Origin of the sequence: Qipengyuania oceanensis, assembly GCF_009827535.1 — a bacterium.
Classification (GTDB): domain Bacteria; phylum Pseudomonadota; class Alphaproteobacteria; order Sphingomonadales; family Sphingomonadaceae; genus Qipengyuania_C; species Qipengyuania_C oceanensis.
In genome coordinates this window covers 164,564-219,396 of sequence record NZ_WTYN01000002.1, presented here as the reverse complement: position 1 = coordinate 219,396, position 54,833 = coordinate 164,564, and the positions used below count along the sequence as shown (strand labels likewise).

At 64.4% G+C, this 54,833-nt stretch carries 57 protein-coding genes and 3 tRNA genes (2 of these 60 running past the window's edge); 22 read left to right on the top strand and 38 right to left on the bottom strand.

Annotated elements, in window-relative coordinates; genetic code table 11:
* Window positions 1-197, top strand: the 3' portion of a protein-coding gene (locus tag GRI48_RS11750; protein ID WP_160676325.1) for a ferritin-like domain-containing protein. 235 nt of this gene lie to the left of the window's left edge; only the last 197 of its 432 coding nucleotides appear in the window; the start codon falls outside the window, past its left edge; the stop codon is at window positions 195-197.
* Between the two features lie 75 nt (window positions 198-272).
* Here GRI48_RS11750 and aspS read toward each other — a convergent pair whose 3' ends face one another.
* Window positions 273-2,129: an aspartate--tRNA ligase gene (gene aspS / locus GRI48_RS11745; protein WP_160676322.1), complete on the bottom strand. Its 1,857-nt coding sequence runs from the start codon at window positions 2,127-2,129 to the stop codon at window positions 273-275.
* A 184-nt stretch (window positions 2,130-2,313) separates the two neighbouring features.
* On the opposite strand from aspS, the gene rnd reads away from it, so the two are divergent.
* A complete protein-coding gene (gene rnd, locus GRI48_RS11740; RefSeq protein WP_160676320.1) occupies window positions 2,314-3,516 on the top strand; it encodes a ribonuclease D in 1,203 nt (400 codons plus the stop codon).
* Between the two features lie 9 nt (window positions 3,517-3,525).
* Window positions 3,526-4,422: a LysR substrate-binding domain-containing protein gene (locus tag GRI48_RS11735; protein WP_160676317.1), complete on the top strand. Its 897-nt coding sequence runs from the start codon at window positions 3,526-3,528 to the stop codon at window positions 4,420-4,422.
* On the opposite strand, the gene GRI48_RS11730 is transcribed toward GRI48_RS11735, so the two are convergent.
* From GRI48_RS11730 to pgsA, 3 genes are all read right to left on the bottom strand, one after another.
* The gene (locus GRI48_RS11730; RefSeq protein ID WP_160676314.1) at window positions 4,419-4,691 is read right to left on the bottom strand and encodes a hypothetical protein; all 273 of its coding nucleotides are present in this window, start codon (window positions 4,689-4,691) and stop codon (window positions 4,419-4,421) included. The two genes, GRI48_RS11735 and GRI48_RS11730, sit on opposite strands and share 4 nt — an antisense overlap.
* A gap of 74 nt (window positions 4,692-4,765) precedes the next feature.
* Window positions 4,766-5,020: a hypothetical protein gene (locus GRI48_RS11725; RefSeq protein WP_160676311.1), complete on the bottom strand. Its 255-nt coding sequence runs from the start codon at window positions 5,018-5,020 to the stop codon at window positions 4,766-4,768.
* 91 nt (window positions 5,021-5,111) lie between these two features.
* On the bottom strand, window positions 5,112-5,705 hold the full coding sequence (gene pgsA / locus GRI48_RS11720; RefSeq protein ID WP_160676308.1) for a CDP-diacylglycerol--glycerol-3-phosphate 3-phosphatidyltransferase: 594 nt from the start codon (window positions 5,703-5,705) through the stop codon (window positions 5,112-5,114).
* A 107-nt stretch (window positions 5,706-5,812) separates the two neighbouring features.
* Here pgsA and GRI48_RS11715 point away from each other — a divergent pair, with 107 nt between their 5' ends.
* Window positions 5,813-7,150, top strand: a complete 1,338-nt coding sequence (locus GRI48_RS11715) for an MFS transporter (protein WP_160676305.1) — start codon at window positions 5,813-5,815, stop codon at window positions 7,148-7,150.
* Here GRI48_RS11715 and GRI48_RS11710 read toward each other — a convergent pair.
* Window positions 7,147-7,374, bottom strand: coding sequence for a hypothetical protein (locus GRI48_RS11710; RefSeq protein ID WP_237451919.1), 228 nt, complete (start codon window positions 7,372-7,374; stop codon window positions 7,147-7,149). The genes GRI48_RS11715 and GRI48_RS11710 overlap by 4 nt on opposite strands.
* Window positions 7,375-7,512: 138 nt before the next feature.
* Between GRI48_RS11710 and GRI48_RS11705 the strand changes: the two genes are divergently transcribed.
* The gene (locus tag GRI48_RS11705; protein WP_160676302.1) at window positions 7,513-9,204 is read left to right on the top strand and encodes a thiamine pyrophosphate-dependent enzyme; all 1,692 of its coding nucleotides are present in this window, start codon (window positions 7,513-7,515) and stop codon (window positions 9,202-9,204) included.
* A gap of 72 nt (window positions 9,205-9,276) precedes the next feature.
* Here GRI48_RS11705 and GRI48_RS11700 read toward each other — a convergent pair whose 3' ends face one another.
* Window positions 9,277-9,447 carry a CsbD family protein gene (locus tag GRI48_RS11700; protein WP_160676299.1) on the bottom strand — a complete coding sequence of 57 codons (171 nt, stop codon included), beginning with the start codon at window positions 9,445-9,447 and terminating at the stop codon, window positions 9,277-9,279.
* 82 nt (window positions 9,448-9,529) lie between these two features.
* Entirely contained in the window at window positions 9,530-9,940 is a 411-nt protein-coding gene (locus GRI48_RS11695; protein WP_160676454.1) for an EVE domain-containing protein, read from the bottom strand.
* A 195-nt stretch (window positions 9,941-10,135) separates the two neighbouring features.
* Between GRI48_RS11695 and GRI48_RS11690 the strand changes: the two genes are divergently transcribed.
* From GRI48_RS11690 to GRI48_RS11670, 5 genes are read left to right on the top strand one after another with little or no spacing between them, the layout of a single operon-like run.
* Window positions 10,136-11,785, top strand: a complete 1,650-nt coding sequence (locus GRI48_RS11690; RefSeq protein ID WP_160676296.1) for a putative bifunctional diguanylate cyclase/phosphodiesterase — start codon at window positions 10,136-10,138, stop codon at window positions 11,783-11,785.
* 51 nt (window positions 11,786-11,836) lie between these two features.
* Complete coding sequence (gene dapF / locus GRI48_RS11685; protein WP_160676293.1) at window positions 11,837-12,658, top strand: diaminopimelate epimerase; 822 nt, start codon at window positions 11,837-11,839, stop codon at window positions 12,656-12,658.
* Window positions 12,655-13,830, top strand: coding sequence for a MiaB/RimO family radical SAM methylthiotransferase (locus GRI48_RS11680; protein WP_160676290.1), 1,176 nt, complete (start codon window positions 12,655-12,657; stop codon window positions 13,828-13,830). Before dapF ends, GRI48_RS11680 begins: the two co-directional genes overlap by 4 nt.
* Window positions 13,827-14,753 (top strand): signal recognition particle-docking protein FtsY, encoded by a 927-nt coding sequence (gene ftsY / locus GRI48_RS11675; protein WP_160676287.1) that lies wholly within the window; start codon window positions 13,827-13,829, stop codon window positions 14,751-14,753. The genes GRI48_RS11680 and ftsY overlap by 4 nt, the downstream gene beginning before the upstream one ends.
* Window positions 14,753-15,403 carry an inner membrane-spanning protein YciB gene (locus GRI48_RS11670; protein ID WP_160676284.1) on the top strand — a complete coding sequence of 217 codons (651 nt, stop codon included), beginning with the start codon at window positions 14,753-14,755 and terminating at the stop codon, window positions 15,401-15,403. The genes ftsY and GRI48_RS11670 overlap by 1 nt, the downstream gene beginning before the upstream one ends.
* Before the next feature lie 244 nt (window positions 15,404-15,647).
* Here GRI48_RS11670 and GRI48_RS11665 read toward each other — a convergent pair whose 3' ends face one another.
* The 11 genes from GRI48_RS11665 to GRI48_RS11620 form a co-directional block, all read right to left on the bottom strand.
* A complete protein-coding gene (locus tag GRI48_RS11665) occupies window positions 15,648-16,310 on the bottom strand; it encodes a hypothetical protein (RefSeq protein WP_160676281.1) in 663 nt (220 codons plus the stop codon).
* A 122-nt stretch (window positions 16,311-16,432) separates the two neighbouring features.
* Window positions 16,433-18,388 carry a potassium transporter Kup gene (locus GRI48_RS11660; protein ID WP_160676259.1) on the bottom strand — a complete coding sequence of 652 codons (1,956 nt, stop codon included), beginning with the start codon at window positions 18,386-18,388 and terminating at the stop codon, window positions 16,433-16,435.
* A gap of 96 nt (window positions 18,389-18,484) precedes the next feature.
* Window positions 18,485-19,138 carry a tetratricopeptide repeat protein gene (locus GRI48_RS11655; protein ID WP_160676256.1) on the bottom strand — a complete coding sequence of 218 codons (654 nt, stop codon included), beginning with the start codon at window positions 19,136-19,138 and terminating at the stop codon, window positions 18,485-18,487.
* Window positions 19,135-19,554: a cytochrome c-type biogenesis protein gene (locus GRI48_RS11650; protein WP_337190823.1), complete on the bottom strand. Its 420-nt coding sequence runs from the start codon at window positions 19,552-19,554 to the stop codon at window positions 19,135-19,137. Before GRI48_RS11650 ends, GRI48_RS11655 begins: the two co-directional genes overlap by 4 nt.
* Window positions 19,551-20,081 carry a DsbE family thiol:disulfide interchange protein gene (locus GRI48_RS11645; protein WP_160676253.1) on the bottom strand — a complete coding sequence of 177 codons (531 nt, stop codon included), beginning with the start codon at window positions 20,079-20,081 and terminating at the stop codon, window positions 19,551-19,553. The genes GRI48_RS11650 and GRI48_RS11645 overlap by 4 nt, the downstream gene beginning before the upstream one ends.
* Window positions 20,078-22,039, bottom strand: a complete 1,962-nt coding sequence (locus GRI48_RS11640) for a heme lyase CcmF/NrfE family subunit (RefSeq protein ID WP_160676250.1) — start codon at window positions 22,037-22,039, stop codon at window positions 20,078-20,080. The genes GRI48_RS11645 and GRI48_RS11640 overlap by 4 nt, the downstream gene beginning before the upstream one ends.
* Window positions 22,039-22,509 carry a cytochrome c maturation protein CcmE gene (gene ccmE / locus GRI48_RS11635; protein ID WP_160676247.1) on the bottom strand — a complete coding sequence of 157 codons (471 nt, stop codon included), beginning with the start codon at window positions 22,507-22,509 and terminating at the stop codon, window positions 22,039-22,041. The genes GRI48_RS11640 and ccmE overlap by 1 nt, the downstream gene beginning before the upstream one ends.
* Window positions 22,506-22,646 (bottom strand): hypothetical protein, encoded by a 141-nt coding sequence (locus tag GRI48_RS14195; protein ID WP_202389324.1) that lies wholly within the window; start codon window positions 22,644-22,646, stop codon window positions 22,506-22,508. Before GRI48_RS14195 ends, ccmE begins: the two co-directional genes overlap by 4 nt.
* The gene (gene ccmC / locus GRI48_RS11630) at window positions 22,646-23,362 is read right to left on the bottom strand and encodes a heme ABC transporter permease CcmC (RefSeq protein WP_160676244.1); all 717 of its coding nucleotides are present in this window, start codon (window positions 23,360-23,362) and stop codon (window positions 22,646-22,648) included. Before ccmC ends, GRI48_RS14195 begins: the two co-directional genes overlap by 1 nt.
* 73 nt (window positions 23,363-23,435) lie before the next feature.
* Window positions 23,436-24,500, bottom strand: a complete 1,065-nt coding sequence (locus GRI48_RS11625) for a Glu/Leu/Phe/Val family dehydrogenase (protein ID WP_160676226.1) — start codon at window positions 24,498-24,500, stop codon at window positions 23,436-23,438.
* A 47-nt stretch (window positions 24,501-24,547) separates the two neighbouring features.
* Window positions 24,548-24,624, bottom strand: a tRNA-His gene (locus GRI48_RS11620).
* A gap of 256 nt (window positions 24,625-24,880) precedes the next feature.
* Between GRI48_RS11620 and GRI48_RS11615 the strand changes: the two genes are divergently transcribed.
* Both GRI48_RS11615 and GRI48_RS11610 read left to right on the top strand, forming a co-directional pair.
* Window positions 24,881-25,465: a prolyl hydroxylase family protein gene (locus GRI48_RS11615; RefSeq protein ID WP_337190822.1), complete on the top strand. Its 585-nt coding sequence runs from the start codon at window positions 24,881-24,883 to the stop codon at window positions 25,463-25,465.
* The gene (locus GRI48_RS11610) at window positions 25,462-25,833 is read left to right on the top strand and encodes a hypothetical protein (RefSeq protein ID WP_160676222.1); all 372 of its coding nucleotides are present in this window, start codon (window positions 25,462-25,464) and stop codon (window positions 25,831-25,833) included. Before GRI48_RS11615 ends, GRI48_RS11610 begins: the two co-directional genes overlap by 4 nt.
* 69 nt (window positions 25,834-25,902) lie before the next feature.
* Here the strand turns inward: GRI48_RS11610 and rpmE are convergent, their stop codons facing one another.
* The 12 genes from rpmE to rpsB all read right to left on the bottom strand — a co-directional run bounded on the left by rpmE (window position 25,903) and on the right by rpsB (window position 37,140).
* Window positions 25,903-26,127: a 50S ribosomal protein L31 gene (rpmE, locus tag GRI48_RS11605; RefSeq protein ID WP_160676220.1), complete on the bottom strand. Its 225-nt coding sequence runs from the start codon at window positions 26,125-26,127 to the stop codon at window positions 25,903-25,905.
* Between the two features lie 93 nt (window positions 26,128-26,220).
* On the bottom strand, window positions 26,221-26,673 hold the full coding sequence (gene fabZ / locus GRI48_RS11600; RefSeq protein WP_160676218.1) for a 3-hydroxyacyl-ACP dehydratase FabZ: 453 nt from the start codon (window positions 26,671-26,673) through the stop codon (window positions 26,221-26,223).
* Between the two features lie 24 nt (window positions 26,674-26,697).
* A complete protein-coding gene (locus GRI48_RS11595) occupies window positions 26,698-27,381 on the bottom strand; it encodes an OmpH/Skp family outer membrane protein (RefSeq protein ID WP_160676216.1) in 684 nt (227 codons plus the stop codon).
* Window positions 27,381-30,107, bottom strand: a complete 2,727-nt coding sequence (gene bamA, locus GRI48_RS11590) for an outer membrane protein assembly factor BamA (protein ID WP_419956963.1) — start codon at window positions 30,105-30,107, stop codon at window positions 27,381-27,383. Before bamA ends, GRI48_RS11595 begins: the two co-directional genes overlap by 1 nt.
* Window positions 30,108-30,267: 160 nt before the next feature.
* Complete coding sequence (gene rseP / locus GRI48_RS11585) at window positions 30,268-31,386, bottom strand: RIP metalloprotease RseP (RefSeq protein ID WP_237451918.1); 1,119 nt, start codon at window positions 31,384-31,386, stop codon at window positions 30,268-30,270.
* A 1-nt stretch (window position 31,387) separates the two neighbouring features.
* Window positions 31,388-32,536, bottom strand: coding sequence for a 1-deoxy-D-xylulose-5-phosphate reductoisomerase (gene dxr / locus GRI48_RS11580; RefSeq protein ID WP_160676213.1), 1,149 nt, complete (start codon window positions 32,534-32,536; stop codon window positions 31,388-31,390).
* Complete coding sequence (locus GRI48_RS11575) at window positions 32,536-33,252, bottom strand: phosphatidate cytidylyltransferase (protein ID WP_160676210.1); 717 nt, start codon at window positions 33,250-33,252, stop codon at window positions 32,536-32,538. Before GRI48_RS11575 ends, dxr begins: the two co-directional genes overlap by 1 nt.
* On the bottom strand, window positions 33,239-33,922 hold the full coding sequence (gene uppS, locus GRI48_RS11570) for a polyprenyl diphosphate synthase (RefSeq protein ID WP_160676207.1): 684 nt from the start codon (window positions 33,920-33,922) through the stop codon (window positions 33,239-33,241). Before uppS ends, GRI48_RS11575 begins: the two co-directional genes overlap by 14 nt.
* Window positions 33,923-33,942: 20 nt before the next feature.
* Window positions 33,943-34,500: a ribosome recycling factor gene (frr, locus tag GRI48_RS11565; protein WP_160676203.1), complete on the bottom strand. Its 558-nt coding sequence runs from the start codon at window positions 34,498-34,500 to the stop codon at window positions 33,943-33,945.
* A 2-nt stretch (window positions 34,501-34,502) separates the two neighbouring features.
* Window positions 34,503-35,225 carry a UMP kinase gene (gene pyrH / locus GRI48_RS11560; RefSeq protein WP_160676200.1) on the bottom strand — a complete coding sequence of 241 codons (723 nt, stop codon included), beginning with the start codon at window positions 35,223-35,225 and terminating at the stop codon, window positions 34,503-34,505.
* Between the two features lie 134 nt (window positions 35,226-35,359).
* Window positions 35,360-36,286: a translation elongation factor Ts gene (tsf, locus tag GRI48_RS11555; RefSeq protein WP_160676197.1), complete on the bottom strand. Its 927-nt coding sequence runs from the start codon at window positions 36,284-36,286 to the stop codon at window positions 35,360-35,362.
* A gap of 98 nt (window positions 36,287-36,384) precedes the next feature.
* A complete protein-coding gene (gene rpsB, locus GRI48_RS11550) occupies window positions 36,385-37,140 on the bottom strand; it encodes a 30S ribosomal protein S2 (protein ID WP_160676194.1) in 756 nt (251 codons plus the stop codon).
* A 339-nt stretch (window positions 37,141-37,479) separates the two neighbouring features.
* Between rpsB and GRI48_RS11545 the strand changes: the two genes are divergently transcribed.
* Entirely contained in the window at window positions 37,480-37,758 is a 279-nt protein-coding gene (locus GRI48_RS11545; RefSeq protein ID WP_160676191.1) for a hypothetical protein, read from the top strand.
* Here the strand turns inward: GRI48_RS11545 and GRI48_RS11540 are convergent.
* Together GRI48_RS11540 and GRI48_RS11535 are read right to left on the bottom strand one after the other, a co-directional pair.
* Window positions 37,727-38,563, bottom strand: coding sequence for a CDP-alcohol phosphatidyltransferase family protein (locus tag GRI48_RS11540; RefSeq protein ID WP_160676188.1), 837 nt, complete (start codon window positions 38,561-38,563; stop codon window positions 37,727-37,729). The genes GRI48_RS11545 and GRI48_RS11540 overlap by 32 nt on opposite strands.
* Window positions 38,560-39,309, bottom strand: coding sequence for a phosphatidylserine decarboxylase (locus tag GRI48_RS11535; protein WP_160676185.1), 750 nt, complete (start codon window positions 39,307-39,309; stop codon window positions 38,560-38,562). Before GRI48_RS11535 ends, GRI48_RS11540 begins: the two co-directional genes overlap by 4 nt.
* A 138-nt stretch (window positions 39,310-39,447) precedes the next feature.
* Between GRI48_RS11535 and GRI48_RS11530 the strand changes: the two genes are divergently transcribed.
* Window positions 39,448-40,548, top strand: coding sequence for a phosphatase PAP2 family protein (locus GRI48_RS11530; protein WP_160676183.1), 1,101 nt, complete (start codon window positions 39,448-39,450; stop codon window positions 40,546-40,548).
* Here the strand turns inward: GRI48_RS11530 and GRI48_RS11525 are convergent.
* Complete coding sequence (locus GRI48_RS11525) at window positions 40,509-41,639, bottom strand: beta-ketoacyl-ACP synthase III (RefSeq protein WP_160676180.1); 1,131 nt, start codon at window positions 41,637-41,639, stop codon at window positions 40,509-40,511. The two genes, GRI48_RS11530 and GRI48_RS11525, sit on opposite strands and share 40 nt — an antisense overlap.
* Window positions 41,640-41,718: 79 nt before the next feature.
* Here GRI48_RS11525 and GRI48_RS11520 point away from each other — a divergent pair, with 79 nt between their 5' ends.
* The 3 genes from GRI48_RS11520 to accC all read left to right on the top strand — a co-directional run bounded on the left by GRI48_RS11520 (window position 41,719) and on the right by accC (window position 44,093).
* A complete protein-coding gene (locus GRI48_RS11520; RefSeq protein ID WP_160676177.1) occupies window positions 41,719-42,177 on the top strand; it encodes a type II 3-dehydroquinate dehydratase in 459 nt (152 codons plus the stop codon).
* Between the two features lie 70 nt (window positions 42,178-42,247).
* Window positions 42,248-42,736 (top strand): acetyl-CoA carboxylase biotin carboxyl carrier protein, encoded by a 489-nt coding sequence (accB, locus tag GRI48_RS11515; protein WP_160676174.1) that lies wholly within the window; start codon window positions 42,248-42,250, stop codon window positions 42,734-42,736.
* 7 nt (window positions 42,737-42,743) lie between these two features.
* Window positions 42,744-44,093 (top strand): acetyl-CoA carboxylase biotin carboxylase subunit, encoded by a 1,350-nt coding sequence (accC, locus tag GRI48_RS11510; RefSeq protein ID WP_160676171.1) that lies wholly within the window; start codon window positions 42,744-42,746, stop codon window positions 44,091-44,093.
* Window positions 44,094-44,129: 36 nt separating this feature from the next.
* Here the strand turns inward: accC and GRI48_RS11505 are convergent, their stop codons facing one another.
* Window positions 44,130-44,594 carry an Lrp/AsnC family transcriptional regulator gene (locus GRI48_RS11505; protein ID WP_160676168.1) on the bottom strand — a complete coding sequence of 155 codons (465 nt, stop codon included), beginning with the start codon at window positions 44,592-44,594 and terminating at the stop codon, window positions 44,130-44,132.
* Window positions 44,595-44,837: 243 nt separating this feature from the next.
* Here GRI48_RS11505 and GRI48_RS11500 point away from each other — a divergent pair, with 243 nt between their 5' ends.
* From GRI48_RS11500 to GRI48_RS11485, 4 genes are all read left to right on the top strand, one after another.
* Window positions 44,838-46,580, top strand: coding sequence for a histidine kinase dimerization/phospho-acceptor domain-containing protein (locus tag GRI48_RS11500; protein WP_160676165.1), 1,743 nt, complete (start codon window positions 44,838-44,840; stop codon window positions 46,578-46,580).
* A 79-nt stretch (window positions 46,581-46,659) separates the two neighbouring features.
* A tRNA-Ile gene (locus tag GRI48_RS11495) sits at window positions 46,660-46,736 on the top strand.
* A gap of 29 nt (window positions 46,737-46,765) precedes the next feature.
* Window positions 46,766-46,842, top strand: a tRNA-Pro gene (locus GRI48_RS11490).
* Between the two features lie 27 nt (window positions 46,843-46,869).
* Entirely contained in the window at window positions 46,870-48,231 is a 1,362-nt protein-coding gene (locus GRI48_RS11485) for an MATE family efflux transporter (protein WP_160676162.1), read from the top strand.
* 24 nt (window positions 48,232-48,255) lie between these two features.
* On the opposite strand, the gene GRI48_RS11480 is transcribed toward GRI48_RS11485, so the two are convergent.
* The 4 genes from GRI48_RS11480 to GRI48_RS11465 all read right to left on the bottom strand — a co-directional run bounded on the left by GRI48_RS11480 (window position 48,256) and on the right by GRI48_RS11465 (window position 54,031).
* The gene (locus GRI48_RS11480; RefSeq protein ID WP_160676159.1) at window positions 48,256-50,595 is read right to left on the bottom strand and encodes a TonB-dependent receptor; all 2,340 of its coding nucleotides are present in this window, start codon (window positions 50,593-50,595) and stop codon (window positions 48,256-48,258) included.
* Between the two features lie 171 nt (window positions 50,596-50,766).
* Complete coding sequence (locus tag GRI48_RS11475; RefSeq protein ID WP_160676156.1) at window positions 50,767-52,308, bottom strand: PH domain-containing protein; 1,542 nt, start codon at window positions 52,306-52,308, stop codon at window positions 50,767-50,769.
* Entirely contained in the window at window positions 52,305-52,781 is a 477-nt protein-coding gene (locus GRI48_RS11470) for a PH domain-containing protein (RefSeq protein WP_237451917.1), read from the bottom strand. Before GRI48_RS11470 ends, GRI48_RS11475 begins: the two co-directional genes overlap by 4 nt.
* 47 nt (window positions 52,782-52,828) lie before the next feature.
* The gene (locus GRI48_RS11465) at window positions 52,829-54,031 is read right to left on the bottom strand and encodes a GGDEF domain-containing protein (protein ID WP_160676142.1); all 1,203 of its coding nucleotides are present in this window, start codon (window positions 54,029-54,031) and stop codon (window positions 52,829-52,831) included.
* Window positions 54,032-54,206: 175 nt separating this feature from the next.
* On the opposite strand from GRI48_RS11465, the gene ettA reads away from it, so the two are divergent.
* Window positions 54,207-54,833, top strand: the beginning of a protein-coding gene (ettA, locus tag GRI48_RS11460) for an energy-dependent translational throttle protein EttA (protein WP_160676139.1). Its footprint extends 1,053 nt past the window's final position; 627 of the gene's 1,680 nt are visible here — the first part of the coding sequence; the start codon lies at window positions 54,207-54,209; its stop codon lies off the right edge, out of view.

The following is a 54,833-nucleotide window of genomic DNA, read 5'->3' as shown; positions in this document are numbered from 1 at the left end:
CCAGCATGTTCGGCAACAGCGACGACAATGTCGCAGAGCGCGTCGAGGAAGGTGAAGACTACCTCAAGGGCAAGTTCGAGAAGGCTCTCGAAAGCGATCAGCTGGAAGCCAGCGAGCGTGCGATCGTCCAGCAATGCTACGACGATATCTGCCGCGGCGAACAGTTCGGCGACATGATCGAGAAGCAGTACGACTGATCGATTTCGATACCAACCGGATCAGACCGGTGCCGGGGCGCGGAAGCAATTCCGCGCCCTTTCCATTGTCGGTTATCAGTTGTCGGGGCTGACGTCGCGCGCCGTTGCGTTCGAATTCATGTCGACGGCCTCTGCCGGATTGGCATTTTCGACCGCCTCGCGCGCTTGAGGTGTCAGCTGGATATGCACTTCGCGCAGCTGTTTCGGGCTGACGAGGCTCGGAGCCCCCATCATCAGGTCCTGTGCCCGCTGATTGAGCGGGAAAGCGATCACTTCGCGGATGTTCGGCTCATCTGCGAGCAGCATCACGATGCGATCGATACCCGGGGCCGAGCCACCGTGCGGCGGCGCGCCGAGCTTGAATGCCTCGATCATGCCGGAGAAGTTCGCATCCACGTCGGCCTGCGAATAGCCGGCGATCTCGAACGCCTTGTACATGATGTCCGGGCGATGGTTACGAATGGCGCCGCTAGACAGCTCGTAGCCGTTGCAGACGATGTCGTATTGCCACGCCAGGATATCGAGAGGATCCTTGGTCTCGAGCGCTTCCATCTCGCCCTGCGGCATCGAGAAAGGATTGTGGCTGAAATCGACCTTTTTCAAGTCTTCGTCGTACTCGAACATCGGGAAATCGACGATCCAGCAGAACTTGAAACAGTCTTGCTCGATCAGGCCCAGTTCCTCGGCGACACGAGTGCGCGCCGCTCCGGCCAGCTTGGCGGCGTCCTTCTCCTTGCCCGCGGCAAAGAACAGGCCGTCGTTTTCGCCCAGTCCCAGCTCGGCATAGAGCTTTTCCATACCCTCGGTCCCGTGGTTTTTCGCGATCGGGCCGCCGAACTCGCCGCCCTTGCGGGTAACGTAGCCGAGTCCGGCGAAGCCTTCCTTGCGTGCCCAGTCGTTCATCTCGTCGAAGAACTTGCGGCTTTTCTCGTGCGTATCGGGAGCCGGGACCACGCGCACGCGGCCACCGGTGCCGACGATTTTTTCGAACAGGCCGAAGCCGGACGTTGTGAAATGATCGGTGACGTCCGAAATGATCAGCGGGTTGCGCAGGTCGGGCTTGTCGCTACCGTATTTCAGCATCGCCTCGGCATAGGGGATGCGCGGAAACTCGCCCGCAGGGGTCACGCTCTTGCCGCCCGAAAATTCCGCGAACACGCCGGCAAGGACCGGCTCGATCGCCTGGAACACGTCTTCCTGCGTGACGAAGCTCATTTCGAAATCGAGCTGGTAGAATTCCGGCGAACGGTCGGCGCGCAAATCCTCGTCGCGGAAGCACGGCGCGATCTGGAAATAGCGGTCGAACCCTGCGACCATCAGCAGCTGCTTGAACATCTGCGGCGCCTGCGGGAGCGCGTAGAAGCGGCCCGGATGGAGGCGGCTCGGCACGAGATAGTCGCGCGCGCCTTCGGGCGAGGAGGCGCCGAGGATCGGCGTCTGGAACTCGGAGAAGCCCTGCTCGATCATGCGGTTGCGCAGCGAGGTGATGACCTTGTTGCGCAGCATGATGTTGGCATGGACGCGCTCGCGCCGCAGGTCGACGAAGCGGTACTTGAGCCGGGTTTCCTCCGGATAGTCTTCCGCCTGGTTGACGATCAACGGGAGGTCCTCGGCGCGGCTCTGGATCTCGACCGCGCGGGCGAACACCTCGATCTCGCCGGTCGGCAGGTTCTTGTTCACCGCGACCTCGTCGCGCGCCTTGACCGTGCCGTCGATCGTGACGACCGATTCCAGCCTGAGCTTCTCCAGCACCGGCAGCGCCGCGCTATCGCTGTCGGCGACGATCTGGGTGATGCCGTAGTGATCGCGCAGGTCGACGAACAGCACGCCGCCGTGGTCGCGCTTGTTGTGCACCCAGCCCGACAGGCGGACGGTTTCGCCGACGTTTTCCTTGGTCAGCTGTGCGCAGTTGTGGGTACGATAGGCGTGCATCTAAAATCTTTCCATTTTCGGAGCTATGGCGCTAGGGCGCGGCGCGTTGAATGCGCGCTCCTCTAGCGGGGAATCGCGCGCGCTAACAGGGCAAGCCCGGCTTTTTGTCAAGCCGGGTCGCTCGACAGGGATTGGGCCGAAAGGCCCGGTGGGTGGCACTCCGCCCCAAGCAAGAAATGAAACGATGAAAATACACGACCTGATTACCGATACCGACACGCTCCGCGATCTTTGCGAGCGGCTCGCCAAATCCGAATTCGTCTGCGTCGACACCGAATTCATGCGCGAGAACACCTATTGGCCCGAACTCTGCCTCGTCCAGATCGGCAACGAGGAGGAAGCAGCAGCAGTCGATCCGCTGGCCGAGGGAATCGACCTCGCCCCGCTGCTCGACCTGTTGTGCGACAACGACGAGATCCTCAAGGTCTTCCATGCCGGCGGACAGGACGTCGAGATCGTCTTCAACCTCACCGGCAAGACGCCCTTCCCGATCTTCGACACCCAGATCGCGATGATGGCGATCAGCCAGTCCGAACAGATCGGTTACGCCAACCTGGTCGAAAGCTGGCTCAACATTCCGGTCGACAAGGGCGCGCGCTTCACCGACTGGAGCCGCCGTCCGCTGACAGACAGGCAGATCGAATACGCCATCGGCGACGTCACCCATCTCGCCAAGATCTTCCCGAAGATCCTCAACAAGCTCATCAAGACGGGCCGCGGCGCCTGGCTCGATGCAGAGATGGAAAAGCTCGCCGATCCCGAGAACTACCGCATGGACCCGGAAAATGCCTGGCGCCGTATCCGCCAGCAGGGCCGCAACCCACAGGTTCTGGGCAGGCTGAAAGCGCTGGCCGCCTGGCGCGAAGGCGAAGCACAGCACAAGAATATTCCGCGTGGCCGGATCATGCGCGACGAGACGCTGGCCGATATCGCCAGCCATCCGCCGAAGAAGCAGGACGATCTGGTCAAGGTGCGCGGCCTCTCCAATGCCTGGAAGGACAACGACATCGGCAAGCGCCTGATGAAGATACTGGCCGGTGCGGAGCCGCTCTCGAAGGAAGAGATGCCGGAAAAGCCCAAGCGCGGCGCACCGCTGGGCAAGGAAGGCGCGCTGGTGGCCGACCTGCTCAAGCTGCTGCTGAAGATCCGCTCGCGCGAGATCGATATCGCGTCCCGTCTGCTCACGCGGTCGGACGAGATGGAGGCCCTTGCCGCGGGTGTGCGCGACCTGCCGATCCTCGAGGGATGGCGATACGAGGTGTTCGGCAAGGACGCGCTGGAGCTGGTCGAAGGCCGGCTGGCCTTCGCGGTCAAGAAAGGCCGGCTGACGATGACCCACGTCGACGATATGCCAGCGGAGTTGAACGGAGGGCTCGCGGCGGAGTAGGGTGCGCAAGTGAGCACCTACCTTCCCACGATCAAGCAGCTGCAATATCTCGTTGCGCTGCACGAGCACGGCCATTTCGGCCGCGCCGCCGAGGCCAGCTTCGTTTCGCAATCGACCCTGTCCGCCGGGATTCGCGAGCTCGAGACGCTGCTCGGGGTGACGCTGGTGGAGCGCAGTCGCCGGGTGGTGCGCTTCACGCCCCTCGGCAACAAGGTGGTCGACAAGGCACATCGCCTGCTGCGCGAAGCGGAAGAATTGTCCGACCTGGTGCAGGCGTCCGGCAAGCCGCTTTCCGGCGAATTGCGGATGAGCGTCATCCCGACGATCGCGCCCTTCTTCCTACCGCGAATCCTGCCGCGGCTGCGCAAGGAGCGGCCCCAGCTGAAGCTCTACCTGCGCGAGGAACCGAGTGCCGATGCGGTCGAATCGCTGCACCACGGCCGCGCCGATTGCGTGCTGCTCGCCCTGCCCTTTCCCGCAGGCGAGGTCGAAGTCGAACACATCGCGGACGATCGGCTCTACGTGGCCTTTCCCAAGGACGATCCCATCGACCTGCCCGATACGATTCCCCCGGCCATGATCGACGAGGGCCAGCTGCTGCTGCTGGAGGACGGGCACTGCTTCAAGGATCATGCGCTCGAAGCGTGCGACCGCCCCGAACTGCGCACCAATTCCGCCGTCGTGGGGACTTCGCTGCACACGCTGGTGCAGATGGTCGATAACGGGCTCGGCGTGACGATGCTGCCGCAGATGGCGCTCGATGCGGGCATCCTGCACGAAACCGACGTTGTCGCCCGCCCGCTGAAATCGAAGAATGCCGCGCGCGAGATCGCGCTCATCTGGCGCAAGAATTCACCCCGCGCGGACGAATTCAGGTTGCTGGCGGAAGAACTGCGCGCCGGTTAGGCGGCGACGGCTTGCGCAGTGGCAGGCTTCAACTTGCTGTCGGCGAATTTCTGGAGCTTTCTGGCCGCGATCATCGGTACCACCACCGACAGTGCGATCCCGGCGAGCGAGCAAAAGCCGATCCAGATCGCCATCAGCGTTCCGCCGGCTTCGTAGATGCCGTAAAGCACCGGCACGGCCAGGATCATGCCGCGGACCTCGTTGAAGATCACCGCGCACACGCCAAGCTTTAGAAAAGCCGAGATGAAGGTCGAAAGTGCCGTACCCATGACGGCGCTTGTGACGGAAAATCCTTGATAATCGGTTTATGGGCGAGTGCCGCCGGCCGGGTGACACCGCGTGATCAGTGACGCCGGATCTTGCGATACCTTCCCTTCGCATCGCGCTGGTAGAACAAGTGGACGGTCTCGTCGCGCCGCCACCAGGCAACGGGGTTGAGCCAGCCGAAAAAGCTGCGCCGACGCTCGGAAAGTTCCGCGTCGTCGTCCTCGATGGAATGCGCCTCGCGCATGACCGTGCGCACCATCCAGGCGAGCAGCGCCAGCGCGACCAGCATGGCTGCAGCAAGCAGGATCAGGAGCGCGGTGCCGAGGCTCATGGACGCGGAAATCCTTGCAGACGTACCCGGATACCGCCCCGAATTAATCCTTTCTGCCGGGATTGACCAGTGGCGCCGCCGCAAGCGTGCGTCAGTCCATGTGTTTCAGACCAACGCGAAGGTAATCCCATCCCGTCATGACGGTCAGCACGGCTGCCGCCCACAAGCTCGTCAGGCCGAACGTATGAGGGATGTTGGCATCGATCCCGCCGATCATCACGTTCCAGTTCGGCAGCGCACCACCCAGGATGAGCGAGCCCAGCGCCATCATCTGCAGAGCGGTCTTCCACTTGGCGAGCCGGGTCACGGGTACCGACACCCGCAAGCCGCCGAGAAACTCGCGCAGGCCCGAAACCGCGATTTCGCGCACGAGTATCACCAGGCCCGCTATCACATGGGCATCGCCGACGTAGGGGCCGCGCAACACGCCTTGCGCAGTCAGCACCAGGATGACCGCGGCCACCATGATCTTGTCCGCGATCGGATCGAGGAAGATACCCAGCTTCGAGACCGCGCCGCTCGAACGGGCGAGATAGCCATCGAAATAATCGGTGATCCCCATCAGGCAGTACAGCCCGAAAGCAAGGCCGTAGCCAAGTTCCCAGTCGGGCCACCACAGCAGGAAGGCGAGCAAGGGCACCGTCACGATCCGCGACAGGGTCAGGATATTGGGCAGCGTCAGCATCGCCAGCGGTCTAGCCCGTCGCGCGGCGGGGCAAAAGCATATCCTTTCGCTTGTCCACGCCCGGCAAATCTTTACACCCCCACGCCACACGGCCGCCCCGGAGATTTATGACGACCTTGACGCACATCTTGCGCAGCCGCCGCTTCGGGCCACTGTTCGCGACCCAGTTGTTCAACGCTTTCAACGACAATCTCTTCAAGAACGCGATGGTGCTGTTCGTCGTGTACAGCGTCTACAGTTCCGAGAGCGCGGAAGCGGCTTTCAGCGCACTTGCCTCGGCGCTCTTCATTCTGCCTTTCGTGCTGCTGTCGGCGCTGGCCGGCCAGCTCGCCGACATGCGCGACAAGGCGAGGATCATCCGCATCGTCAAGGCAGCCGAGATCGCCATCATGTGCGTCGGGGCTGCCGGGCTCGTCATGGCATGGCAAGGCATGGCGACCGAGGCCGTCGCCATCCCGCTGATGCTCGTGGCGCTGACCGCGATGGGCGTCCATTCGACGTTCTTCGGGCCCATCAAGTACGCCATCCTGCCGCAGCATCTGCGCAGCGACGAAGTGCTCGCCGGGACCGGCCTGGTCGAGGCGGGGACTTACATCGCCATCCTCGCCGGCACGATCATCGCCGGATGGATACCGGTCGAGGCATCCGCGGTCGGGGTCGTGCTGGTCGCGATCGCCGGATACTTCACCAGCCGCTCGGTGCCGCCAGCGCCTCCGGTGATCCCCGGAGAGAAGCTGGACTGGCATATCGTCAGGGCCTCCGTCCGGCTCGTGCGCGACACGATGCACGTTCGCGAGGTCTATTACGCGATCCTCGCGATCAGCTTCTTCTGGACCATAGGCGCGGTGCTGTTCATCCAGTTCCCGCCGCTCGCCAAGAACGTCATCATGGCGAGCAAGGAAGTCGCCAGCCTGTTCCTGGTGGTCTTCTCCGTCGGCGTCGCGATCGGCTCGGTATCGGTCAACGCGCTGCTGCGGGGCCGGGTCTCGGCCCGCTACGCACCCGCTTCGGTGATCGTCATGGGTCTGTTCGTCGTCGCATTCTACTTCGTCTGCCGGATGTGGCAGGCCGACCAGCCGAGCGAATTGTTGAGTGTCATGGAATTTCTCGCATGGCCGATGGCAAGCGTCTTGCTGCTGTGCCTGCTCGGCATCGCCGTGGCCGGCGGCATGTTCGTGGTTCCGCTCTACGCCTTCCTCACGACGAAGGTCGATCCAGGCCGCGCGGCACGCACGATCGCTGCAAACAATATCGTCAACAGCTTCGCGATGGTGATCGGTTCGCTTCTTGCCATGGGGCTGAGCGCAGCGGGCGTCGGAGTGAGCGAGCAGCTGCTGCTGTCGGCCGCGATGTGCCTGATTTCAGCGTGGCTCGGCCAGCGACTGTTCGTCGCCGAGCAACAGGCAGATGCTGTCCGCGCCAGCGCCGGCCAGAGCCATAGCTAAATCAGGAAGACCAGCACCGCGAGCGTGCAGGCGACATAGGCAGTCGCAAAGCCACGGACATCGTCGCGGGTTAGTCGCCAAAAAGGCCGCGGGTCGAACGGCCGGTCGGCCCGCCGTACGTGCTCCGGCAAACGGGCGAGAAACGGATGCCGAGCGGCCTCGTCCGACAGCACCAGGGCGGAGCGGCGCGGCTTCGCCATATGAGGGTTTGCGGTGTTGCTCATGATCCCGAGTTAACGTTTTGCTAACCATTCGGCACCAGCGAGTTTTCCACTGTCGCAAGTCGGGACATTAACCTTGTTCATGGCGCGCCCAACGCACCGCGATTGCCCCGCCGGAGCGCGCTGGCTACAGCGCTGGGCATGACCGAACATTCCACGCCGCAGGCCGCGCGCCTGCTCGTCGATTGCCTGCTCGAACAGGGCTGCGACCGCATCTTCACCGTTCCTGGCGAGAGCTTCCTGCAGGTACTCGACGCGCTGCACGATACCCCGGCGATCGACCTCGTGACCTGTCGCCAAGAAGGCGGCGCGGCATTCATGGCCTGTGCCGACGGGGCGATGAACGCGGCGGCCTCGGGCCGCCCGGGGATCTGTTTCGTCACCCGCGGTCCGGGCGCGACCAATGCGAGCATCGGCGTGCACGTGGCGATGCAGGATTCGCAGCCGATGATCCTGTTCGTCGGCGATGTCGCGCGCGACATGCGCGAGCGCGAAGGTTTCCAGGAAGTGGACTTTCCCGCTTTCTTCGCCCCGATCTGCAAATGGGCGGCGCGGGTCGACAGCGCGGACCGCATTCCCGAATTCGTCGCCCGCGCCTATGCGACCGCGATCTCCGGCCGTCCCGGCCCGGTCGTGCTCGCCTTGCCCGAAGACATGCTGTCCGACGCGACCGAGGCGCGACCTCGCCCCTTCGTCGCTCGTCCGGCACAAGCCCCCTGCCCCGACGCGATGCAAGCCATGATGGCGATGATCGGCGACGCCGCTTCCCCCATCGCGATCGTCGGCGGCGCGGGCTGGAATGCCAAGGCGAGAGAGTATTTCCAGCTTTTCGCCGAACGGATCGGCCTGCCCGTTGCGACCGCCTTCCGGCGGCAGGACGCGATTTCGCCGTCGAGCAAGGTCTACGCCGGGAACCTCGGTTATGGCCCCAACCCGGGCCTTGTCGAGCGGGTGAAGAATGCCGATCTCGTGCTGGCCGTAGGCGCCCGGCTCGGCGAGGCGACGACCGATGGTTACAGCTTTCCCGCCCTTGCCGGGAAGGAGCGGACCCTGATCCATGTCCATCCCGATCCGGAAGAACTCAACAGCGTTTTCGAAACCGATCTGGCGATCTGCGCGGACATGGGCGAATTCGCCGAAAGCGCGGCGTTATGGGAGGATGGCGACATCCTGGACTTCGATGCCGGTGCGCAAGCGAATGCCGATTGGGAAAGCTGGGCGACGCCCAACCCCGATGGCAGTTCGGGCGACTATCCGCTCGACATGGCGGCCTGCGTCACTTTCATGCGCGACACGCTCCCCGCCGATACGATCATCTGCAACGGTGCGGGCAATTTCTCCGGCTGGTGGCACCGCTACTGGCGTTACGACGGCTTCCCGAGCCAGCTCGCCCCGACCGCAGGTGCGATGGGCTACGGCGTACCTGCAGCGGTGGCCGCCGCGCGCCGATTCCCCGATCGCACGGTGGTAGCGGTCGCCGGTGACGGCGATTTCCTGATGAACGGGCAGGAACTGGCAACCGCGGTGCAGCACGGATGCGACCTGATGGTGATCGTGGTCGACAATTCGGCTTACGGCACGATCCGCATGCACCAGGAGCGTGAATTTCCCGCGCGCCTGTCGGCCACCACGCTTCGCAATCCCGATTTCGCCCAGCTTGCAGCAAGCTTCGGAGGATGGTCGGCCACCTGCTCGACCACCGACGAGTTTCGCACGGCGCTCGTCGAGGCGAAGGGAAGAGACGGAGTTCGCCTGCTCCACTGCAAGATCGATATCGAGCAACTCGCCGCCAGCGGTGCGACGGTCTCCGGCCTGCGCGCGAAGGCGGGCTGACCCGAGCAATCACTGGACAAAAAAAGACCGCCCCATCGGGACGGTCCTTTTTCGGTTATCGATGCAGTTGGCTCAGATGTCGTTGCCGAGCTTGCCTTCGACTTCGCCCTTGAGTTGCTGGGCTTCGCCCTTGGCTTCCTGCTTGCGGCCTTCGGCACGGGTTTCGGGATTGCCCGATTCTTGTTTGATGTTGCCGATGGCTTCGTTGGTGTTGCCTTTGATCTTTTCGGTGAGTTCACCCATGGTGATGCTCCTTTCGTCTGGTTGAGGGGACGCGTCTGCGTCTCTTACCTAACCAACGGAGCCGGGCTGTTTATGTTCCCCATCAAGCCTTTGACATGGAAACAATTTTTTTCCATTCAGCTGGTCGTATTTCGGCCACGGAGAGGCGCGAGAGGCGAACCAGTTCGCAATCTTCGAGCGTTGGTTCGGCCTTGATCTGCTTGAGGGTGACTGGCTGGTCCAGCTTGCCCACGGGCTTCACCTTTACAGCCGCCCATTTGCCTGTCTCGTCGGTCGGATCGGTGATGCCGGCGACGCTTACTTCGACGATGCCGACGATCTCAAGCCCTTCGCGCGAATGGTAGAAGAAAGCCTGGTCGCCGACCTTCATGGCAGCCAGATTGTTCTTCGCCCGATGGTTGCGGACGCCGTCCCACGTGCCTTCGCCTTCCGCGACAAGGTCGTCCCAGCTGTATTTGAACGGTTCGGATTTCAGCAGCCAGTATTGCGGCATCGACGCCTCGGGTTTCGTTACGGGAGAGGCCATGGGCGTTAGCGACCCCCGGCACCGTCTGCCAACCGCAAACCCCGCACTTTCCGCAGGTGTCGCGATTTTCCGCGGTTAACCAGTAATTAGTGCAAAGGCCGCATAGGTTTGCGTCAATCGGTGGAAGTTCGCGAGGGGGCAGGTTTACCGACCGACCGGCATATGCGTCACGACAAGAGCAAATTCTTCCGCACCTTCGGTACCAGCGATCGCGATTTCGTGACGCTCGGTATCGCGGTTGCCGCGATCATCCTGTTCGTCGGGACCGGCGGCAAGGTGCTGCCGCAGATCGTGCGCGCGTGGCAGGGCATCGGCGAGGGACCGGACACCCTGCTGGTCAACGCGGTGCTCCTCAACATTGCTCTGATCCTGCTCGGCTGGCGCCGCTACAAGGAACTGACGCAGGAAATCGACCAGACCCGCGAGGCAGAGCAGGAAGCACGGCTGCTCGCCGAGATCGACCCGCTCACCGGATGTCTCAACCGGCGCAGCCTGACCAGCGCAGTCGACATCATGATCGACCAGTGCGAGCAGAACGGCCAGGCGCTGGCGCTGATCATGATCGACCTGGACAATTTCAAGCAGGTCAACGACCTCAACGGCCACAAGAGCGGCGACCAGGTCCTGCAGCAGGCGGCGACGCGTATCCGTTCGCTCCTGCCGCGCGGCGGGCTGCTGGCGCGCCTGGGTGGCGACGAGTTCACCTGCGTCTTCCCGTTCGATGCGCGCGCTCCCGAACGCGTCGAGCAAATTGCCAACCGCTTGATCGAAAAGGTCTCCAAGCCGATTGAGATCGGCGGGCAGATCGCGGAAGTCACTATTTCCCTGGGTATCTCGGCGAGCGAGCGATCGGGTCAGCCCGCGGGCGGAGATGTCGATGCAAAGGCGCTGATGCACAAGGCGGATATCGCCATGTATCATGCCAAGAAGCAGGGGAAGAATCGCTTCTTCTGGTTCGAGAGCAGCATGGAAAGCGAACTGCGTTTCCGCAACGAGATGATCCAGGGCTTGCGGCGCGGCATCGAGAAGGGCGAGTTCGTCCCGTTCTACGAGCAGCAGATCGACCTCGAGACGGGGAAACTGGTCGGCTTCGAGATGCTGGCCCGCTGGAACTCGCCCGATTTCGGCATCGTCGGACCGGATATCTTTATCCCGATCGCCGAGGAGATGGGCCTGATCGGCGATCTGTCCGAACAGCTGATCGTGCAGGCATTCACCGATGCGAAGAGCTGGGCGCCCGAACTGACGCTGTCGGTAAACATCTCGCCGGTGCAGATGCGTGATCCGTGGTTCTCGCAAAAGCTCCTCAAGCTCCTGATCGAACACAATTTCCCACCGCACCGGCTGGAGATCGAGATCACCGAAAGCTGCCTGCACGAGAACATCGGCATGGTTCGCACGATGATCGCCAGCCTGCAGAACCAGGGTGTCCACGTCAGCCTCGACGATTTCGGCACCGGCTACGCCAGCCTGTCGCAGCTATCGAGCCTGCCGTTCGACCGGCTCAAGATCGATCGCAGCTTCGTGAAGGAGCTTTCCGGCAGCAATTCGGGTGCCAAGATCGTCCAGGCGATGGTGTCGATGAGCGACGGGCTGCACATGCCGGTCACCGCCGAGGGGATCGAGGACGAGAAGATCCTCGAAGCGCTCAAGACGCTCGGCAAGATGAAGGGCCAGGGCTACCATTACGGCCTGCCCGAAAACGGCGAGGCGGTGCGCAAGCGGCTCGCCGAAAGCGGACAGCTGGCGCAGGAAGTTCCTGCCCGCACCGGCACGGCTGAAGATCCCGCACCCGAGAGCCGCACCGCCTGACACCCTCGCGCCTTTACGCGAAGGCGCTCGCGCAATAGAGGCGCGGACACGATGCGCGTCCCCTTCATCAAGATGCATGGTCTCGGCAATGATTTCGTCGTGCTCGACGCGCGCGAGGATTCCCTGCCCGCGCTGGAAGCCGCAGTCGTGGCCGCGATCGCCAATCGGCAAACCGGTATTGGCTGCGACCAGCTGATCGTGCTGGAGCCTTCGGAGACAGCCGATTTCCGAATGCGGATCTTCAATTCGGACGGCGGCGAGGTCGAGGCTTGCGGCAATGCCAGCCGGGCGGTGGCGCTGTTGCATGGCAGGCCCGCGCAGCTTGAGACCGCCGGCGCGACGATCGCAATCTCGCCGGCACAGGGCGGTGCCACGGTCGACATGGGGGAACCACGCTTCGACTGGAATGCGATCCCCCTAGCCTATGCGATGGACACGCTGACTATGCCCGTCGGCTGGGACGGCCTCGACAATCCGGCAGCCGTCAATGTCGGCAATCCGCATGTCATCTTTTTCGTCGGGAATTGCGATGCCGTGCCGCTCGAGACTATCGGCCCGCAAATCGAACGCGACCCGCTGTTTCCCGAGCGCGTGAACGTCAATGTCGCCACCATCGAGAGCCGCGAGGCGATCCGCTTGCGCGTGTGGGAGCGTGGCGCAGGCCTGACGCGCGCCTGTGGAACCGGTGCTTGCGCGACGGCCATCGCGGCTATGCGGCGCGGTCTTGTGGAGCGAACCGTCATCGTCACCCTGCCCGGAGGACCGCTGACGATCGAGTGGACTTCGGACAACCGCATCCTGATGACCGGTCCTGCGACCGAGAGTTTCCGCGGCAGCTTCGAATGGGACGATTTCGCCGGAGCGAATGCATGAAGGGTCCCGAAGTCATCTCGCTCGGCTGTCGGCTCAACATCTCCGAGAGCGAGCGCATCCGCGATCTGCTAGACGGCGAGGACGATGTCGTGGTGGTCAACAGCTGCGCGGTTACGAGCGAAGCCGTCCGCCAGACCCGGCAGGCGATCCGCAAGGCGCGGCGCGCCCGGCCCGATGCGCGGCTGCTTGTCACCGGCTGCGCGGCGGAGGTCGAGCGCGAACAGCTTGCCGCCATGCCCGAGGTCGACGGGCTGATCGCCAATACCGCCAAGCTCGACCCGCGCGCCTGGAATGTCCCGGCGCGCCCTTCCCATGTACCGATGCGCCGCACGCGGGCCTTCGTCGCGGTCCAGAACGGCTGCGACCACGCCTGCACCTTCTGCGTCATCCCGCAAGGTCGCGGTACCAGCCGGTCGCTCACGATCGACCAGGTCCTGCGCGAGGTCGAACGCGACCTTCGTGCAGGCGCACCGGAAGTGGTGCTGACCGGAGTCGACGTGACCAGCTGGGGCGCGGACCTGCCAGGCGCGCCCAGGCTCGGCTCGCTCGTACGCGCCGTGCTGGCGGCTTTTCCCGAGCTGCAGCGGCTGCGGATGTCCTCGCTCGACGGGGTCGAGATCGACCAGGAACTGTTCGACCTGTTCGCTGGCGAGCCCCGCATCATGCCGCACCTGCACCTGTCGTTGCAGCATGGCCACGACCTGATCCTCAAGCGGATGAAGCGCCGCCACAGCCGCGCCGACGCGACAGATCTCGTCGAACGCCTGCGCGAACACCGGCCCGAACTTGCCCTCGGCGCGGACCTGATTGCGGGCTTTCCGACGGAAAGCGAGGAACACCACGCGGCGAACCTCTCGATCGTGCGCGAGCTCGGCATCGTGCACGGCCACGTCTTTCCCTATTCGCCGCGTCCCGGTACGCCGGCCGCGCGGATGCCGCAAACCGATCGCGCCACGATCAGGCGCCGCGCTGCCGAATTGCGAGATGCCGTGCGCGAACGCCGCTCCGCCTGGCTGGCAGGCAAGCTTGGAACGCCGCAGCGCGTGCTCGCCGAACGCGACGGAACCGGCTATAGCGAGACCTTTGCCCGGGTCGCCCTGCCCCACGGCACGCAACCGGGCACGATCCTGACCCTTACGCCCACGACAATCGAAGAAGGCCTGCTGCAATGAGCGAAGGCAAGAGCTGGTCCGAGCGCCTGTTCGGCGGCTTCCGCAAGACATCCGAGCGGCTGACCGAGAACCTCAGCCAGGCGGTCACCACCGCCAAGCTCGACGATGCGACGCTCGACGATGTCGAGGACGCGCTGATCCTGTCCGATCTCGGGCCCTCCGCCGCCGCGCGCATTCGCGAGCGCCTGCGCGAGAAGCGCTTCGGCCTGGAAATCACCGAGCGCGAGCTCAAGGAAGCCGTCGCCGAAGAAATCGCGGCGATCCTGCGTCCCGTCGCCAGGCCGCTGGAGATCACCGCCTTTCCGCGCCCGCAGGTCATCCTCGTCATCGGGGTCAACGGCAGCGGCAAGACGACGACCATCGCCAAGCTCGCGCACCTTTTCCAGGAAGACGATTACGGCGTCATGCTGGCAGCGGGTGATACCTTCCGGGCCGCCGCCATCGGCCAGCTGCAGACCTGGGCCGACCGCATCGGCGCGCCGCTGATCCGCGGGCCCGAAGGCGGCGATCCTGCGAGCATCGTGTTCGACGGGGTCAAGGCCGCAACCGAACAGGGGATCGACGCGCTGGTCGTCGACACGGCCGGCCGGCTGCAAAACAAGCGCGAGCTGATGGACGAACTCGCCAAGATCCGCAAAGTTCTCGGCCGCCTCAATCCGGAGGCGCCGCATGACGTCGTGCTCGTGCTCGATGCGACCAACGGCCAGAACGCGCTCAGCCAGATCGATGTGTTCAAGGAAGTCGCCGGTGTCACCGGCCTCATCATGACCAAGCTCGACGGCACCGCGCGGGGCGGCGTGCTGGTCGCCGCGGCCGAGCAATACGGCCTGCCGATCCACGCGATCGGCGTCGGTGAGAAGATCGAGGACTTGCGACCGTTCGACCCGGACCTCGTCGCGCGCGTCATTGCGGGAGTTGCCTGATGGCCGATACCGGAACGCAAAAGCCCAAATCCGGGTGGCTCAACACGCTGGTCGACTATGGCCCGCTGCTGATCTTCTTCCTCGTCTACAAGTACTACTCGCCCGATGAGCCGGATTCGCTGGTCGAGGTCGCAGCGATGATCAAGGGCACGATCGCCTTCATGGTCGCCGCCGTTGCCGCCCTCGCCTTCAGCCGCATCAAGTTCGGCAAGGCATCGCCGATGCTGTGGTTCTCCACCGTGCTGATCCTCGGGTTCGGCGCGCTGACGGTGTTCTTCGGCGACCCGACCTTCGTGCAGCTGAAGCCGACGATCATCTACGTGTTCTTCGGGGTCGCGTTGCTGATCGGCTATTGGCGCGGAACGGCCTTGCTGAAGATACTGCTCGAGGCCGCGTTCGAAGGGTTGAGCGACGAGGGCTGGCTCAAGCTCAGCCGCAATTGGGGCGTGTTCTTCCTGGTGCTCGCCGCACTCAACGAGTTCCTGCGCTGGTATCTCGATTTCGGCGGCTGGCTGGCGGCGAAGCTGTGGGTCTTCCTGCCGCTGAGTTTCCTGTTCACCTTCACCCAGATCCCGATGCTCATGCGGCACGGGCTCTCGCTGGGCGAAGCGACCGAAGACGCGATCGAGAACGAGCCCCCGACAGGCTAATACTCGCTAGTGGGTGGGAAACGGACGGACATGAATTGCATCAGTCGTCACGGTCCCGATGGCGGAAACGGGCCGTCGCAATCGACCACGGAACAAGGAAGAGCAGCCTTGCAAACGCCTTGAACGACCGCACCGAAAAAAGTGTTCGAAAATATTGAAGCACAGTACAGCGTTAGTACGCTCACCAAATGTCCGCAAATGGGTCGTTAGCGGACGCTCGCTGATCTTTGCGCCGGAGTGTCCGCTATTGGGTGGCTTTCCGTCCTCTATGGGGATTTTTTTTAGCATTCTCGGCCATTGCGATGTGTGCATTCCGAATGGCGCTGCCGGGTAATTCCGCGTCCAACTGCAGGTGCGAGCCGTTCTCACTTTTCGCAATGAACAGGCGGCTCTCCTGCCAATGCAGCAGTGCCAGGATGTCCTGCACGTCCCACTCCGTTTCCAACCATTCCAACGCATAGCGGGTAAATTGCTCGCGAAGGTCGACTGCCGCCTGATCAGCTTCGGCAACAGACGTCACTCGCCAGAGCGTTTCGCACTCCCACCCCCATCGTCCGAGCCGCAAAGGAGGGGCGTCTTTCGGGCAAACTACGCCCCGTATCGGCATTTGGTTCTCATTCGGCCTCGGGCCCGATGGACCCATGGCTATGTGGTGCTTGTGAAACGGATCGTTCTCGAAGCCATAGTGCTCCAATGAGATGGCCATCCTGACGACGAAGGATGCTGTAGTGGCTTGGGCGGTCAGAGCTCGATAGGTGGATAGGCTTGAGATTTCCACGTGATCGATCCTGCCGTACCTATGGCGCCAGAATCTCCGACCTGTCACATCATCAAACCCGGCCTCGACGAGCAGGGGCACAACGTGACGCCTGAGCGCTTTACTCAAGTCCGCGGCTTTCACTTCCATATCTGCAGGCTAACGCATGGCTGCAATCGTTCAATGCCTTGCTCGCGAGCATGTTCAAGGCCCGAGCTCCAGCATGCCCCGAATCGGATCGTTAGCGGACGTTCGCGAAGCCGCGCTTCCCGCTAGATCCTGACCTGGCTGCCGAGCTCCACCACGCGGTTCGTCGGCAGGCGGAAGAACTCCATCGCCGTCGCCGCATTGCGCAGCATCCACGCGAAGATCTTCTCACGCCAGATCGGCATGCCCGCATCGTCGCCGCTCGGCAGCAAGGTCTGCCGACTGAGGAAGAAGCTGGTCTGCATCATGTCGAACTCGCCGCCGCAACGCGACATCGACTTGAGACCCAGCGGCACGTCGGTTTCTTCCATGAAACCGTAATGCAGGATCGCGCGATAGAAGCCGTCGCCCAGATCGTGCATCTCGCACCGCTCGTGCTCGTCGACGTAGGGCACATCATCGATCTCGACCGTCAGGATCACGACCCGTTCGTGCAGCACCTTGTTATGCTTGATGTTGTGCAACAGCGCGGAAGGCACGCCGCCGGTCTGCGATGCCATGAAGATCGCCGTGCCCGGCACGCGAACCGCGCTGTTGTGGGCGGACTTGGCGAAAATCTCGATCGGCATCGCCGTCTCGCTCATGCGGGCACGCATCAGCTTGCGCCCCTTGGCCCACGTGGTCAGCATGGTGAACGCGATGAGGCCCACCACCAGCGGGAACCAGCCGCCCTGGGGTACCTTGGTCAGGTTGGCCGCGAAATACGCGCCGTCGACGATCAGGAAGAAAGCGACGACTGGCGCCGCGATCCACCATTTCCATTTCCACACGCCGACGAACAGCACGCCCATCAGCAGCGTGTCGATGGTCACCGCACCCGTCACCGCGATACCATATGCGCTGGCGAGGTTGGACGATGTCTGGAAAGTCAGCACGAGGATGATGACCGCGACCATCAGCGCCCAGTTGACCACGGGAATGTAGATCTGGCCCGCCTCGGTCACGCTGGTGTGGCGGATCGAGAGACGCGGAATGAAGCCCAGTTGCATCGCCTGGTGCGTGATCGAGAATGCGCCCGAGATCACCGCTTGGCTGGCGATGAAGGTCGCGACCGTGGCAAGGATCACCAGCGGCAGGCGCCATTCCTCGCTCGCGAGCAGGAAGAACGGGTTGCGCACGACTTCGGCGGCTTGCTCCGGCGGCAGCGCGGCGATCATCGCGCCCTGGCCGAAATAGTTCAGCAACAGGCACGGCATCACGAAACCGAACCACGATAGGCGCATCGGGCCGCGCCCGAAATGCCCCATATCGGAATAGAGCGCTTCCGACCCCGTCACCGCGAGGACCACTGCACCCAGCGCGAGGAAGGCGATGAACCCGTCGGTCAGGAAGAATTGCAGCGCGTACCAGGGGTTGAGCGCCCACAGGATGTCGGGGTTCTGGATGATCTGCCAGCCGCCCATCCCGGCAATGACGCAGAAATAAACGATCATCACCGGCGCAAACAGCATCCCGACCTTTGCCGTCCCGCGTTTCTGCAGGAAAAACAGGAAGATGAGCAGGACGAGCGCGATGGGTATGACCAGCGGATCGAGCCGGTGGTCGACCACCGTCAGCCCCTCCACCGCCGACAGGACCGAGATCGCCGGCGTGATCATGCTGTCGCCGTAGAACAGGGAGGTCGCGAAGACACCGAGCAGGACCACCAGCCATCCGTAGCTCGAGCGCCCGATATGGCGGCTGAGCAAGGCGACCAGGGCGAGGCTGCCGCCCTGCCCCTTGTTGTCCGCGCGCATTAGGATCGTGACGTATTGCAGGGCGACGACGATCACCATCGACCAGAAGATCAGGCTGACGACACCCAACACGTGCAGGCGGTCGATCGCCAGCGAATAGGTGCTGGCGTCGGAAAAGGTCTCGCGGAAGGCGTAGAGCGGGCTGGTGCCGATATCGCCGAAGACGATGCCGATGGCGCCGACAGCCAGCGCCGTGCGCGAACTGCCGTGGCCGTGGCCGTGACCACTACCCTCGCCGGACGCGGTTTCCGGTGCGCGATCCGCTTGCGAGCCGGTTTCGCTCATGCAGATGTCCCTTGCGATCGAGCCGGGCGCCGATGCCCCCGTGCCACCCGAAGGGCGCGGCGATTAGCAGGGTGCGTTCGCAGCCGCAATATCTGCTCAATCGGGGGCTTGGCCAGCAGCCTGCGCGGCCATCTGCCCGATCATCGCGTCGAGCCGGGCAAGCCGGTCTGCCAGCGCTGCGCGCCACGGCGCATCGGCGGGCGTCGCCGCCAGCATCTGCGCCCACAAGTCGCGCGCCGCGTCGATCCGGCCCGAGCGGATCAGCGCGATCCCGAGAAAATATCCCGCGCCGGGATGATCGGGCCGCGCCGCTTCCGCCCGGCCGAAAGCCTCGATCGCCGCCGGGGTCAGCTGGCCTCCGGCATGTTCTACCAATGCATTGCCGAGCGCGACCCAAGCCTCGGCATTGCCGGGTTGTTCCGCTACCGCCCCACGCAGCATCTGGGCGGCATCGGCATATTGCCCGCGCCGCGCAAAGGCATCGGCGACGACGATGTAGCGAGCCGGTTGCTGGCCCGTATCGAACACTTCGCGGCGGGCAGCGACCAGCGCCTCCCCGTCCTCGGCGGCCACCACGCGCGTGAGCGACGGCGCTGCGGGTTGGGCCGGCGACCCCTGCAAGGCATATCCGGCCAGGCCGAACAGCAGTGCGGATGCGAACAGCATCATGCTTGCGCGCGGAAGCCGCAGGCCCAGGTGAGCAACGACGAGCGCGGCCAGCGCGAGCACGCCGACTAGGAGCCAGGTCATGCTTCGCCCTCGCCGGTTCGCCGACCCATTCGCCGCCAAAGAAGGAACAGCGCCAGCAGGATCAGCACCAGCGGCACGGCATAAAGAGGCCAGGTCGCCGCGCTGAGTTGCGGTTCGTAGCTGACGTAGTCGCCGTAACGCTCGACCAACCAGGCACGGATCGCCTCGGGCTGTTCGCCGGCCTCGATCCGGGTGCGGACCTGGTGCCGCATGTCGCCGGCCATCGGCGCGTCGCTGTCGGCGATCGATTGCGACTGGCACTTGAGGCAGCGCAAGGTTTCCATCAGCTGCTGCGCCTGCGATTCGAGGACCGGATCTTCGAGCTGGCGATAGGCATAGGGTGCCGGCGGCATCGAATCCTGCGCTGGCAGCGGAACCGCCAGGATCAGCGCGGCAAAGGCCAGCAGCGCCCTCACTCGGCTGCCTCCTGCAATTCCTCGAGCAGAACCGCGACGTCGGGTTCGCGGATGTCGCCGATGTGCTGGTAGGTTATTCGCCCCTCGCCATCGATCACGAAGGTCTCGGGTACGCCCGACGACCCGATGGCAAGCTGGATCTCGGACAGATCGTCTGCCCCGATCCGCGTGTAGGGATTGCCGTAGCGATCGAGAAACGCCGCAACGTCTTCCGGCTTGTCGCGGATCGCGACCCCGACGATTTCCACCCCGGCAGCTTCGAGCGCGGCAAGCTGCGGTGCCTCGGCGATGCAGGGAATGCACCAGCTCGCCCAGATATTCAGCAGCCGCGGCTTGCCGTCCCTGAAGTCCGCCGTCGCTACCCCCGGCAGCGCTGCGGTTGCGGGGCGAAGCGCGAATTCCGGCAGCGGTTCGCCGAGCATCGCCGTCCGGACGAAATCGTCCTTCGGCTGGCTCAGCTGGTAGGCGGCAACGCCGACGAAGAACAGGAACAGCGCCAGCGGTATGAAGAGAAGCCAGCGTTTCATGCGAGGGACTCCCGTTCGGTGCGGCGTTCATTGATGAGCCGGCGCGCAGTCCGACGGCGCAGGTCTGCCTGCAGCCGGCCGAAGATCGACAGGGCGCCTCCGAGCGCGACGAGCAGACCGCCGTACCAGATGAAGGTCACGAACGGCTTCCACCACAGTCGCAACTGCCAGCGGCCATCGTCGGCCTGCGCGCCCAGCACGGCATAAAGCTGGCCGTTCCAACGGGTCGCCAGCGCGCTCTCGGTCGTCTGCTGCGGCGGCGACCAGAAGCTGCGCGACTGGGGATCGAGCTCGATCCCGGCTCCGCCCCGATAGCTTGCGGCAAGTTTCGCTTCCAGCGCGGTCCAGTTCGGCCCCGCGACCGGCATCACGCCGGCGAGCGTTACCTGCCACGGACCGACTTGCGTCGTGTCGCCGTCGGCAACCGCGACGAGCCGTTCCTCGCTGAAGGCCGTTTCGCTGGCCATGCCGAACAGCGCGATTGCGATGCCGAAATGCGCGACGATCATGCCCCATGTGCTTAGCGGCGTCCGCAACAGCTTGCGTCCTCGCAGCGGCATGAAGCTGGCAACCGCCAGCCCGGCTGCGAGCGCCAGGCCCAGCAGCGGCAGGATATGCACGTTGCCGAGCAGTACGACCGCGACCAGCACACCGAGCGCGATCGCCGCGACGAGGATGACCGGCTTCGAGACGCGCGCAAGGCTGTCCCGCCGCCAGCGCAGTAGCGGACCAACGGCCATCACCGCCAGCATCGGCAGGGCGAAGACCGCGCCGACCGGGTTGAAATAGGGCGGTCCGACCGACACGCGCACATCGAATGCCTCGGTCAGCAGCGGGTAGAGGGTGCCGAGCAGCACCACGCCCAGCAGCGCGCTGAGCATGACATTGTTGAACACCAGCGCCCCTTCGCGGCTGGTCGCGGAAAAGCGCTTTCCTTCGCTGATCGCTCCTGCGCGAAGGGCGAAAAGCAGCAATGCGCCGCCGATGTAGATCGCCAGCAGCGCGAGGATGAAGCTGCCGCGTTCGGGATCGACCGCGAATGCATGAACGCTCGTCAGCACGCCCGAGCGCACCAGGAAGGTGCCGACCATGCTCATGGAAAAGGCGACGACGCCGAGCATGATCGTCCAGGTGCGCAGGGCATCGCGACTGGCCAGCACGCTAGCGGAATGGAGCAATGCAGTCGCCGCGAGCCACGGCATCAGCGACGCGTTCTCGACCGGGTCCCAGAACCACCAGCCGCCCCAGCCAAGCTCGTAATAGGCCCAGTAGCTGCCGGCGGTGATGCCGAGAGTCAGGAAGACCCAGGCGCCGAGGATCCACGGGCGCATGACCCGCGCGAATTCGGGCGTGACCTGCCGCGTCAGCAGCGCGCCGACTGCAAAACTGAACGCGACCGACAGTCCGACATAGCCGAAATAAAGGGTCGGCGGATGGAAGGCGAGACCGAGGTCCTGCAGCAGGGGATTGAGGCCCAGCCCCTGTTCGGCCGGAACCGGCAGGCGCTCGAACGGATTCGAACTGAACAGCAGGAAGGCATAGAAGCCGATCCCGACAAACGCCTGTGCGCCCAGAGTCGCCAGCATGGTGCGTTCGGGCAGGCGCCGCTCGATCGCGGCGATCAGTGCTCCGGCCAGCGCCATGACCGTGACCCACAAAAGCATGGAGCCTTCGTGGTTGCCCCATGCCCCGGCGACCTTGAACACCAGCGGCTTGTCGACATGCGAATTGGCTGCGACCAGCTTCACCGACAGGTCCGTGATCGCGAAAACCCAGAGCAGCGCGGCAAAGGAAACCGCCGCGAGCAGGCCTTGCACCGCCGCTGCGGGACGGACAAGTGCCGCCATTGCCGCGCCGTCACGCTCTCCGCCGCGCAAGGCGAGCGCGCCAGCCAGCAATTGCAGTACCGCCAGCGCCGCTGCCATCCACAATGCTGCCAGACCCAGTTCTGCGGCCATCAGAGGCCGACCGTCGTGTCTTCGGCCATTTCGGCGGCCTGGTGCTCGGTCATGTCCTGCAATTCGCGGGGCACGTAGTTCTCGTCGTGCTTGGCGAGGAGATTGTCCGCGACGAACACGCCGTCCGCGCCGAGCCTTCCCTCGGCGACGACGCCCGAGCCTTCCACGAACAGGTCCGGCACGATGCCGGAAAAGCGCACCGGGATCGCCGAATTCTCGCGGCCGGTGACGGTGAAGGAAATCGTCACGCCGTCTGCCAGCGTTTCAAGGCTGCCTTCCTCGACCATTCCGCCCAGTCGCACCGCCTGGTCGGGCGCAGGCGGATCTTCGGCCATCTGCTCGGGCAGGTAGAAATAGCTCGCCTGGCTGCGCAGCGCCCAGCTCGCGAGCAGGGCAGCGCCGACCAGCGCGATGAGCGCGACCACCACGAGAACGAGCCGCTGGTGCTTGGGTTTGAGCCTTCCGGTCATTTGCCGCGTGCCTTGTCGCGGCGCGCTTCGGCACGCTTCATGTCGAACCACGCCCAAGCGACCATGCCGATCGTGCCGGCGAGGCCCACCGCATAGGCGGCGAGGACGAAGTCCCATTGATCGAGCGCCTCGCGCATCAGGCGGCTGCCTTCCTGCGAATTCGCGCCTCGGCCTGGATATCGGCGAGCAAGGCCCGCATCCGGGCAAGGACGATCCCTCCGAACAGCAGCGAAAAGCCCAGCGTCGCCAAGCCCAGCGGCCACAGGAATGCGGGATCGATCGCGCTCTTGCCCATCGTGATGCTGGGCGGCTGGTGAAGCGAATTCCACCACACGACCGATCGGTTGATGATCGGGATATTGATCGCGCCGACAAGCCCGAAGATCGCCGGGATGCGGCTCGATCCGCCCTCGCGCGCGACCGCCTGCGACAACGCAATATAGCCGAAGTAGAGGAACAGCAGAACCAGCATGCTGGTCAGGCGTCCGTCCCACACCCACCAGGTGCCCCAGGTCGGGCGGCCCCAGATCGATCCGGTGGCAAGGCAGATCGCGGTGAAGACCATGCCGGGCACCGCCGCTGCACGCGCGGCGATCGCTGCCAAGGGATGCCGCCAGACGAGAAAGGCGAGGCTCGCGATCGCGATGGCGGTCCAGCCGCCCATGCCGAGCCAAGCGGCCGGCACGTGGATGAACAGGATACGCACGGTGTCGCCCATCAGCCGGTCCGCCGGGGCATGGAACAGCCCCCACCACAAGGCGACCGCGGTAAGCACCAGCCCGCCGGCGAGCAGCAGCGGCGTCAGCCAGCCGGCAAGCGACAGGAAGCGTCTGGGATTGGCGAAACCATGCATGGAAAGTCCGTTCGGGGACCCTTTGCCAGCGAGGCGCGCACCCCGCAAGCTCAACCGGCGCGATCGCCCGGGCTCAGCGCCCGATCAGCTTCTGCGCCATGGCGTCGGCCACGCGGTCGGATGTCTCGCCGCTGCGCTCGCTCTCGAGCCAGATTTGTTCGAGGCGCGTCGGGATCTGCGCGATTCGCTTGCGAACCTCGTTGATGTCGCACGGATCGCCGTGGCGGCGGCACAAGTACTCCATCGCCACGCTGATGATGCCGCCGGCGTTGATGACGTAATCCGGCGCGTAGAGAATATCGCGCGCAGCCAGCATCGCGCCATGGTGTGCGCGTGCAAGCTGGTTGTTCGCTCCACCCGCCACGATCGCGCAGTCGAGCCTGGCGATGCCTTCGTCGTCGAGGATCGCACCGAGCGCATTCGGACTGAACACGTCGCAGCCCACGCCCATGATCGCGTCCGACGCCACGTGGTCCGCGCCGAGTTGGTCGGCGAGCGCCGCTGCGCGTTCTTCGTCGATGTCGGACAGGGTCAGCTTCGCGCCGTCACGCGCGAGCAACCTGGCAACGCCGCCGCCCACGCTCCCGGTGCCCTGGATCGCGACATGCACGCCTTCGAGGCTCTCCCGTCGCAGCTTGTGCGCCACGGCGGCCTTGATGCCATGGAAAATGCCCATTGCCGTGAACGGACCCGGATCGCCGCCGACATCGTCGCTCGCCTCGGTCGGAAGCCCGGTGACGAACTCGGTTTCCCGGGCGACTGCGACCATGTCGGCTTCGGAAATCCCGACGTCCTCCGCGGTCACGTATTTGCCGCCGAGCCCGTCGATCGCACGCCCGAAGGCGGCGAGCATTTCCGGCGTCTTGGTCCGGTTCCGGTCGGCGAGGATCACCGCCTTGCCGCCGCCCATCGGCAGGCCTGCCATGGCGTTCTTGTAGCTCATACCCCGGCTCAGCCGCAGCGCATCGCGCAACCCGTCCTTGGGATCGGCATAATGCCAGAAGCGCGTGCCGCCAGCGCCCGGGCCGAGGTGCGTCGAATGGACCGCGATGATCGCCGTCAGGCCGCTCACGCGGTCACGCACGAAATGCACGATCTCGTGGTCGTCGTAATCGGGTTCGGTCCAGAATGCAGTCATCGATGAGCCTTTCGAGGCTGGCGTGAAGCGGCGCTGCGAAGGACGAATGGGGCGATCGACGGGGTTCGAACCCGCGACCTCCGGTACCACAAACCGGCGCTCTAACCAACTGAGCTACGATCGCCACATGCCCCGGCCATGCCGTGCAAGGGGGGCCTGATAGTGCCGCCCACCCACCGGTCAAGCCGGTATCCGGACGGCGGCGGCGCTGTTGCATAGGCGGGTCGATTTGGGAAGCGAAAACTGCTGCATGAGCGCTCGCACGCAACAATCTTTCGCGGCGTCGAGGGAGCCTCTTGTGCGACCGGCCGTCCGGCCTATCCTGCCCGCCAATGATCGGGTCTGGCCACACCAGTATCGAGCGACTCGCAGGACGCGGAATGCAGCGCGTGCCCTCGTCACAGCTGGAGCTGTTGCAGCTGCGCGGATTCCTGTCGCCAGCACACTGCGCCGCGCTGATCCGGCTGATCGACGCCCGACGTCGCCCCTCCACCATCGCGGACCCCAATGGCGACGACTACTTCCGCACCAGCGAGACGTGCGACCTCGATGTCGCCGATACCCCGGTCGCCGAGCTCGAAGAGAAACTCGCAGCCCTGAACGGGATCGATGCCGCCTTCGGCGAGCCGGTCCAGGGCCAGCGCTATGCCCCCGGCCAGGAATTCAAACCGCACACCGACTATTTCGAGCCGGGCGGTGCCGATTACGACAGGTTCTGCTCGATAGCCGGACAACGCACCTGGACTTTTATGGTCTATCTCGACGAGGTGGAGGCTGGCGGCGGGACACGCTTTAAGGCGCTGGGCAAGATCGTGCAGCCCGAAGTCGGCAAGCTGCTGTGCTGGAACAACCGACTGCCCGACGGCGGCGTGAATCCGGCGACGCTCCACCACGGGATGAAAGTGCGCAAGGGCACGAAATACATCATCACCAAGTGGTATCGCGAAAGGGAATGGGGCTGGTGAGCCGACTTCCGGTCGCGCTCCGCCTGATCGTCTCGGCTCTAGTCGCAGCGCTGGTTTCGACCATTTACTGGATGGTCGTCGATGACATCCCGCTCCACCGCGCGGTGCGCACGCCCTTCCCCTATCTGATTGCGATCGCGGCGACGGTCCTCGGCGTGCCGGCCTATATTGCCCTGAGGCACTTTCTCGGCTCGTCTCTGCTCAGGATGCTCGCGATGGCCACGCTCGCGATTCTGCCGGCGGTGCTCTACGCGGCGAGCTATTTCCTCTATCCGCGGAGCGCCTTTGCCGCGTTCCTGCTCCTGTCGACGGTGTGGGTCGGCACCGCGACGTTCTGGCTGCTGGTGCGCAGGATCGAATTGCACTGACACGAAAAAGGGCGGCCCCGTCGGACCGCCCCCCGTAACGGGCCGAAGCCCGCGTGGCCGGAAATTTCGTTACTTCTTGAGGCTGAGCCCGCCGAAGCGCTTGTTGAAGGCGGCAACGCGGCCACCTTCCTGCAGCTGCTGGCGACCGCCGGTCCATGCCGGGTGGCTGGTCGGGTCGATTTCGAGCGTCATTGTGTCGCCCTCGCTGCCCCAGGTGGAGCGCGTCTGGAACTCGGTGCCATCGGTCATCTTGACCGTGATCATGTGATATTCGGGGTGACCTTCGGCCTTCATGATAAACGTCCTTCTAGCTTCGGAACGGTTCCGACCGGTCCAGCTGTGTTGGGAAAGGCGCGCGGGTAGCGACCGTTCGCCCGTTTGGCAAGATTATTCCGGTGCGTCCGCGATCATCGCGGTGAAACTGACCTCGCAGGTCACCTTGCCTTCGACCGAGGCCTCGCCCGCGAACTTGCACACGCGGGCGCGTTTCTGGACGAACTCGGCCTTGAGATCGAGCAACACGCCCGGCGTCACGGGCGAGCGGAACTTGGCATTCTCGATCGCCATGAAATAGACCAGCTTGCCCGAGCCCGCGAGGCCGAGGCTTTCCACTGCGAGGACACCGGCGGCTTGCGCCAGCGCCTCGATCTGGAGCACGCCGGGCATGATCGGCGAGCCGGGGAAATGCCCCTGGAAGAAGTCCTCGTTGAAGCTGACCGCCTTGATCGCGTGGATCCGCTCGTCCGGGACGAGCTCGGCCACGCGGTCGACGAGCAGCAGGGGATAGCGATGCGGCAGGCGCTTCAGCACCTCGACGACGTCGAATCCGCTCTCGCTCATACCCCTGCCCCCGTTCTTCTGGTCTTAGCGGCCGGTCGGCTGCGCGCCGGTCGCCGGAGCGGCGGGCTGCTGGCCCTGGGCGGCTGCTGCGGCGGCCTGCTGCTCGCGGATTTCGCGCGGGAGCCAACCCTGCGGCGGAACCAGCTGTGCACTGGGAAGCAGCGCGTTCAACTCGTTCACGACGTCCTGTGTGATGTTGTGCTTGGCATCGGCGAAGACCACCGCGCCTTGCGACGGATCAAGGATCAGCGTGATGTTCTTCTTCTTGGCTGCGGCCTGCACCGCATCGTCAAGCTTGTCCTCGATCTGCTCGGTCACGTAGGCGCGGCTCAGCGAGACCGGCGCGAGGATCTGCTGAAGTTCGCGCTGGCCGTTCTGCTCGATCTGCTGGATCTGCGTGGCCTGCTGCTGGAGCGCCTGCTGGTTCGGATTTGCGGCCTGACGGTCGGTGTTGAACTTGGTCATCATCGGCTGGAGCTGCGCGGCGATCGCGGCACGGCGTGCCTCGGCCTGGTCGAGCTGCGCCTTGTACGTGACGGGGCGCTGCTGCTCGGCGACCTTGTAAGCATTCGAATTCGCGACGGCAGCCGGCAGGCTGACAACGCCGACACCGTTCGCGCTCTGCGCGTAGGCGGGAGCGGAGACGAGCGGCGAGGCGGCAGCCATGGCGAGGCCCAGCGCGACGGCGGGCTTGAGAAGAAGTTTCATCAGAATTGCGTTCCTACATTGAATGTGAAGCGTTTCGTGTCGTCACCTTCCTGCTTACGCAGGACGTGAGCAAAATCGATCCTGAACGGACCGAATGGCGAGTTCCAGTTGACCCCGATCCCGATCGAAACGCGCGGTTTCCAACTGTCGCCCAGGAAGACTTCCTGGAACGGCGGGATGTTGTTTGCCAGCGCGACGTTGTTGGCGTTGGCAAGACAAGCCGGCGGGCTCGGATTGACCGGGTTCGTAACCGTCGATGTCGAGGATGCGACGCAATTGCCGGCATCGTTGAGCGCAGCGGCATCGATCTGCGTGTACAGCGCGTTGCCGCTCGCATCACGGATCGGGATGCTGATCCCGTCCGGGAACGGACTGGACTGGACGCGCGGGTTCTGGACGTTGAAGACCGAGCCGACGTCGAGGAAGACCGACGGACGCAAGCCCATCTCGCGCGCGCCGCTGCCCAGCGGGATCTCGACCTCTGCACGGCCAAGGTAGTAGGCGGTGCCGCCGATCGCGTCATCCTGGACCCGGTTCTGGTCGGTAACGAGAATGCTGCCACCCTCGCCATCGCTGATGATCGGCTGGCGCAGCACGCGCGGGCCGACGCCGCGGATGTCGAAGCCGCGCATCTGCGGTTCGCCGAGGAAGAACCGGTCGGTCAGGCGCACTTCGTTGTAGCCGTCGCCATCGCTGTCGCGCAGGCCGCGGATCGCCCCGCCCTCGCCCGTGAGCGAGAAGATGAAGCCCTTGCCGAGCGGGAAGTACTGTGCTGCCTTGCCGCGGATGCGCAAGTAGCGGACAGAACCGCCGAGGCCGGCGAATTCACCGGTCAGCGACAGGCTGCGGCCACGGGTCGGGCGGTACCGGCTATCGAGCGTGTCGAACGCCAGCGTCGCCCCGAGAATGGAGTTGGTGCGCTTGCCAACCGCTTCGCACAGGTAACGACCGGCCAGCAGCGGCTCGCAGGTCCGCACGCCGTCACCGTCGAGATCGGCGAAGAACTGGGTCTCGTCGAGCGTCACGTCGTCGTAGTTGAAGGTGTAGCTGCCGACGAGCGACATGTATTCGGTCAGCGGCACGCCTGCACGCACGCTGAAGCCGGTGGTCGACTGTTCGTAGGTCGTGCGGCGACGGCTGCCGAAGCCGTTGTCGAAATCGCGGCGGTAGACGTCCGCGCCGAGCGAGATGTTCCGGTCGAACACGTAGGGCTCGGTGAAGCTCAGCTGGGCCGAGCGCGAATAGCGCGACCAGTTGACGCTGGCGCCGACGGTCTGCCCGCGCCCGCGGAAATTGCGCTGGCGGATCGAGGCCGCGAGGATGAAGCTCTCGATCGAGGAGAAGCCTGCCGATAGCTGGAGCTCGCCGGTCGGCTTTTCCTCGACATTGGCTTCGAGAATGATCCGGTCGGGCGCGGAGCCTTCCTTCTGCTCGATCTCGAAGTTTTCCTGGAAGTAGCCCAGCGAGTTAATGCGCGCGGTCGAGCGCTTGACCTGCAGCGAGTTGAACGCATCGCCTTCCGCGATCCGCATTTCGCGGCGAATGACCTTGTCCTGCGTCAGCGTGTTGCCGTTGACGTCGACCCGCTCGACATAAACGCGCGGCGCCTCGCGGATTGTGAAATCCACGTCCATGGTGAGGTTTTCGCGGTTCGGCTTGAACTGCGGCGAAACGTCGGCGAAGGCGTAGCCGAAGGTGCCGGCCAGTTCGCTGAGTTGCTCGACGGTGTCCTCGACCAGTTTGGCGTCGTACCACTGGCCTTCCTTCATCGGCAGCGTGCGCTCGAGCCGCTCGCTGTCGAAGTCACGGATCTGGCTGTCCACGCCGACATCGCCGAATTTGTAGCGCTCGCCTTCCTCGACGACGTAGGTGATGATGAAATCGCGCTTGTCGGGAGTCAGCTCGGCGACCGCCGAAACCACCCGGAAATCGGCATAGCCTTCGGTCAGGTAGAACTGGCGCAGCTTCTGCTGGTCGAAGGCGAGACGATCGGGATCGTAGCTGGTGTTGGAACTGAGGAAGCTGGTCAGGCGCGCCTGCTTGGTGACCATCTCGGAACGCAGTTCGCCATCGGAGAACGCGTCGTTGCCGATGATGTTGATCTGGCGAACCTTGGACTTGGGCCCTTCGGTGATCTCGAAGACGATGTCGACGCGGTTCTGCGCCAGTTCGACCATCTTCGGCTCGACCGTCGCGGCGAAACGTCCCTGCCGCTTGTAGAGTTCGATGATGCGCGCAACGTCGGCACGGACCTTGGAACGGGTGAAGATCTGGCGCGCGGCGAGCTTGATTTCAGGCAGGATCTTGTCGTTCTTGATCCGCTTGTTGCCCTCGAGGATGATCCGGTTGATCACCGGATTCTCGACCACCTCGATGATCACGTTGCCATTGTCGTTGCGCACGCTCGCGCTCGAGAACAGCTCGGTATCGTAAAGATCCTTCAGAGCCTGGTCACCGGCTGCCTGGGTATAGGTCTGCCCGGCGCGCAGCTTGACGTAGCTGAGGATCGTCTGCGGCTCGAGCCGCTGCGAACCGACGACCTGGATGGTCCGGATCGTGTCGTTCTGCGCAACCGGCTGAACCTGCGCTTCGGCCTGGGCCGTGCCGCTGTCCTGGGCCGCTGCGGCGACCGGTATCCCGGCGAGAACGGTGGTCCCGAGCAGAGCCAAGGCGAAGGATGCGGGCGAAGTCCGTTTCACGGTGCCGCACAGTCTGGTTTCCATCATCGACAAGGGGGTTTTCCGTCCATTTACCAGGTCTATCGATTGCCGCTTTACCGGCCGTTTTGCGAGGTTACAGCGGCGGTGGCCGCCCTGTGCCCGATGCTTGCGATCCGATCAAGCATTGCTGCGGCGAATGAGCCGACCTCCTGCGTCCTATCCCCCGCTATCTCCCGAACAGCGGGAGCGAAGCGAGGTCGTTTATCGTGACGAACAGCATGAGAGCCAGCACGAGGCCCACTCCGGTGCGATACGCCAGTTCCTGACCACGCGGGCCGACCGGCTTTCGACGGACCGCTTCGGCCGCGTAGAATGCCAGGTGCCCGCCGTCGAGGGCGGGAATTGGCAGCAGGTTGATGAATGCCAAGTTAAGCGAGATGAGGGCTGCAAAGCTGACGAAGGACATCAGCCCGAGGCTCAGTTGCTCGCCCGAATACTTGGCGATCTTGATCGGCCCGCCGAGTTCCTTCACCGAGCGGTCACCCGTCAGGATCTGGGCGATCCCGGTGACCATCATGCGAACGAGGTCCCAGCTCTGGTCGACCGACAACGCAATCGCCTCGACAGGCCCGACGGAACTGGTTTCGGGCGGCCCGGAATAAACCCCGATGCGGCCGATGCGGCTTTCGTTGCCGAACCGGTCCTGCTCCGTGAAATCGCCGATCGTGACCGGGATCACCAGTTCGCGCCCGTTGCGCTCCACGGCCAACTCGACCGTCTTGCCCGGGTACATCATGACCCGCTGCGCGACTTCGTTGAAGTTCTCGACCGGAGCACCGTCGATCGCCTCGATCCGGTCGCCGACCTGCAGGCCCGCCTCGCGCCCGGCCGAAACCTCGGCGAAACTGCCTACCTCGCTGCTCGCCTCGAACCTGCCGTAAGCGAGGTTGAAAGAAGCAAAGATCGCGAGCGTCACCAGAATGTTGGTGGCCGGACCTGCAAAGACGATGAGGGCGCGCTTCCACAATGCGGCGTGGTGGAAACTGCCGTCGCGTTCCTCTTCGGTCGCACTGTCGATTGCCTCGGCATCGGGAATGCTCGCCGGGTTCATGTCGCCCTTGAACTGGACGTACCCGCCAAGCGGCAAGGCAGACAGTTTCCAGCGCGTACCCTCGCTGTCCGTCCACCCGGTGAGTTCCTTTCCGAAACCGATGGAGAAGGCTTCCGCTTTGACGCCGAACCAGCGACCGACGAGGTAATGGCCGAGCTCGTGCACGGTGACCAGCGGCCCCAGCACCAGCAGGAAGCCGACGATCCACATCCAGACCGGGGCGGATTCGAACATTTCAGGCGTGCTCCAGCATTTCGCGCGCCGTCTTGCGGGCGGCGGCATCAATCAACAGCACGTCGTCGACCGTCTTGGGCGCGGCGCCGAAGTTCGAACGTTCGAGCGTGCGCTCGACCAATGCCGCGATGCGCGTGAACCCGATCTGACCGGCGAGGAAGGCGGCGACCGCAACTTCGTTCGCGGCGTTGAGCACTGCCGGCGCCGCGCCGCCCTGCTCCGCCGCATCGCGCGCCAGGCGCGTCGCGGGGAAGCGAACCTCGTCGGGCGCTTCGAAAGTCATCGTCCCGAGCGCCGGCAGGTCCAGTGGCTTGCAGGGCGTGTCCATCCGCTCTGGCCAGGCGAGGCACGAAGCGATCGGCACGCGCATGTCCGGCGGACCGAGCTGCGCCAGCGTCGATCCGTCGCGGTATTCGACCATCGAATGGATCACGCTTTGCGGGTGGACCACGATGTCGAGCTTGTCGAGGCCGACCGGGAACAGGTGATGCGCCTCGATCAGTTCGAGGCCCTTGTTGAACATGGTCGCACTATCGACGCTGATCTTGGCGCCCATGTCCCAGTTGGGATGCGCCACGGCCTGCGCCGGCGTCACCGATGACAGGTCCTCCACCGTTCGCAACGGGCCGCCGCTCGCCGTCAGCGTGATCCGGCGCACCTGCGACAAGCGGTTGCCGGCGAGGCACTGGAAGATCGCATTGTGTTCGCTGTCGACCGGCAGAAGCAATGCCTGATGTCGCGCGACCGCGGCCGTCATGACATCGCCAGCCGAAACCAGCGCCTCCTTGTTCGCCAGGGCGACGGTCGCGCCCTGCTCGATCGCGGCCATGACAGGTGCGAGCCCAGCACAGCCGACGATCGCCGCGACCACGATGTCTGCCGGACGAGCGGCAGCTTCGCACAACGCTTCGCCGCCTCCGGCGGCGGCGACCTGCGACCCGGCAAGCCCATCGCGCAGTTGCGTAAGGCAGCCCTCGTCACCGACGACGGCGATCTCCGCCTCGAACTCACGCGCCATGGCTGCCAGCTTCTCCGCCGAGCAGTTGGCCGTCAGCGCGACCACCTGCCAGTCGGCACGATTTCGCCGGATCAGGTCGAGCGTCTGCTCGCCGACCGATCCCGTTGCTCCGAGGATCGAAATGCGTCGCATCAGCCAGCCATGCTCGTCGCGACGAGGCCGACCGCGATGGCGACCGGGACCATGCCGTCGACTCGATCGAAGACGCCGCCGTGGCCGGGAATGAGGCGCGAGGAATCCTTGACCCCGGCGCGCCGCTTGAGCCAGCTTTCGAGGAAGTCGCCCGCTTGCGCCACCACCGCCAGGCCGGCCCCGAGGACAGCGGCAAGCGACAGGTTCTCCGCGTCGAGCGCGAGCCCGAGTTCGAAGCGCGGGCCGACGATCCCGCCGTCGATCGAGACGACCCACATGACCACCCACAGCGCCGCCCCGACCATGCCGCCGACTAGACCGGCCCAGGTCTTCGAGGGGCTTATCCGCGGCGCGATCTTGGGTCCGCCGAAGGTCCGTCCGGAGAAATAGGCAAAAGTGTCGGTAAAAATGGTTGCACCGATGATCAGCACGATCAGGAAATCGCCTGCACCCATGAGGATTGCCGCGGCGAAACCGAAATAGGCTGCGGCCAGCACGATCGCGACAAATCTCGTCGCCGGATTGGAGAACGCTTTCCAGATCAGCCGGACGCACTCGGCAAAGGCGATCGCTGCGATTGCCACCACGAAAGCGTCGAACACCGTACCGCCGATCACCAGCGCCGCTGCCGCCACGACGACCATCACAAGCGCGGAGGCGGCCCGCACGGGCAGGTCCGCATTCTTGCGCGGAGCAAGCGTGTCAGCGTCCGCCATAGCGTCTCTCCCGGTTGGCGAAATCGTCGAGCGCTTCGCCGAGGTGTTCGGTCGTGAAATCGGGCCACAGCGTATCGACGAATGCCATTTCGGCATAGGCGGTTTGCCACAGCAGGAAATTGGACAGGCGCACCTCGCCGCTCGTGCGGATCAGCAGGTCGAGCGGCGGCAGATCCGCGGTATCGAGATGCCGCGCGATGCTGTCGACGTCGATCGGCCCATCTTCGGCGGCCTTGCGCGCCGCGCGGGCGATCTCCTGCTGACTACCGTAGTTGAGCGCCACCGCCACGGTGCGCTTGCCGCCAGCGGTCTGCGTCAGCGCATCTTCGAGCATTTCCACGATATCGGGCGCAAGTCCCTGCCAGTCACCGATTATCTTGAGGCGCACCCCGTTCTCGACGAATTCCGGCAGGTCCGATTTGATGAACTTGCGCATGAGGTTCATCAGGTCGTCGACCTCGTCTTCGGGCCGTTTCCAGTTCTCGGAACTGAACGCATAGAGCGTCAGGCATTCAATGTCGAAAACCTTCAGCGAGCGCACGAGGCTGCGGACCGCCTCGACACCGCGCTGGTGGCCGAGCGCGCGGGGCAGGTGGCGCTTCTTCGCCCACCGGCCATTGCCGTCCATGATAATGGCAACGTGCCGTGCACGCTGCCCTTGCCCGCTCATCCTCTCGCTCCGCCCGACCGTTACTGGCTCAGGATTTCCTGCACCTTCTTTTCGACCGCGACATCGGTTTCCGCGACATACTTGTCGGTCAGCTTCTGGACGTCATCCTCGGAGCGCTTGCGCTCGTCCTCGGAGATTTCCTTGGCCTTCTCGTCGTCCTTGAGCGCTTCCATGCCGTCACGCCGCACGTTCCGGATCGCGATCTTGCCCTTCTCGCCGTATTCGCCGGCGAGCTTCGCGAGCTCCTTGCGCCGTTCCTCGGTGAGGTCGGGCAGAGGCAGGCGGACGTTCTGGCCGTCGATCATCGGGTTGAGGCCGAGGTTTGCCTTGGCGATTCCCTTTTCGACCGCGGTGACATTGCCCTTGTCCCAGACCTGCACGCTCAGCATCCGCGGTTCGGGCGCGGACACGGTGGCGACTTGGTTCAGCGGCATCATCGCGCCGTAGACCTCGACGACCACGGGATCGAGCAGGCTGGTGTTGGCGCGACCCGTCCGCAGGCCGGACAGATCGCTCTTCAGGGATTCTACGGCACCGTTCATGCGGCGCTCGATGTCGGCTTTGTCGTACTTTGCCATTGTCAGGCGTCCTCTTTCACTATCGTCTGGACTCCGTCGCCCGACAGCACGCGCGCAAGATTGCCCTTCTCGCGGATCGAAAAGACCACGATCGGGATGTCGTTGTCGCGGCACAGCGCAACGGCGGAGGCGTCCATCACCTTCAGGTTGTCTGCCAGCACGCGATCGTAGCTGACGGTTTCAAAACGTTTTGCGTCGGCGTTCTTCTTGGGGTCGCTGTCATAGACGCCGTCCACGCTGGTCCCCTTGAACAAGGCGTCGCAGCGCATTTCGGCGGCGCGCAGGGCAGCTCCGGAATCGGTCGTGAAATAAGGCGCGCCGACGCCTGCGGCAAAGATCACCACCCGCCCCTTTTCGAGATGGCGTTCGGCCCTGCGGCGGATCACGGGCTCGCACACGGCGTCCATCTGGATCGCGGACTGCACGCGAGTCTGCACGCCGAGCTGTTCGAGGGCGTTCTGCATTGCAAGCGCGTTCATGACCGTCGCCAGCATGCCCATGTAATCGGCCTGCGCGCGGTCCATTCCCTGCGCCGCGCCGGCCATGCCGCGGAAGATGTTGCCGCCGCCGATGACCAGGCAGATTTCAAGCCCGGTTTCCTTGGCCGCTTTTACTTCCTTGGCCAGCTCGGCCACGAAAGACGGATCGATTCCGAACTGCTGGTCGCCCATCAGCACCTCGCCCGAAAGCTTCAGCAAGATGCGTTTGTAGGGCGTGGCGGTCATGGGTGTGTCTTGTCCGGTCCGGGGAGGGTTGCGGTTCCTTAGCGGCGAACCCGCTGGGGCGCAAAGGGAAAGGCCCCACGAAAAAGGCCGCCGGGACGAACCCGACGGCCTGATCCGAATGGTTTGGAAGTCGCTCAGGCGCCGCGCGTTGCGGCAACTTCTGCTGCGAAATCGCTCTCTTCCTTCTCGATGCCCTCGCCGAGCTGGTAGCGGACATAGTCCACCAGTTCGACCTTGGCGCCGACGTCCTTGGCAGCCTGTTCGACGACCTGCGAGATGGGCGTCTTGTTGTCCATCACGAAGACCTGGCTGAGGAGAGCGTTCTCCTTGGCGTATTTCGCGATCGCGCCGTCGACCATCTTTTCCTGGACGTTTTCGGGCTTGCCGCTTTCGGCGGCCTTCTCGGCGGCGATCTTGCGCTCGCGCTCGATCACTTCGGCGTCGAGGCCTTCGGCGGTCAGCGCCTGCGGGAAAGCGGCCGCGATGTGCATCGCCAGCTTCTTGCCCAGTTCCTCGAGCTTGGCCTTGTCACCCTCGCTCTCGAGCGCGACCAGCACGCCGATCTTGCCGAGGTCGGGGGCAACCGCATTGTGCATGTAAGGCACGATCACGCCGTTGTTTACCGAAACGGTCTTCATGCGGCGGACCTGCTGGTTCTCGCCGATGGTCGCGACGTTGTCGGTCAGCTTGTCGGAAACAGTGCCACCGTCGGGATAGGCCGCGCCCTTGAGCGCTTCCACGTCGTCCGAACCCTGCGCCACGGCGACCTGGGTCGTCTTGCGCACGAAATCCTGGAACTTGTCGTTCTTGGCAACGAAGTCGGTTTCCGAGTTCACCTCGACCGCCACGCCCTTGGTTCCTTCGACGGCAACGCCGACGAGGCCTTCTGCAGCCGTGCGGCTCGACTTCTTCTGGGCGGTAGCAAGGCCCTTGGCACGCAGCGCGTCGACTGCAGCTTCGACGTCGCCGTCCGAAGCTTCGAGCGCCTTCTTGGCATCCATCATGCCTGCGCCGGTCTTCTCGCGCAGGGCTTTTACGTCAGCGGCGGTAAAAGCAGCCATCTGTGTATCCTTCGTGTAAATAGTTCATGGGGGCGCCGAGCAACGATTGCCCGGCGCGCGCCCAAATCATGCCTTCGCACTCGCGTGCGACGCGCAGGTTACGCGTCGGCAGCAGCCTCGGCAGGCGGTTCGGCCATGGCGCCGACGTCGCGGCCCGAATCGACCACGCCTTCACCGCGACCGGTCGTGGCGGCCTCGCTGATGGCATCGCAGTAGAGACGCACGGCGCGCGCCGCGTCATCGTTGGCCGGGATCGGGAAGGCGATGCCTTCGGGATCGACGTTGGTATCGAGGATCGCGACGACCGGGATACCGAGCACATTGGCTTCCTTGATCGCGAGGTCTTCCTTGTTGGCGTCGATCACGAACATGACGTCGGGTATGCCGCCCATGTCGCGGATGCCGCCGAGCGAAAGCTCGAGCTTGTCGCGCTCACGCGTGAGGTTGAGAACTTCTTTCTTGGTCAGGCCGCTGGTGTCGCCCGAAAGCTGTTCCTCGAGCGTCTTGAGGCGCTTGATCGAACCCGAAATCGTCTTCCAGTTGGTCAGCATGCCGCCGAGCCAGCGGTGGTTGACGAAATGCTGTCCAGCAGCGCGGGCTGCCTGGGCGATCGGCTCCTGCGCCTGGCGCTTGGTGCCGACGAACAGGACCTTGCCGCCCGAACGGACGGTCTGCTGCACGAAGTCGAGCGCACGTGCCATGAGCGGAACGGTCTGCGAAAGGTCGATGATGTGGATGCCGTTGCGGGCGCCGAAGATGTACGGCTTCATCCGCGGGTTCCAGCGGTGGGTCTGGTGGCCGAAATGGGCCCCGACTTCGATCAATTGCTGCATCGTGACGGTAGGAGCCGCCATAGTAAATTCCTTTCCGGTTATGCCTCTGGACAGCTGGAAACCCGATGGCGGAGATCCCGCCAGGGCACCGGTATGTGTGCCGTCCATGTGGATTTGCCGGACATGGGAAGTTTGGCCGAGATGGCCGAATCCCTTCCGACGGGCGCGCATCTAGCGGCTCTGGCCGGGGAAATCCAGCCTCAATTCATCGACAAAATTACAGGGATCGGCCCGAAATCGCTTGACTAGTCAGAACAAAAAGAGAACAAAGCAATCACCGTCGGAAACCACCGGGGCAATTCGGTGTTTTCACCTAGATTTCCACAGCCTGTCAACAGGGCTGTGCCACAAGATGGAACGATGACGATGCTGCTCACTCTCAGCCTGATCGCCCTGCTCGCAGTCACCCTGGTCGCAACGTTCGGAGTTCTCGCGGACAGCGCGGTGCGTGGCTGGAACGCCTACGGCAATTTGCGGCGGACGGCACGGGCGACCCACACCCTCATGCCTGCGGCGCGGTACAAGGAAGAGATTGCGCTCGCCCGTCTGCCCGAGATGCGAACCTTCGCCGTCACGCGTCACGGCGGGGCGTTCAATACACCGCGTTCTACGCGGCGCCGGCTGCCCGCCGCCGCTTGACCTTGCTGTAACGCCACAGACCATACGGCATCAGCGCAAGATAGAGCACGCAGATCCCGGCGAGCGACCACCACGGTTCGATCAGCAGACCGCCGAAGAACATCCCTACGATCGCAATCAGTTCAAGCCGCACATTCCGGCGCGGGCGAAGCGAAGTCCAGCTCAGCGTCGCCATGTTCGAGATCATCAGGAAAGCGATGACCGCGATCCATGCGGCTACGGCGATTGGCTCGCGGAAAGCAGATTCGCCGGTCGCCATCCACAGATAGAACGGAAGAAAGGCCAGTCCCGCCCCCACCGGCGCCGGAACGCCGGTCAGGAAGCCTGCCGACTTGTGCGGCTGCTCGTCGACATCGATACGCGCATTGAAGCGGGCAAGCCGCAGGGCGCAGCAGATCGCGAACGCCAGCGCCGCAAACCAGCCGAATCGCGACCAGTCCTGCAGCGTCCACAGGTAGAGGATCAGCGCCGGAGCCATCCCGAAACTGAGCGAATCGGCAAGACTGTCCATTTCCGCTCCGAAGCGCGACTGGGCATTGAGCAGGCGCGCAATGCGTCCGTCCATTCCGTCGAGCACGCCTGCGAGGATCACGGCTATAATCGCCTTGTCCCAGTCTGCGGTGATAGCGAACCGGATGCCGGTCAGCCCGGCGCACAGCGCAGCCGCGGTGACGGCATTGGGGATGACTGCCTTGATCGACAGCCCTCGTCCGCCGCCGGTCTTTATCTCTTCGTCCTCGGCAGCCTTCGGCCCGATGCGTCCGCCGTCATCGTAGCGCGGATCGTCGTCGTCGGAACCCATCATTGCGCGAGCCCTTCGAGCAATTGCTGCTGCCCGACCCGCGCGAGGATTGTTTCGCCCGCGATGATCTTCTGGCCGAGCAGTACCTGTGCGTCGGTTCCGGCCGGGAGGTAGACGTCTACCCGGCTGCCAAACCTGATGAGCCCCACCCGCTGACCGACCGCGACGATGTCGCCCGGCTTGACGAACGGCACGATCCGCCGCGCGACGAGCCCGGCAATCTGCGTAAAGCCGATCTGCATGCCATCGGGACGTTCTATCAGGATGTGCTGACGCTCATTCTCTTCGCTCGCCTTGTCGAGATCGGCGTTCATGAACTTGCCGGGGATATAGACGAGTCGCTGGATCGTACCGGCGATAGGCGCTCGATTGATATGGACATCGAACACGCTCATGAAGATCGAGATGCGCGTCACCGGCTCGGGCGACAGGCCGCGCGATCCGCTGGCATCGTCGCCGATCAGTTCGGGCGGCGGAGCGACCTGGGCGATCAACGAGACCAGTCCGTCGGCCGGCGCGACGATCGCATCGTCGGCCTGCGGCACCACGCGTTCGGGATCGCGGAAGAAAGCGAACACGCCTGCCGACAGCGCGAGCAGCGGCCAGCCGACGATCTCCCAGTCGAGAAATATGAAAAGAAGCGAGACGGCGACTGCGATCAGCCCGTACTTGCGACCTTCGGGATGGATCGGGGGCCAGCTCCAGCTGACATCGCCACGACCCTTGTTGTCCAGTAATTCACCTGCCATTTGCGCCGTCTAGGCGCTCGCACCCAATGCGGCAAGGCGCTCGAACATGCACCGGCGAACCCACCAGCCTGCATACGAAGCGTTAACCATGTCCGCGTAACGCTGGACGCGACCTAGATTGCGCGACGGGACGGACGGGTGAGCGACGTAGACAACTCTGACATGGCTGGAAGGCCTTCCGGTGCCTGGCACCAGATCGCTCGCGATATACCGATCTACATCATATCGCTGGGCCTTCTGGCAGTCGTGTGGACGCTGCAGGTCGTCTACGGCCAGCCGCCCAATATCGAGACGGTCGCGCGCAATTTCCGGCTCTACTTCGCCGCGATCCTGGTGCTCGGCTTCGTTCACCTGCTTGTCCTGCTGATCGCCAACCGGCCCGACAGCCCGATTTCTTTCGTGCGGGAGCGTTATTCCGCTCTCGCCACCTCGCCCGCCTTCCTTGCCAGGCTGCCGCTGTTTGCCATGCTGGTCGTCATGATGCCGCTGTTCTCGGCGATGAAATCGATGATTCCGCTGTTCAACCCGTACAGCTGGGATGCGACCTTCATTGCGTGGGACCAGGCGATTTTCTTCGGCCACGATGCCTGGCAAGTCCTGCAACCGGCACTAGGCTTTCCCGTCGTAACCGCGACGCTCGCCTTCCTCTATCACACATGGATCCTGCTCCCCTACGTCGGGACGATCTACATCCTGTTCTTTGCAGCCGGCGCGCGGGTCATGCGGCAGTACATGCTCGCCTTCTTCATGACCTGGTCTCTGATCGGCGGCCTGCTCGCCACCTTCCTGTCGAGCGTCGGCCCGGTGTTCCTGCAACCCCTGCTCGGGAATGACCACTTCGCCGCACAGATGGCCTATCTCCATGCCGCCAACGAGCAGGTCCCGATCATGACCCTGCGGGTGCAGGAACTGCTGGTCGAATGGCACAACGCCAAGGAGAACGGCCTCGGCGCGGGGATCACCGCCATGCCGAGCATGCATGTCGCGATGGCTTTCCTGTTCTGGCTGGCGATGCGCCGCATCTCGCGCCTTCTCGGCGCGTTCTTTCTCGGCTTCTTCGTCATCACCTGGATCAGTTCGGTCCACCTCGCCTACCATTACGCGGTCGACGGACTGGTCGCGATCGTGGCGGTCTCGGCGATCTGGTGGTCGGCAGGCGCAGTCCTGAAATGGTGGGACGCGCGGCTGGATCTTCGCGCTCAGCCCACCTTGCGGACGAACACCGTCCCGGCCGAATAACCGGCCCCGAAACTGCAGATAAGGCCGGTATCGCCCGGCGCCAGGTCCGCATTGTGCAGGTCGAATGCGATGATCGATCCAGCGCTCGACGTGTTGCCATAGGTGTCGAGCACCGTCGGGCTTTCGTCGTCGCTCGCCTCGTGGCCAAGCACGCGCTGGGCGATGAGCCGGTTCATCCCGGCATTCGCCTGATGCAGCCAGAGGCGTCGCAAGGTTTGCGGATCGATGCCGAGCTTGTCCGCCTCTTCGCAGATCATCGTCGCGACCATCGGCACCACTTCCTTGAATACCTTGCGCCCTTCCTGAACGAACAACTTGTCCGGCGCGTCGGCGCTTTCGGGATGCGCACGGTTGAGGAAGCCGAAATTGTTGCGGATGTTGTTCGAGAACACCGTCTTGAGCTTCGTGCCGAGGATTTCCCAGTGCTGCTCCGGGGCGATCGCCTTGTCCTCGACCAGCACGGCAGTCGCCACGTCGCCGAAGATGAAATGGCTGTCGCGGTCGCGCCAGTTGAGATGTCCGCTGGTGATCTCGGGGCTTACGACCAGAACGCTGCGCGCATTGCCTGCACGGATGTAGTCCGCGGCGGTCTGTATCCCGAACGTGGCGGACGAGCACGCGACATTCATGTCGAAGCCGAAGCCGTCGATGCCCAGCGCGTCCTGGATTTCCACCGCCATCGCCGGATAGGGTCGCTGCATGTTTGAGGCCGCGCACAGCACCGCGTCGACATCGGCGACGTCGCGCCCCGCCCGCTCGAGCGCCTGCCGGCAGGCTTTCACGCCGATTTCTGCGAGGATGGAGAGTTGCTCGTCGGGCCGTTCGGGCCAGCGGGGCGCCATGATCGCGGGGTCGAGCACCGGCTCCTTCGCCATAACGTGGCGCGCCTTGATCCCGCTGGCCTTCTCGATGAACTCGACCGAGCTCGGCTGCAATGGCTCGATGTCGCCAGCCGCGATCGCCTCGGCGTTCTCCGAATTGAAACGCTCCACGTAAGCGTTGAAGCTCGCGACGAGTTCTTCGTTGGTGATGCTGTCTTCGGGCGTGAACAGCCCGGTGGCGGAAATGACGGGTATGCCGGTGTAGTCCATGTCCGCTGGTTAGGCGCGCGAAACTGGCGCTGCAAGACGGGCTGGATCGCAAATCCGCAGCAAGCTAGAGGCTGCACGCATGAGCGCATCCGACACCGCCGCCGACCTCGTCTATGTTCTAAACGGGCCCAATCTGAACTTGCTCGGCATGCGCGAGCCGGAGATCTACGGCCATCGGACGCTCGACGATATCGCCGCGATGGTCGAGGACAATGCTGCCGGCCACGGCCTGCGAACCGAGTTCCGCCAGACAAACCACGAAGGCGAGCTGGTCGACTGGCTGCACGAAGCACAGGCGCTGGGCGCGAAGGCCGTCCTGCTCAACGCTGCAGCCTATACGCACACCTCGATCGCGCTGCTCGATGCGATCAAGGCCATCACGGTGCCGGTGGTCGAGGTGCACCTGTCCGATCCGTCCACGCGGGAGGAATTCCGCCACTTGTCGTACGTAGGCATGGCGGCCGCAATGACCGTCCAAGGACACGGCGCGGACAGCTATCTCATCGCACTGGATGCAGTCGCGAACGGTGAATTGTGACCCTTCGCCCCTTGCCAGCCACAATTCGCGTGAATAGGCAGCCCCGCACGAAATCAGCGATGGAGCCATTATGGCCGATAGCAAGAGCCAGGCGTCGCGTACGTCCGGCATGAATGTCGATACGAACCTGGTTCGCGAGCTGGCTGACATGCTGGCGGAATCCGGTCTCACCGAAATCGAGGTTGAAGACGGCGATCGCAAGATCCGCGTGTCGCGCGGTGGCGGGGTCGCTATGGCAGCGCCTGCTCCGATCATGGCGGCCCCTGCGGCGGCGGCTGCAGCTCCGGTGGCCGACAATGCGAGTGCGGATGCCGCGGCAAGCCATGCCGATGCCCAGAAATCGCCGATGGTCGGCACGGTTTATCTCGCCCCCGAACCCGGCGCGGCCGACTTCGTTTCGGTCGGCGACACGGTCAAGAAGGGCGATACCGTCCTCATCATCGAGGCGATGAAGGTCATGAACCCGATCCACGCTGCGAAGGACGGGAAGGTCACGGCGATCCTCGTGGAAAACGCGCAACCGGTGGAATTCGACCAGCCGCTGGTCGTCATCGGGTAATCGAACGATGGGCATCAGCCGGATATTGATCGCCAATCGCGGCGAAATCGCGCTTCGCATCCATCGCGCCGCGCACGAAATGGGCATCGAGACCGTTGCCGTCCATTCGACCGCAGATGCCGACGCGATGCACGTCCGGCTGGCCGACCACGCGGTCTGCATCGGACCGCCCAGCGCGACCGACAGCTACCTCAACATCGCGGCGATCATTTCGGCGGCGGAAGTCGCCCATGCCGATGCGATCCATCCCGGTTACGGCTTCCTGTCGGAGAACGCCCGGTTTGCCGAAATCGTCGAGGCGCACGACATCGCCTGGATCGGACCCAAGCCGGAGCATATCCGGACAATGGGCGACAAGGTCCAGGCCAAGAAGACCGCCGGCGAACTCGGCCTGCCGCTGGTCCCCGGCTCGGCGGGCGCGGTGTCCGACTACGACGAAGCGCGCCAGATCGCTGCCGAGATCGGCTACCCGGTCATCATCAAGGCCGCTTCGGGCGGCGGCGGTCGCGGCATGAAGGTGTGCGAGGCCGAAGACCAGCTCGAAACCCTGATGAAACAGGCAGGGAGCGAGGCGAAGGCAGCCTTCGGCGACGCCACTGTCTACATCGAGAAGTATCTCGGCAATCCGCGCCACATCGAATTCCAGGTGTTCGGCGACGGCCGCGGCGGAGCGATCCATCTCGGCGAGCGCGACTGTTCGCTCCAGCGCCGGCACCAGAAGGTGCTCGAGGAAGCGCCCTCGCCCGTGATCTCGGACGAGGATCGCACGCGTATGGGCGAGGTCTGCGCGCAGGCGATGCGCGACATGCAGTATCGCGGCGCCGGCACGATCGAGTTCCTGTGGGAAGATGGCGAGTTCTATTTCATCGAGATGAATACCCGCCTGCAGGTCGAGCACCCCGTGACCGAGGCGATTACCGGCGTGGACCTGGTGCGCGAACAGATCCGCATCGCAGATGGCAAATCGCTGTCGTGCGAGCAGAAGGATATCGAGTTCAAGGGCCACGCGATCGAATGCCGCATCAATGCGGAAGACCCGTTCACCTTCGCTCCTTCGCCCGGCCTCGTCACCTCCTACCACCCGGCTGGTGGCATGCATGTGCGGGTCGATAGCGGGCTCTACGCCGGGTATCGCATCCCGCCCTACTACGACAGCATGGTCGCCAAGCTGATCGTCTATGGGCGCACGCGCGAACGCTGCATCATGCGGCTGCGCCGCGCCCTCGAGGAAATGGTCGTCGAAGGCGTGAAGACGAACATCCCGCTGCACCGGGAACTGCTCCAGCAGGACGATGTGCTGAGCGGCGACTATTCGATCAAGTGGCTCGAGGACTGGCTCGAAGAACGCGAAGACTGAGCGAGGCTGACCCAGCGCGAATTGCGCGGTCGGGCCTTATTCCAGCGGAACGCCGGGTTCGTGCTTAGCCGTGCGGATCGTGAGCGAAGTCTTGACGCTGTCGACATTGGGCGCCGGCGTCAGCTTGCTGGTGAGAAACTCCTGGAAGCTCTGCAAGTCACGGCTGACGATCTTGAGGATGAAGTCGATTTCGCCGTTTAGCATGTGGCATTCCCGGACCTCGGGCAGTTGCTTCATGTGATCCTCGAACTCGCGCAGCGCGCTTTCCGCCTGGCTCTTCAGACTGACCATCGCGAACACGGTGATCGCGAATCCCAGTTTCGAGGCGTCGAGTTCGGCGTGGTAACCTTGGATCACGCCCTCTTCCTCGAGCGCGCGGACCCGGCGCAGGCAAGGCGGCGCGGTCAGCCCGACACGTTGCGCCAGTTCGACATTGGTTACGCGCCCTTCGGCCTGCAATTCTGCAAGCAGCCGACGATCGATACTATCCAGACTGGCCATTCTCGCCCCCATTCACGGCCCTGCGGCTGGCAAGGCGTTGCGCGCCGTGCGCCTTCTGATGCTGGAAAGAGCAACGAAACGCGATTGTGCGCGCAATTATCTAAAACAAAATTATTGCCGACCGCAATTGTCCCGCTTTGCAACGCGTGGATAACTCGGCCGTGCAACCCCATGTGGAGGTGATACTGCGTCGGTGCGGAAGTATGTCTTTCGCACGAGCAGTTTCGCCACGCCGGAGACCCGATGCATTTCGACGACCGCCTTGCCACAGTGCTGCGCCACCGCGCCGCGGGCGAAGCGGCTGCGCGCACGCAGTTCCGGCAATTGCTCGATTTGCTGGGTGCGCATCGGGAGGGACGCGACGAGAGCTTGCGCGCCGCTGCCTGGCTACGGCTCGGCGCGCTGGGCGAGATGATCCCGAGCCGCGAACGGGCAGCAATGATCGCCGAGCGCGGATGGCGCTTTCGCAATCCGGAGCTTGCCGCACACCTCGCCGAGGACGAGCCCGATGTCGCCGCTGCCGCGCTGGCTCGCGCCGACCTCGACGAATCGGACTGGGCGGCCTTGATACCGACATTGCCGATCCGCGCGCGCGGCTTCTTGCGTTTGCGCAAGGACCTGCCGCCACAGGCGGAGCGCGTGCTCGACCGGCTGGGCGTCAGCGATCGCGGGCTGCCAATGCCGGAGATCCAATCTGCACCGGACATCATCGAACTGCCCCACCAGGACGAAGTGCCGGATGCTGCAAGCGATGAAGATGAGGACGACGCCTTCGAACTGACGGTCGAAGACGATGGCGAAAGCGACGAACCCGCCCCATCTGCCCTGCCCAACGTCGGCGAGATCGGCGCCCTCGTTGCGCGGATCGAGGCATTCCAGCGATCGCGTTCGGCTCCTGCGGTCGATGGCGATCCGCGGCTACCGCTCGGCGAAGAGAAACGCGCTGCCCCGCGCGCGCCATTGCTTAATTTCGCCTTTTCGACGGACGGAACCGGCCGCGTCGAGTGGGCAGAGCCACGCGTCGCGCCGATGGTCGTCGGGCTCGACCTGACCGGGCTCGATCCGGCGATCGACGCCGCCTTCGGCAATCGCCAGCCGATCCGCAGCAGCATGGTCGACTTGCCCGGTGCCGAAGCGGTCGCGGGCGAATGGGTGCTCGACGCCGTGCCTCGGTTCTCGCGCCCGTCCGGTCGCTTCACCGGCTACGCGGGCAAGCTGCGCCGCCCTGCCGCCAGCGCCCTTCCCGAGACGACGTCGCATCACCAGCGCGAGGCCGACCGGATTCGTCAGCTGCTCCACGAATTGCGCACGCCGGTAAACGCGATCCAGGGCTTTGCCGAAGTCATCCAGCAACAGCTGTTCGGCATGACGCCGCATGAATACCGCGCGCTCGCCGCGGCCATCGCCGGTGACAGCGCGCGCATGCTGGCGGGCTTCGACGAGCTCGACCGGCTGGCCCGGCTCGAGGCCGGCCAGATTGCTCTCGATACCGGCGAATGTGCTTTGGGCGAGGTCGTCCGGCGCTTGCTCGACCAACTGCAGGGGGTGCTCAAGGCCCGGGTCGCCGGGTTCGAGGCGCGCCTGTCCGACCTGCCCTGCCCCGTGGCGATTGCTGAAGCCGACAGCGAACAGCTGGTCTGGCGGATGATGGCGACGCTCGCGGGTCTGGTGCGCGGAGGCGAGCGGCTCGGGATCGAACTCGTCTGCGACCGCGATGAGGTCGTTCTCGCCTGCGAATTGCCGGCGAGCCTGACGGGCGTCGGCGACATCTTCTCTACCGAATTTCACGCGACCGGAAACGCGGTGAGTTCGGGCATTTTCGGAGCGGGCTTCACCCTTCGCCTCGCCCGCGCGGAAGCGCGCTCGGCCGGCGGCAACCTTGCCCGGATCAAGGATCACCTCGTGCTGACGCTGCCGATCGCATCCGGCAATCCCGCTGCCGAGGCCGAAGAGCCATCCGAACGACGCTTCGCGGCAGGCAGATAACACAGCAAGTCCGCTTGCCTATGGCCGCGCTTGCCGCTAGCGGATGCCCCGCCGACACACCGTCATCCGGATCGGGTACGGGCCTGTAGCTCAGTTGGTTAGAGCTGGCCGCTCATAACGGCTAGGTCGCGGGTTCGAGTCCTGCCGGGCCCACCACCGGACGGCTGCAGGCGGCGAGGATCGGTCGGGGAGTGGCGCAGCCTGGTAGCGCATCTGTTTTGGGAACAGAGGGTCGCAGGTTCGAATCCTGTCTCCCCGACCAACCTTCGCAGCGGAGACTGAACGGGAAATGTTCTACCGCGTCCGCGAAACATCCATCGATCCCAGGCTGATATGGGCGATCGCCCTGCCCGCCATGGTGACGAATGTCGCGACCGCACTGATCGGCGTAGGCGACATGTGGATCGTCGGACAACTCGACGATGCGCCGACCCAGGGCGCGGTCGATGTCGGCGCGCGCATCTTCGCAATCCTGTTCACGGTGATGAACTTCCTCAAGACCGGCACCACCGGTCTGGTCGCACAGGCCGGCGCGCGCGACGGTGCGGCGGAGCAGGTCGCAACCCTGTTGCGCGGCCTGACGATCGCCGCGATCATCGGTTTCGGCCTGCTTGCGCTGCGGCCCTTATTGCTGCCCCTGCTGCTCGATGCGCTGGGAGCGCAAGCCGACGTGCTCGAGGCGGCAAGCATGTACGCCGGTATCCGCTACTGGACCGCGCCGGGCGTCATGTTCAATCTCGCACTGGTCGGCTATCTCGTCGGGCAGCGCCGCATGACGACCGTTCTGATCGTCGAAGTGGCCTACAACCTGCTCAATGTCGGGCTGGGCCTCTGGCTGGTGCTCGGCGTCGGCAGCGGCATCGCGGGCATCGGTTGGTCCAGCTTCGTCGCGGAATACGCCAAGCTCGCCGTGCTGATCGCGCTTGTCGCGGGAGGTCCGACGCGAGGCCATATCGCCGATGCGATCCGCGGCGGCGGAGTGCTGGCGCGCGACAAGCTGCTGCCCTTCCTCAGCGTCAATCGCGACCTATTCCTGCGTACGGTGGTACTGATGCTGGCGCTCGCCGCCCTCACCCGCATTTCCGCCGAGCGCGGCGCGGTGGTGCTCGCGGCGAACGGGATCATGTACCAGATGTTCGTGCTGTCAGCGCTGTTCCTCGACGGGTTCGAGAACGCAGCGCAGGTCATCCACGGGGAACGTTATGGCGCAAAGGACCGCGACGGCTTCCTCGCCTATACCGGCGCGATCCTGAAACGCGGCCTTATGGGCGCAGCCATCGCCGCGCTCGGCTTCGAACTGTTCGCGGACCCGCTACTGGCAAGTTTCGCCGCCACGCCCGAAGTCGCGCGCACAGCGCAGGACCTCAAGCTGTGGCTGGTCCTGATCCCCTTTGCCGGGGTAGCGAGCTTCGTCCTCGACGGGGTTTTCGTCGGTGCGAGCTGGACCCGCGCAATGCTGCTCTCGATGGCCGGAGCGGCGCTGGTCTATGCCGCGATGCTCAGGGCGACATGGCCGATGGGCAGCGACGGCCTGTGGCTGAGTTTCGTCGTCTTCCTCGCGGCACGTGCGGCGTTGCAGCTTGCGCTGATACCGCGACTGGTCGCGCGCGACCTGCCCGATGCGAACGTGGACGGGGGACATCACAATTGACGCCCCCGCCCCGCACCTGGCGTCCTACCAGCGGTAGCCGACCTCCACGCCCCAGATGCGCGGTTCGTTGACCATCGCAGTGAGGTTGTTGAAGTCGATGCCGCTGACCGCGCTCTCGTCGTCGGTGATGTTGCGCACGAACGCCGCCACGTCGAAGCTGTCGGTCTGGTAGCCGACCCGCAGCCCGCCTTCGAGCAGGTGATCGTCCTGGAATTCGACCGATTCGTAGAGGAAGAAATTGATCTTCGAACGATACGACCAGTCGGTGAAGGCGTAGATTTCACCCGCCCCCATCGGCACGCCGAACCGCGCGGTCCAGTTGGCGATCCACTTCGGCGCCTGCGGCAGCGAATTGCCGTCGATGCTGACGACCGCCGCGGAGAAGGGCGCTGCCGGCACCACGATCGGATCGAGCACGGTGCACAGCGACACGTCCGGGAAGGTGTCGACCCGCGTCCCGCCGCAAGCGGCAGTCGTCAGGCCCTCGTCCTGGATCTCGGTGTTGTTGTAGCTGAGACCCGCCGTCAGCAGCAGATTGTCGGTCGCGGCGAGTTCCGCGTCCATCTCGAAGCCATAACCGCGCACGTTGTCGGCATTGACCAACCGGTTCGCATTCACGTCCCCGCCGACCGCAGTCAGCTGCGCATCGTTGAGATTGTAGAGGAAACCGGCGAGGTTGAAGCGAGCGCGCCCGCCGAGCAGCGTCGACTTGAGCCCGCCTTCGTAGGACGTGATCGTTTCCGAATCGGCGATCGTCACCCCGTCTTCGAGCGGCGTCGCCGTCGCCGGCGGGAACAGGATGCGGCCCTGGATGCTCGGCGCGCGATAGCCACGCGCCACACGGGCGTAGAGGTTGAGGTCGGGATTTACCTCGTAAACTGCGCTTGCATCCCAGGTGACCGTGTCGTCGCTGACCTCGCGGGTCACCGTGCCGAGCGGGTTCTGCAGGAATGTCGGGAATTGCGTGTCCTGGCTACGCACGACGACGAAGTCGCGCTTGTCGTCGTTGTAGCGCACGCCGCCGGTCAGGCTGAGCTGGTCGGTGATGTCGAAGGTGACCGAACCGAACACGCCGTACGACTTGCTGTTCTGCTCCTGCGCGACGACGATGTTGACGCCGCCCGGTGCATTGAGCGGATCGCCCAGCGTCGAATAGTTTTCCGACAGGATTTCGAGGTCTTCGTCGAAGTAGAAGAAGCCGGCCTGGTAGCTCAGCGGCCCGTCGCCGTTGCTGGCGATGCGGACTTCCTGGGTGAACTGGTCGAGCCCCGGTACGCTGTCGCGCGTTTCTGCGGTGAAGGGGATGTCGCCCGGCCCGTAAAGTGCTGGAGGCAGGAAATTCGCGCCGAAGCCGCCGTCGACATCGCCGACCGAGGTCGAGGTGCCGTGCCAGTAGCTGGTCACAGAGATCAGCGACACGGGTCCCAGATCCCACGTCACCTTTGCCGACAGGTTCGAGGTATCGAGGCTCTGGTCGTTCTTGCCGTCGACCGAAACCCGGTCGCGATCGAAGTTCTCGTTCAGACCTTCCTGCCCGCGGGTGAAGTTGTTGGCGCGGAAGATGCGGGCCGTACCGTCGAGCGAGCGGAACTGGCCGGCGACCAGCACTTCCAGATCGTCGGTCAGCTGGCCTTGTGCCTGCAGCCGGAACGCGAGATCCTCGTACCCGCCGAGCGCGTCTTCCTCGGTGCCCGAAGGCAGCACGTTGTCGACCCAGTCGTCCTGACGCTGGTAAAGCCCCGACACGCGCACGGCGAAGCGATCGCCCATCGGCACGTTCACCGCCGCTTCGGCATTGATGTTGTTGAACCGGCCATAGGAAATGCGGCCATAGCCTTCGGAGACGTCCTGCGGCTTGACCGAATCGAACTTGACGATGCCGGCAGGCGTGTTGCGGCCGAACAGCGTGCCCTGCGGCCCGCGCAGTACTTCGACCTGTTGCATGTCGAATACCGGGAAGCCCTTGAGGATCGGGTTTTCCAGCACGACGTCGTCATAGACCAGGCTTACCGGCTGCGAGGCGTTGAAGTCGAAATCGGTGTTGCCGAGCCCGCGGATGTAGAAGCGCGGGAACGTCCGCCCGAACGAGCTTTCGACCAGCAGGCTGGGCACCTTGCCAGACAGCGCGCGAATGTCCGCGCCGCCGCTGTTCAGAGCGACCAGCTGGTCCTCGCCGATGGCGGTGACCGAGATCGGCACGTCCTGGATGTTTTCCTCGCGGCGCTGCGCCGTCACGATGATCGTGCCGAGCGTGCCGTCTTCCTCGATGCCGCTGCTGTCCTGGGCGACGGCGGGAGCGGCACCGATGCCGCCAGCGATGGCAAAGCCCGCCGCACCGGCGAGCAGTTTGGAAATGCGTGTCATGGTCGAATGGTCCCTGTCGTTTCGCCGTTCGCGGATGCTGCGCGCTGCTAACCGCTCCCGAAAAGCGCGACCCGTCTTCCTCGGCACGCGCGATCTCTCGCGGCATTTGCCCGATGGGTCAATTTCCAGCGCAATCGGCTTACCGGATTTCCGGCAGGCGTTGCTTTCGCGCTACGCCTCCAAGTCGGCCTGGAGCCGCGAATAATCGGTCGCGGCAATGTCGCGCATCACCTCTGCCCGGATATGTTCGGCATCGGCCCGGCGCACGCCGGCAAAGCGCAAGTGCCCGCCCGGCAGCCCGAAATGAAGCTCGACGTAGTCGGCAAGCCGACCGAGCGGACCCTGCCTGATCTCGACCGACTGGATCCGCTGGCGCGGTGCGATCATCAGCTTCCGGCTGAACACCCCGCTGCGATAATAGAGTTGCCCGCTATCGAGGGCATGGCGATATTGCCGCCAGTCGAGCCACTGCCGCGCCGCCACCAGCGGGATCCCGAGGCCCGCGACCGCAACGCCGGCCAGCGGGTCGATCCACCAGCCCGCCATGGCTGCGGCGTAGAGCGTGACGAGGGCCAAGGCGCCAAAGCCTACCAGCCAGCGCGCAGCGACCGCGCGATGCCAGTGCGTGGTATCGGGCGGCATCCGCAGCGCCGCCTCGCCCACGATAGGCAGGATTTCCTCCATCTGCGCGAAGGGTGCCGCATCGTGGTTCGAGCCGCCCGAATCCTGGGCGAGGCTGACGAACTTCAACCCGTGCCATCCCCACAACCGCCGGAGCCAGCCGGTGGTCACGATGCCGGCCTGGACCCGCTGGACCGGCATGACCACGTCGGTCCACGTGAAGAGGCCGCGACGACGCCGGAAGCCCCGCTCGCTGCGCGTGAGCGTGAAGCCCCATTCGCGCACTGCCGTCCGCGCGACACCAGTGAGGACGCCCACGATTGCGACCGAGATCAGGCCGAAGACCGCGGCCACGATCTGGGCCTGCAGGCCGAATCCGATCATCCAGCCGACCAAACCGCCGAAACGGTCGCGCCATTGCGATGCCGCCCAGATGTCGAACGGCAGCAGAAAATCGAACTGCTGCAGAAGGCCGGCAAGGACGCCGAAAACCACGAGCGAGAATTCGAACAGGCCGAACAGCGCCACGCGGCCCGGCGACATCGCGAACAGGACGTCTTCGGTTTCGCTCTCCTCGCCAGCCCTGGCAGCCTCTGCTTCCTCGCCAGTCGCTGCGTCTCCAGCTGCTTCCGCACGCCGCGACCTGACCAGCCGGCGCAACCGCTCGCCTTCCGCTTCGCTGACGTATGCGAGCGCGATATCGTCTTTGCCCCCGGCACCCGTCTCGAACCTGAGTTCGGCCAGGCCGAGAAGCCGCGCGACGAGATTCTGTTCGACGCTGACATCCTGAATCCGCTCGTAGGGAACGGAGCGCGCCTTGCGGCTGAGAAGGCCGCTTTCGACGCGGATGTCGTCGGGGCCCGTCGTGTACGTCCGGCGCCACCAATCGAGGATGACCACCAGCAGAATGACAGCCAGTATGCCGAGAATGCCGCGAACCGCCATCACGTTCACGAGGTCGATCGATCGAATGGCGAACCACCCTGCGATGATGGGAAAGATCGTTTGCCGCAGCCCCTTGACCAAGTGCGGGATCAACCCGATCGGGCTGGTCCTGCGGGGGGCATCGACGTTTCCGGCAGGTTCGCTCACAGCGTTCCGCGCTTGATGTGACTGCGGATCGTCTCGCGCATCGCCACGGCATCCTTGTGCGCAAGACCCGGCAGCGAAACGCTGGAATTATGCGTTCCTGCCGTATGCAGCACCAGCGTCGCGAGGTTGAATGCACGCTCGAGCGGGCCTTGCAACACGTCCAGATGCTGGACCCGTCCGAAGGGAACGATGGTATCGCTGTAGAACAGGAATCCGGACACGATCCGCAAGCGGTCGTCGCCCATGTCGAAGCCCTTGCGGCGATAACGCCGCAGCGGGATCGCCATCACGATCGCAAGGGCGACAAGCGAGAGCGGCAGAAGGAAAAGCCCGTGTACGAGATCGGTCGCCAGCTCGAGCACGATGCCCGCGCCGACGAGCAGCACGACCTGCAAGCCGGTGCGGATTCGCATGACCTTGAGATAATTCGGATCGAGGGCAGTCAGCTCGCTCGCAACGGGTTCGGCGTCCATTCGAACCGTTTTAGCAGACTAACACACGTCCGCAAGCGGCTTCGATGTCAGCCGACCGCTGCGGTCGGAGCGAGATCGCGCGGCTCGACGATGTCGGGCGCCAGGGTAACCTGCTCGCCCACCACCCGGTCCCGGCCCTGTTCCTTGGCGCGATACAGCGCTGCATCCGCACGGGCGAACAGCCGGCCGTAGCCCTCGCCCGTCCGCCAGGTTGCCACGCCGAAGCTCGCGGTGATGCGCATGTCGGGTGAAACGCCGTCGATCGCGAGCGTCGCGAAACGGCTGCGCACGCGGTCCGCTAGCCGCACGGACGACGCGGAATCGCAGTTCCAGATCAGGAAGCAGTATTCCTCGCCGCCGATCCGGCCGACGAGGTCGCAATCGCGTGTCAGCCCGACTGCAAGCCGGCCGAAGGCGGCAATGGCATTGTCGCCCGCTTGGTGCCCCCAGATGTCGTTGACCTGCTTGAAATGGTCGATGTCGGCGACGACGAGCGAAACCGGCGTATCGGTATTGCCCGCGCTCGACAGCATCTCGATGGCGGCTTCCTCGAAACTGCGGCGCGTCATCAGCCCCGTAAGATCGTCCGTATCCGCTTCCTTGCGGACGGCCGTGATCTGGTCGGCCACGCACGCCGTCACCAGCGTCATCGCGAGCATCAGCGAGACGATCGCGACGCTGACGATGACCATCGAATAGTAGACGCTTTCCCGGTATTCCGAGGCCAGCATCGGCCCTTGAAGCGCGAGCTGGATCGGCACGCGGACGAAGAACTGCGCCGAGATCAGCGCCAGCAACAGGACGATGATGCGATCGATCGTGTCGTTGCGGGCAGAGCGCGAGAGGATCTGCGCGGTCAGGGCAAACAGCAGGCCATAGGTGGCGTTGGCCGCATAGAGTCGCGGATTGTGGTTGTCGCTGAAGGTGACCATGTAGATCACCGCGCTGCTGACCAGCGCAATGGTCACGATGGTTCGTAACCGGATGCGAACTCCGGCTCGCGAGCCGGTACCCCAGCAGATCGCCGACACCGACAGGCAGTAGACGAGGTGCATGACCAGCGTGGCGACCGCACCGTTGGGATCGGGCGAATAATGGAAGACCGCGAAGCCGACAGCGAGGGCGACATAGCCGATCGCGAAGGCGAGAATGTGCGACGCCTTGCGATTGCGCACCCACAGCATCACGAAGGTCATCGCGAACAATATCGCGATGGCCGGAGTGACCAGTCCGAGGATTTGCTGCTGCATTGTCTCTAGCCGAGGCCCCATGAATCGAACCCGGGTCCTACCCCCACAAGGTTAACGAACCTTTAGGCAAAACCGCGATGCGCAAGCACCCGCCCGCCTTGCCCCGCGGGACGCGACCCCCTATCTGCGCGCACAGATTCTCTTACAGCAGCAAATTCATCCGAAGGACCCGTCGATGGCCGCCCAGTACGCATATGTCATGAAAGGCATGACCAAGAGCTTTCCCGGTGCGCAGAAGCCCGTGCTCTCGAACATCAACCTCCAGTTCTACCAGGGCGCGAAGATCGGCATCGTCGGTCCGAACGGCGCCGGCAAGTCGACCCTGATGAAGATCATGGCCGGCATCGACACCGATTTTTCTGGCGAGGCCTGGCCGGGCGAGAACATCACCGTCGGCTACCTGCCGCAGGAGCCCGAGCTCGATGCTTCCAAGACGGTGCTGGAAAACGTCAAGGACGGTGCGCGCGACGTCGCCGACATGGTCGATCGCTTCAACGCCATCTCCGCCGAAATGGGCGATCCGCAGGACGACACCGATTTCGACGCGCTGATGGAAGAGATGGGCGTGCTGCAGGAAAAGATCGACGCGGTCGACGGCTGGACGCTCGACAACCAGCTCGAGATCGCGATGGAAGCGCTGCGCTGCCCGCCGTCGGACATGGGCGTCGAAAGCCTCTCGGGCGGCGAGAAGCGCCGCGTCGCGCTGACCCGCCTGCTGATCCAGAAGCCTTCGATCCTGCTGCTCGACGAGCCGACCAACCACCTCGATGCCGAAAGCGTCGAGTGGCTCGAAAACCATCTC

Bases quoted from the DNA above. Each gene is read 5' to 3' on its own strand.
- GRI48_RS11690 (WP_160676296.1), top strand. From the start codon at position 10,136: ATGCGTCACGACAAGAGCAAATTCTTCCGCACCTTCGGTACCAGCGAT.
- GRI48_RS11500 (WP_160676165.1), top strand. From the start codon at position 44,838: ATGCATTTCGACGACCGCCTTGCCACAGTGCTGCGCCACCGCGCCGCG.
- ftsY (WP_160676287.1), top strand. From the start codon at position 13,827: ATGAGCGAAGGCAAGAGCTGGTCCGAGCGCCTGTTCGGCGGCTTCCGC.
- aspS (WP_160676322.1), bottom strand. From the start codon at position 2,129: ATGCACGCCTATCGTACCCACAACTGCGCACAGCTGACCAAGGAAAAC.
- ccmE (WP_160676247.1), bottom strand. From the start codon at position 22,509: ATGACCGGAAGGCTCAAACCCAAGCACCAGCGGCTCGTTCTCGTGGTG.
- dapF (WP_160676293.1), top strand. From the start codon at position 11,837: ATGCGCGTCCCCTTCATCAAGATGCATGGTCTCGGCAATGATTTCGTC.
- pyrH (WP_160676200.1), bottom strand. From the start codon at position 35,225: ATGACCGCCACGCCCTACAAACGCATCTTGCTGAAGCTTTCGGGCGAG.
- fabZ (WP_160676218.1), bottom strand. From the start codon at position 26,673: ATGAGCGAGAGCGGATTCGACGTCGTCGAGGTGCTGAAGCGCCTGCCG.
- GRI48_RS11710 (WP_237451919.1), bottom strand. From the start codon at position 7,374: ATGAGCAACACCGCAAACCCTCATATGGCGAAGCCGCGCCGCTCCGCC.
- GRI48_RS11540 (WP_160676188.1), bottom strand. From the start codon at position 38,563: ATGATGGGTTCCGACGACGACGATCCGCGCTACGATGACGGCGGACGC.
- GRI48_RS11505 (WP_160676168.1), bottom strand. From the start codon at position 44,594: ATGGCCAGTCTGGATAGTATCGATCGTCGGCTGCTTGCAGAATTGCAG.
- rseP (WP_237451918.1), bottom strand. From the start codon at position 31,386: ATGTTCGAATCCGCCCCGGTCTGGATGTGGATCGTCGGCTTCCTGCTG.
- accC (WP_160676171.1), top strand. From the start codon at position 42,744: ATGGGCATCAGCCGGATATTGATCGCCAATCGCGGCGAAATCGCGCTT.
- GRI48_RS11660 (WP_160676259.1), bottom strand. From the start codon at position 18,388: ATGAGCGAAACCGGCTCGCAAGCGGATCGCGCACCGGAAACCGCGTCC.
- GRI48_RS11595 (WP_160676216.1), bottom strand. From the start codon at position 27,381: ATGAAACTTCTTCTCAAGCCCGCCGTCGCGCTGGGCCTCGCCATGGCT.
- rpsB (WP_160676194.1), bottom strand. From the start codon at position 37,140: ATGGCGGCTCCTACCGTCACGATGCAGCAATTGATCGAAGTCGGGGCC.
- pgsA (WP_160676308.1), bottom strand. From the start codon at position 5,705: ATGCTGACGCTGCCCAATATCCTGACCCTGTCGCGGATCGTGACGGTG.
- frr (WP_160676203.1), bottom strand. From the start codon at position 34,500: ATGGCAAAGTACGACAAAGCCGACATCGAGCGCCGCATGAACGGTGCC.
- dxr (WP_160676213.1), bottom strand. From the start codon at position 32,536: ATGCGACGCATTTCGATCCTCGGAGCAACGGGATCGGTCGGCGAGCAG.
- GRI48_RS11480 (WP_160676159.1), bottom strand. From the start codon at position 50,595: ATGACACGCATTTCCAAACTGCTCGCCGGTGCGGCGGGCTTTGCCATC.
- GRI48_RS14195 (WP_202389324.1), bottom strand. From the start codon at position 22,646: ATGCGCGAGGCGCTCGATCAATGGGACTTCGTCCTCGCCGCCTATGCG.
- GRI48_RS11470 (WP_237451917.1), bottom strand. From the start codon at position 52,781: ATGGACGCCGAACCCGTTGCGAGCGAGCTGACTGCCCTCGATCCGAAT.
- GRI48_RS11705 (WP_160676302.1), top strand. From the start codon at position 7,513: ATGACCGAACATTCCACGCCGCAGGCCGCGCGCCTGCTCGTCGATTGC.
- uppS (WP_160676207.1), bottom strand. From the start codon at position 33,922: ATGAGCGGGCAAGGGCAGCGTGCACGGCACGTTGCCATTATCATGGAC.
- GRI48_RS11695 (WP_160676454.1), bottom strand. From the start codon at position 9,940: ATGCCGCAATACTGGCTGCTGAAATCCGAACCGTTCAAATACAGCTGG.
- rpmE (WP_160676220.1), bottom strand. From the start codon at position 26,127: ATGAAGGCCGAAGGTCACCCCGAATATCACATGATCACGGTCAAGATG.
- GRI48_RS11485 (WP_160676162.1), top strand. From the start codon at position 46,870: ATGTTCTACCGCGTCCGCGAAACATCCATCGATCCCAGGCTGATATGG.
- GRI48_RS11715 (WP_160676305.1), top strand. From the start codon at position 5,813: ATGACGACCTTGACGCACATCTTGCGCAGCCGCCGCTTCGGGCCACTG.
- bamA (WP_419956963.1), bottom strand. From the start codon at position 30,107: ATGATGGAAACCAGACTGTGCGGCACCGTGAAACGGACTTCGCCCGCA.
- ccmC (WP_160676244.1), bottom strand. From the start codon at position 23,362: ATGCATGGTTTCGCCAATCCCAGACGCTTCCTGTCGCTTGCCGGCTGG.
- GRI48_RS11725 (WP_160676311.1), bottom strand. From the start codon at position 5,020: ATGAGCCTCGGCACCGCGCTCCTGATCCTGCTTGCTGCAGCCATGCTG.
- GRI48_RS11535 (WP_160676185.1), bottom strand. From the start codon at position 39,309: ATGGCAGGTGAATTACTGGACAACAAGGGTCGTGGCGATGTCAGCTGG.
- GRI48_RS11670 (WP_160676284.1), top strand. From the start codon at position 14,753: ATGGCCGATACCGGAACGCAAAAGCCCAAATCCGGGTGGCTCAACACG.
- GRI48_RS11465 (WP_160676142.1), bottom strand. From the start codon at position 54,031: ATGCAGCAGCAAATCCTCGGACTGGTCACTCCGGCCATCGCGATATTG.
- GRI48_RS11545 (WP_160676191.1), top strand. From the start codon at position 37,480: ATGACGATGCTGCTCACTCTCAGCCTGATCGCCCTGCTCGCAGTCACC.
- GRI48_RS11640 (WP_160676250.1), bottom strand. From the start codon at position 22,039: ATGGCCGCAGAACTGGGTCTGGCAGCATTGTGGATGGCAGCGGCGCTG.
- rnd (WP_160676320.1), top strand. From the start codon at position 2,314: ATGAAAATACACGACCTGATTACCGATACCGACACGCTCCGCGATCTT.
- tsf (WP_160676197.1), bottom strand. From the start codon at position 36,286: ATGGCTGCTTTTACCGCCGCTGACGTAAAAGCCCTGCGCGAGAAGACC.
- GRI48_RS11525 (WP_160676180.1), bottom strand. From the start codon at position 41,639: ATGGACTACACCGGCATACCCGTCATTTCCGCCACCGGGCTGTTCACG.
- GRI48_RS11655 (WP_160676256.1), bottom strand. From the start codon at position 19,138: ATGACCTGGCTCCTAGTCGGCGTGCTCGCGCTGGCCGCGCTCGTCGTT.
- GRI48_RS11625 (WP_160676226.1), bottom strand. From the start codon at position 24,500: ATGACTGCATTCTGGACCGAACCCGATTACGACGACCACGAGATCGTG.
- GRI48_RS11615 (WP_337190822.1), top strand. From the start codon at position 24,881: ATGCAGCGCGTGCCCTCGTCACAGCTGGAGCTGTTGCAGCTGCGCGGA.
- accB (WP_160676174.1), top strand. From the start codon at position 42,248: ATGGCCGATAGCAAGAGCCAGGCGTCGCGTACGTCCGGCATGAATGTC.
- GRI48_RS11645 (WP_160676253.1), bottom strand. From the start codon at position 20,081: ATGAAACGCTGGCTTCTCTTCATACCGCTGGCGCTGTTCCTGTTCTTC.
- GRI48_RS11680 (WP_160676290.1), top strand. From the start codon at position 12,655: ATGAAGGGTCCCGAAGTCATCTCGCTCGGCTGTCGGCTCAACATCTCC.
- GRI48_RS11575 (WP_160676210.1), bottom strand. From the start codon at position 33,252: ATGGCGGACGCTGACACGCTTGCTCCGCGCAAGAATGCGGACCTGCCC.
- GRI48_RS11700 (WP_160676299.1), bottom strand. From the start codon at position 9,447: ATGGGTGAACTCACCGAAAAGATCAAAGGCAACACCAACGAAGCCATC.
- GRI48_RS11520 (WP_160676177.1), top strand. From the start codon at position 41,719: ATGAGCGCATCCGACACCGCCGCCGACCTCGTCTATGTTCTAAACGGG.
- GRI48_RS11665 (WP_160676281.1), bottom strand. From the start codon at position 16,310: ATGGAAGTGAAAGCCGCGGACTTGAGTAAAGCGCTCAGGCGTCACGTT.
- GRI48_RS11730 (WP_160676314.1), bottom strand. From the start codon at position 4,691: ATGGGTACGGCACTTTCGACCTTCATCTCGGCTTTTCTAAAGCTTGGC.